54 protein-coding genes and 2 riboswitches (1 of these 56 only partly in view) are annotated in these 56,339 nt (G+C 73.0%); of the genes, 22 read left to right on the top strand and 32 right to left on the bottom strand.

The features are described from left to right. The 6 genes from ligA to AB0953_RS24400 form a co-directional block, all read right to left on the bottom strand. Positions 1-810: the 5' portion of an NAD-dependent DNA ligase LigA gene (gene ligA / locus AB0953_RS24425; RefSeq protein ID WP_366861679.1), read on the bottom strand. The gene continues 1,392 nt to the left of window position 1, outside the view; 810 of the gene's 2,202 nt are visible here — the first part of the coding sequence; it begins with the start codon at positions 808-810; the stop codon falls past the left edge of the window. Positions 811-841: 31 nt separating this feature from the next. Beyond that, entirely contained in the window at positions 842-1,825 is a 984-nt protein-coding gene (locus AB0953_RS24420; RefSeq protein ID WP_366861678.1) for a methionine synthase, read from the bottom strand. Beyond that, entirely contained in the window at positions 1,822-2,511 is a 690-nt protein-coding gene (locus tag AB0953_RS24415) for an SDR family oxidoreductase (RefSeq protein WP_366861677.1), read from the bottom strand. The genes AB0953_RS24420 and AB0953_RS24415 overlap by 4 nt, the downstream gene beginning before the upstream one ends. A 72-nt stretch (positions 2,512-2,583) precedes the next feature. Next, a complete protein-coding gene (locus tag AB0953_RS24410) occupies positions 2,584-3,549 on the bottom strand; it encodes a hypothetical protein (protein ID WP_366861676.1) in 966 nt (321 codons plus the stop codon). Beyond that, the gene (locus AB0953_RS24405) at positions 3,546-3,893 is read right to left on the bottom strand and encodes a DUF1330 domain-containing protein (RefSeq protein WP_366861675.1); all 348 of its coding nucleotides are present in this window, start codon (positions 3,891-3,893) and stop codon (positions 3,546-3,548) included. Before AB0953_RS24405 ends, AB0953_RS24410 begins: the two co-directional genes overlap by 4 nt. An 82-nt stretch (positions 3,894-3,975) precedes the next feature. Beyond that, complete coding sequence (locus AB0953_RS24400; RefSeq protein WP_366861674.1) at positions 3,976-4,956, bottom strand: helix-turn-helix domain-containing protein; 981 nt, start codon at positions 4,954-4,956, stop codon at positions 3,976-3,978. Positions 4,957-5,080: 124 nt separating this feature from the next. On the opposite strand from AB0953_RS24400, the gene AB0953_RS24395 reads away from it, so the two are divergent. Further along, positions 5,081-6,013, top strand: coding sequence for an NADP-dependent oxidoreductase (locus AB0953_RS24395; protein ID WP_366861673.1), 933 nt, complete (start codon positions 5,081-5,083; stop codon positions 6,011-6,013). Positions 6,014-6,082: 69 nt separating this feature from the next. On the opposite strand, the gene mnmA is transcribed toward AB0953_RS24395, so the two are convergent. After that, on the bottom strand, positions 6,083-7,222 hold the full coding sequence (gene mnmA / locus AB0953_RS24390) for a tRNA 2-thiouridine(34) synthase MnmA (protein ID WP_366861672.1): 1,140 nt from the start codon (positions 7,220-7,222) through the stop codon (positions 6,083-6,085). 69 nt (positions 7,223-7,291) lie between these two features. Here mnmA and AB0953_RS24385 point away from each other — a divergent pair, with 69 nt between their 5' ends. Next, positions 7,292-7,993: an N-acetylmuramoyl-L-alanine amidase gene (locus tag AB0953_RS24385; protein ID WP_366861671.1), complete on the top strand. Its 702-nt coding sequence runs from the start codon at positions 7,292-7,294 to the stop codon at positions 7,991-7,993. Positions 7,994-8,077: 84 nt separating this feature from the next. Next, entirely contained in the window at positions 8,078-8,818 is a 741-nt protein-coding gene (locus tag AB0953_RS24380; RefSeq protein WP_366861670.1) for a hypothetical protein, read from the top strand. On the opposite strand, the gene AB0953_RS24375 is transcribed toward AB0953_RS24380, so the two are convergent. The 11 genes from AB0953_RS24375 to AB0953_RS24325 form a co-directional block, all read right to left on the bottom strand. After that, positions 8,815-9,978 carry a cysteine desulfurase family protein gene (locus AB0953_RS24375; protein WP_366861669.1) on the bottom strand — a complete coding sequence of 388 codons (1,164 nt, stop codon included), beginning with the start codon at positions 9,976-9,978 and terminating at the stop codon, positions 8,815-8,817. The genes AB0953_RS24380 and AB0953_RS24375 overlap by 4 nt on opposite strands. A 164-nt stretch (positions 9,979-10,142) precedes the next feature. Continuing rightward, positions 10,143-11,000: a thioesterase family protein gene (locus AB0953_RS24370; protein ID WP_366861668.1), complete on the bottom strand. Its 858-nt coding sequence runs from the start codon at positions 10,998-11,000 to the stop codon at positions 10,143-10,145. Between the two features lie 58 nt (positions 11,001-11,058). Next, positions 11,059-11,715, bottom strand: a complete 657-nt coding sequence (locus tag AB0953_RS24365) for a trimeric intracellular cation channel family protein (RefSeq protein ID WP_366861667.1) — start codon at positions 11,713-11,715, stop codon at positions 11,059-11,061. A 200-nt stretch (positions 11,716-11,915) separates the two neighbouring features. Beyond that, entirely contained in the window at positions 11,916-13,013 is a 1,098-nt protein-coding gene (locus AB0953_RS24360) for a dipeptide ABC transporter ATP-binding protein (protein ID WP_366861666.1), read from the bottom strand. 5 nt (positions 13,014-13,018) lie between these two features. Further along, on the bottom strand, positions 13,019-14,041 hold the full coding sequence (locus AB0953_RS24355; RefSeq protein WP_366861731.1) for an ABC transporter ATP-binding protein: 1,023 nt from the start codon (positions 14,039-14,041) through the stop codon (positions 13,019-13,021). Positions 14,042-14,133: 92 nt separating this feature from the next. Further along, on the bottom strand, positions 14,134-15,135 hold the full coding sequence (locus AB0953_RS24350) for an ABC transporter permease (RefSeq protein ID WP_366861664.1): 1,002 nt from the start codon (positions 15,133-15,135) through the stop codon (positions 14,134-14,136). A 140-nt stretch (positions 15,136-15,275) separates the two neighbouring features. Further along, on the bottom strand, positions 15,276-17,039 hold the full coding sequence (locus AB0953_RS24345; RefSeq protein WP_366861663.1) for an ABC transporter substrate-binding protein: 1,764 nt from the start codon (positions 17,037-17,039) through the stop codon (positions 15,276-15,278). Between the two features lie 41 nt (positions 17,040-17,080). Then, positions 17,081-18,073: an ABC transporter permease gene (locus tag AB0953_RS24340; RefSeq protein ID WP_366861662.1), complete on the bottom strand. Its 993-nt coding sequence runs from the start codon at positions 18,071-18,073 to the stop codon at positions 17,081-17,083. Between the two features lie 595 nt (positions 18,074-18,668). Continuing rightward, positions 18,669-19,409 (bottom strand): enhanced serine sensitivity protein SseB C-terminal domain-containing protein, encoded by a 741-nt coding sequence (locus tag AB0953_RS24335; RefSeq protein WP_366861661.1) that lies wholly within the window; start codon positions 19,407-19,409, stop codon positions 18,669-18,671. Positions 19,410-19,491: 82 nt separating this feature from the next. Then, the gene (locus AB0953_RS24330; protein ID WP_366861730.1) at positions 19,492-20,226 is read right to left on the bottom strand and encodes an enhanced serine sensitivity protein SseB; all 735 of its coding nucleotides are present in this window, start codon (positions 20,224-20,226) and stop codon (positions 19,492-19,494) included. A 113-nt stretch (positions 20,227-20,339) separates the two neighbouring features. Then, positions 20,340-20,984 (bottom strand): AAA family ATPase, encoded by a 645-nt coding sequence (locus AB0953_RS24325; protein WP_366861729.1) that lies wholly within the window; start codon positions 20,982-20,984, stop codon positions 20,340-20,342. A 364-nt stretch (positions 20,985-21,348) separates the two neighbouring features. Beyond that, positions 21,349-21,452, top strand: a riboswitch (glycine riboswitch). 172 nt (positions 21,453-21,624) lie between these two features. Between AB0953_RS24325 and gcvT the strand changes: the two genes are divergently transcribed. The 5 genes from gcvT (at position 21,625) to AB0953_RS24300 (ending at position 26,957) form a co-directional block, all read left to right on the top strand. Next, positions 21,625-22,740 carry a glycine cleavage system aminomethyltransferase GcvT gene (gene gcvT / locus AB0953_RS24320; protein WP_366861660.1) on the top strand — a complete coding sequence of 372 codons (1,116 nt, stop codon included), beginning with the start codon at positions 21,625-21,627 and terminating at the stop codon, positions 22,738-22,740. 80 nt (positions 22,741-22,820) lie between these two features. Further along, positions 22,821-23,201 carry a glycine cleavage system protein GcvH gene (gene gcvH / locus AB0953_RS24315; RefSeq protein ID WP_366861659.1) on the top strand — a complete coding sequence of 127 codons (381 nt, stop codon included), beginning with the start codon at positions 22,821-22,823 and terminating at the stop codon, positions 23,199-23,201. A gap of 16 nt (positions 23,202-23,217) precedes the next feature. Beyond that, complete coding sequence (gene glyA, locus AB0953_RS24310; RefSeq protein ID WP_361907915.1) at positions 23,218-24,474, top strand: serine hydroxymethyltransferase; 1,257 nt, start codon at positions 23,218-23,220, stop codon at positions 24,472-24,474. Between the two features lie 292 nt (positions 24,475-24,766). After that, positions 24,767-26,149 (top strand): L-serine ammonia-lyase, encoded by a 1,383-nt coding sequence (locus tag AB0953_RS24305; RefSeq protein WP_366861658.1) that lies wholly within the window; start codon positions 24,767-24,769, stop codon positions 26,147-26,149. A gap of 274 nt (positions 26,150-26,423) precedes the next feature. Continuing rightward, a complete protein-coding gene (locus tag AB0953_RS24300; protein WP_366861657.1) occupies positions 26,424-26,957 on the top strand; it encodes a hypothetical protein in 534 nt (177 codons plus the stop codon). Between the two features lie 50 nt (positions 26,958-27,007). On the opposite strand, the gene AB0953_RS24295 is transcribed toward AB0953_RS24300, so the two are convergent. Further along, the gene (locus tag AB0953_RS24295; RefSeq protein ID WP_366861656.1) at positions 27,008-27,721 is read right to left on the bottom strand and encodes a flavodoxin family protein; all 714 of its coding nucleotides are present in this window, start codon (positions 27,719-27,721) and stop codon (positions 27,008-27,010) included. Between the two features lie 267 nt (positions 27,722-27,988). After that, positions 27,989-28,230, top strand: a riboswitch (cobalamin riboswitch). A gap of 27 nt (positions 28,231-28,257) precedes the next feature. On the opposite strand from AB0953_RS24295, the gene AB0953_RS24290 reads away from it, so the two are divergent. From AB0953_RS24290 to AB0953_RS24270, 5 genes are all read left to right on the top strand, one after another. Next, complete coding sequence (locus AB0953_RS24290; RefSeq protein WP_366861655.1) at positions 28,258-28,953, top strand: energy-coupling factor ABC transporter permease; 696 nt, start codon at positions 28,258-28,260, stop codon at positions 28,951-28,953. Between the two features lie 5 nt (positions 28,954-28,958). Next, on the top strand, positions 28,959-29,345 hold the full coding sequence (locus tag AB0953_RS24285) for an energy-coupling factor ABC transporter substrate-binding protein (protein WP_366861654.1): 387 nt from the start codon (positions 28,959-28,961) through the stop codon (positions 29,343-29,345). A gap of 3 nt (positions 29,346-29,348) precedes the next feature. Next, on the top strand, positions 29,349-30,098 hold the full coding sequence (gene cbiQ / locus AB0953_RS24280) for a cobalt ECF transporter T component CbiQ (protein WP_366861653.1): 750 nt from the start codon (positions 29,349-29,351) through the stop codon (positions 30,096-30,098). Further along, positions 30,095-30,916, top strand: a complete 822-nt coding sequence (locus AB0953_RS24275; protein ID WP_366861652.1) for an ATP-binding cassette domain-containing protein — start codon at positions 30,095-30,097, stop codon at positions 30,914-30,916. The genes cbiQ and AB0953_RS24275 overlap by 4 nt, the downstream gene beginning before the upstream one ends. Before the next feature lie 67 nt (positions 30,917-30,983). Further along, positions 30,984-31,589, top strand: coding sequence for a PadR family transcriptional regulator (locus AB0953_RS24270; protein WP_366861651.1), 606 nt, complete (start codon positions 30,984-30,986; stop codon positions 31,587-31,589). Positions 31,590-31,668: 79 nt separating this feature from the next. On the opposite strand, the gene AB0953_RS24265 is transcribed toward AB0953_RS24270, so the two are convergent. From AB0953_RS24265 to AB0953_RS24230, 8 genes are all read right to left on the bottom strand, one after another. Then, positions 31,669-31,881 carry an EF-hand domain-containing protein gene (locus AB0953_RS24265; protein ID WP_361907957.1) on the bottom strand — a complete coding sequence of 71 codons (213 nt, stop codon included), beginning with the start codon at positions 31,879-31,881 and terminating at the stop codon, positions 31,669-31,671. Positions 31,882-31,970: 89 nt separating this feature from the next. Beyond that, the gene (locus AB0953_RS24260) at positions 31,971-33,161 is read right to left on the bottom strand and encodes a hypothetical protein (RefSeq protein ID WP_366861650.1); all 1,191 of its coding nucleotides are present in this window, start codon (positions 33,159-33,161) and stop codon (positions 31,971-31,973) included. Then, the gene (locus AB0953_RS24255) at positions 33,158-33,952 is read right to left on the bottom strand and encodes a polysaccharide deacetylase family protein (RefSeq protein ID WP_366861649.1); all 795 of its coding nucleotides are present in this window, start codon (positions 33,950-33,952) and stop codon (positions 33,158-33,160) included. The genes AB0953_RS24260 and AB0953_RS24255 overlap by 4 nt, the downstream gene beginning before the upstream one ends. A 375-nt stretch (positions 33,953-34,327) precedes the next feature. Beyond that, positions 34,328-34,936, bottom strand: a complete 609-nt coding sequence (locus AB0953_RS24250; RefSeq protein ID WP_366861648.1) for an ATP-binding protein — start codon at positions 34,934-34,936, stop codon at positions 34,328-34,330. 160 nt (positions 34,937-35,096) lie between these two features. Beyond that, positions 35,097-35,864 (bottom strand): enoyl-CoA hydratase-related protein, encoded by a 768-nt coding sequence (locus tag AB0953_RS24245; protein ID WP_366861647.1) that lies wholly within the window; start codon positions 35,862-35,864, stop codon positions 35,097-35,099. Positions 35,865-35,973: 109 nt separating this feature from the next. Continuing rightward, positions 35,974-37,200, bottom strand: a complete 1,227-nt coding sequence (locus AB0953_RS24240) for an Ig-like domain-containing protein (RefSeq protein ID WP_366861728.1) — start codon at positions 37,198-37,200, stop codon at positions 35,974-35,976. A gap of 178 nt (positions 37,201-37,378) precedes the next feature. Next, positions 37,379-39,688 carry a choice-of-anchor A family protein gene (locus AB0953_RS24235; protein ID WP_366861646.1) on the bottom strand — a complete coding sequence of 770 codons (2,310 nt, stop codon included), beginning with the start codon at positions 39,686-39,688 and terminating at the stop codon, positions 37,379-37,381. Positions 39,689-39,829: 141 nt separating this feature from the next. After that, positions 39,830-41,050: an Ig-like domain-containing protein gene (locus AB0953_RS24230; protein ID WP_366861727.1), complete on the bottom strand. Its 1,221-nt coding sequence runs from the start codon at positions 41,048-41,050 to the stop codon at positions 39,830-39,832. 223 nt (positions 41,051-41,273) lie between these two features. On the opposite strand from AB0953_RS24230, the gene glgX reads away from it, so the two are divergent. Further along, positions 41,274-43,601 carry a glycogen debranching protein GlgX gene (gene glgX, locus AB0953_RS24225; protein WP_366861726.1) on the top strand — a complete coding sequence of 776 codons (2,328 nt, stop codon included), beginning with the start codon at positions 41,274-41,276 and terminating at the stop codon, positions 43,599-43,601. A 58-nt stretch (positions 43,602-43,659) separates the two neighbouring features. On the opposite strand, the gene AB0953_RS24220 is transcribed toward glgX, so the two are convergent. Then, the gene (locus AB0953_RS24220; protein ID WP_366861645.1) at positions 43,660-44,163 is read right to left on the bottom strand and encodes a MarR family transcriptional regulator; all 504 of its coding nucleotides are present in this window, start codon (positions 44,161-44,163) and stop codon (positions 43,660-43,662) included. A 71-nt stretch (positions 44,164-44,234) separates the two neighbouring features. On the opposite strand from AB0953_RS24220, the gene AB0953_RS24215 reads away from it, so the two are divergent. Continuing rightward, positions 44,235-45,434, top strand: coding sequence for an MFS transporter (locus AB0953_RS24215; RefSeq protein ID WP_366861644.1), 1,200 nt, complete (start codon positions 44,235-44,237; stop codon positions 45,432-45,434). A 65-nt stretch (positions 45,435-45,499) separates the two neighbouring features. Then, positions 45,500-46,222 (top strand): CDP-alcohol phosphatidyltransferase family protein, encoded by a 723-nt coding sequence (locus tag AB0953_RS24210; RefSeq protein WP_366861643.1) that lies wholly within the window; start codon positions 45,500-45,502, stop codon positions 46,220-46,222. Here AB0953_RS24210 and AB0953_RS24205 read toward each other — a convergent pair. After that, positions 46,203-46,688: an adenylyltransferase/cytidyltransferase family protein gene (locus AB0953_RS24205; RefSeq protein WP_366861642.1), complete on the bottom strand. Its 486-nt coding sequence runs from the start codon at positions 46,686-46,688 to the stop codon at positions 46,203-46,205. The genes AB0953_RS24210 and AB0953_RS24205 overlap by 20 nt on opposite strands. 172 nt (positions 46,689-46,860) lie before the next feature. Between AB0953_RS24205 and AB0953_RS24200 the strand changes: the two genes are divergently transcribed. Genes AB0953_RS24200 through AB0953_RS24190 form a run of 3 tightly spaced genes read left to right on the top strand, consistent with a single transcriptional unit; the run spans position 46,861 to position 51,040 of the window. After that, the gene (locus tag AB0953_RS24200) at positions 46,861-48,066 is read left to right on the top strand and encodes a glycosyltransferase family 4 protein (protein WP_366861725.1); all 1,206 of its coding nucleotides are present in this window, start codon (positions 46,861-46,863) and stop codon (positions 48,064-48,066) included. Then, positions 48,063-49,832, top strand: coding sequence for a lipopolysaccharide biosynthesis protein (locus AB0953_RS24195; RefSeq protein ID WP_366861641.1), 1,770 nt, complete (start codon positions 48,063-48,065; stop codon positions 49,830-49,832). The genes AB0953_RS24200 and AB0953_RS24195 overlap by 4 nt, the downstream gene beginning before the upstream one ends. Further along, positions 49,829-51,040: a hypothetical protein gene (locus AB0953_RS24190; protein WP_366861640.1), complete on the top strand. Its 1,212-nt coding sequence runs from the start codon at positions 49,829-49,831 to the stop codon at positions 51,038-51,040. The genes AB0953_RS24195 and AB0953_RS24190 overlap by 4 nt, the downstream gene beginning before the upstream one ends. Positions 51,041-51,220: 180 nt before the next feature. On the opposite strand, the gene AB0953_RS24185 is transcribed toward AB0953_RS24190, so the two are convergent. Next, positions 51,221-52,639 (bottom strand): hypothetical protein, encoded by a 1,419-nt coding sequence (locus AB0953_RS24185; protein WP_366861724.1) that lies wholly within the window; start codon positions 52,637-52,639, stop codon positions 51,221-51,223. A 203-nt stretch (positions 52,640-52,842) separates the two neighbouring features. Here AB0953_RS24185 and AB0953_RS24180 point away from each other — a divergent pair, with 203 nt between their 5' ends. From AB0953_RS24180 to AB0953_RS24170, 3 genes are read left to right on the top strand one after another with little or no spacing between them, the layout of a single operon-like run. Further along, positions 52,843-53,382: a WcaF family extracellular polysaccharide biosynthesis acetyltransferase gene (locus AB0953_RS24180; protein ID WP_366861639.1), complete on the top strand. Its 540-nt coding sequence runs from the start codon at positions 52,843-52,845 to the stop codon at positions 53,380-53,382. Next, positions 53,379-54,503 (top strand): glycosyltransferase, encoded by a 1,125-nt coding sequence (locus tag AB0953_RS24175; RefSeq protein WP_366861638.1) that lies wholly within the window; start codon positions 53,379-53,381, stop codon positions 54,501-54,503. The genes AB0953_RS24180 and AB0953_RS24175 overlap by 4 nt, the downstream gene beginning before the upstream one ends. Positions 54,504-54,543: 40 nt before the next feature. After that, positions 54,544-55,107, top strand: a complete 564-nt coding sequence (locus AB0953_RS24170) for an HD domain-containing protein (protein WP_366861637.1) — start codon at positions 54,544-54,546, stop codon at positions 55,105-55,107. Here the strand turns inward: AB0953_RS24170 and AB0953_RS24165 are convergent. Beyond that, positions 55,095-55,565 carry an NUDIX domain-containing protein gene (locus AB0953_RS24165; protein ID WP_366861636.1) on the bottom strand — a complete coding sequence of 157 codons (471 nt, stop codon included), beginning with the start codon at positions 55,563-55,565 and terminating at the stop codon, positions 55,095-55,097. The two genes, AB0953_RS24170 and AB0953_RS24165, sit on opposite strands and share 13 nt — an antisense overlap. A 9-nt stretch (positions 55,566-55,574) precedes the next feature. Then, the gene (locus AB0953_RS24160; protein WP_366861635.1) at positions 55,575-56,306 is read right to left on the bottom strand and encodes an XRE family transcriptional regulator; all 732 of its coding nucleotides are present in this window, start codon (positions 56,304-56,306) and stop codon (positions 55,575-55,577) included. Positions 56,307-56,339 lie beyond the last annotated feature (33 nt).

The following is a 56,339-nucleotide window of genomic DNA, read 5'->3' as shown; positions in this document are numbered from 1 at the left end:
GGAGGACACCACCTTGTTGTGCCGGGCGGTCGGCAGGCCCCACTCGCGCAGCAGCCCGTACGCCTGCGAGAGCTTGCCGATCTCGAAGCCCTCGCGGGCGCCGATGCCGTGCACCACCATGTGCAGCGGGCGGGTGGCGGTGACCTTGGGGTCCTTCTGGCGCAGCGAACCGGCGGCGGCGTTGCGCGGGTTGGCGAAGGGCTTGTCGCCCGCCGCGACGAGCCGGGCGTTGAGCTCCTCGAACTTCTCCATCGGGAAGAAGACCTCGCCGCGGATCTCCACCAGGTCCGGGATCCGCTCGCCGGCGAGGCGGTCGGGGATCTCGGCGATGGTGCGGACGTTGGGCGTGATGTCCTCGCCGGTGCGGCCGTCGCCGCGGGTGGCGGCCCGGGTCAGCCGGCCCTTCTCGTAGGTGAGGTTGACCGCGAGCCCGTCCACCTTCAGCTCGCACAGGTAGTGGAAGTCGGGGGTGTTCACGTCCCGGGCGACCCGGTCGGCCCAGGCGGACAGCTCCTCGTCGTCGAAGGCGTTGTCCAGGGAGAGCATGCGCTCGCGGTGCTCCACGGACGCGAAGTCCGTCTCGTACGCCCCGGCCACCTTCTGGGTGGGCGAATCGGGCGTGCGCAGCTCCGGGTACTGCTCCTCGAGCGCCTCGAGCGAGCGCAGCAGCGTGTCGAACTCGGCGTCGCTGACGACCGGCTGGTCGTTCACGTAGTACCGGAAGCGGTGCTCCTCTACCTGCTCGGCCAGCAGCGCGTGCTGCTCGCGCACCGCCGCCGGTACCGCCGTGTCCTGCTGTTCGGCTGCCATGCCGTGTCCTCCCGTGGCCCCGTCTCACACATCACTCAGGGTTGTCGGCGAGCGACCTCGCCGCCCTGACGCAGTGCGCCTGCACCGCGCGGGCGTAGGCGGGCGAAGCGCCCGCCAGGCCGCACGACGGGGTGACCACGACGGACTCCGCCAGAGTCCCCGGGGCCAGCCCCAGCCTGCGCCAAAGCTTCCTGACACCCATGACGCTACCGCCCGGGTCCGACAACGGGGCATCCGTGCCCGGCACCACTCCGGCGAAGAGTTTCACCCCGGACTCGACGGCCTCGCCGAGGGCGTCGTCCTCGCGCTCCGTGAGCAGGGAGAAATCGAACGAGACGCCCGCGGCGCCGGCCCGGCGCAGCATCCCGAAGGGCACCTCGGGCGCGCAGGAGTGCACGATCACGTCCCCGTCGTGCACGGCGAACAGCTCGCGCAGCGTCCCCTCGACGACCTGCCGGTCCACGGCCCGGTAGGTCCGGTAGCCGCTGGCCGTGCGGACCCGGCCGCGCAGGACCGCGGTCAGCGACGGCTCGTCGAACTGGAGCACGATCTCGGCTCCGGGCACCCGCCTGCGCACGTCGGCCAGGTGGCCGCGCAGCCCCTCGGCGAGCGATCCGGCGAGGTCGCGGCAGGCGCCGGCGTCCTGCAGCATCGCCTCGCCGCCGTGCAGCTCCAGGGCGGCGGCCAGGGTCCAGGGCCCGACGGCCTGCACCTTGAGCCTGCCCTCGTAGCCCTGCGTGAACTCCTCCAGGGCGTCGAGGTCCTCGCCGAGCCAGGAGCGGGCGCGGCGCGTGTCGCGGCCGGGGCGGTCGCTGATCCGCCAGCCGCTGGGCTCGACGTGGGCGTACATCTCGACGAGCAGCCCGAGGGAGCGGCCGATCATGTCCGCGCCGGGCCCGCGGGCGGGCAGCTCGGCGAGGTACGGGAACTCCTCGAAGGAACCGGTGACGGTCTTGGCGGCCTCGCGGGCGTCGCCGCCGGGCAGGGATCCGACCCCGGTGGCGCCGGCGGTCACCGGCCCGGCCTCACCGTCAGGTCGTTGACCTCGGCGTCGCGGGGCAGGTCGAGGGCCATGACGATCGTGGTGGCCACGGACTCGGGGTCGATCCAGGCGGAGGGGTCGTACTCCTTGCCCTCCTGCGAGTGCACCTTGGCCTGCATGGCGGTGGCGGTGCGGCCCGGGTAGACGGAGGTGACCCGGATGCCGTGCTGCTTCTCCTCGGCGCGCAGCGAGTCGGCGAGCGCCTTCAGCCCGTGCTTGGAGGCGGCGTACGCGCTCCAGTCGGCGTGGGCGCTCAGGCCCGCGCCGGAGTTGACGAAGACGACGGTGGCCTTGGAGGCGCGCAGCGTGGGCAGCAGCAGCCGGGTGACCTCGGCCGGGGCGACGAGGTTCACGTTGAGCTGCTGGTGCCAGGTCTTGGGCCGCAGCTCCCCCACCGGTCCGAGGTCGACGATCCCGGCGATGTGCAGGAGGGAGTCGATCCGGTCGGGCATGGCCTGCTTGTCGAAGGCCCAGGAGAGCCGGTCGGGGTCGGCGAGGTCCCCGACGAGGGTCCGCGCGCCGGGGTAGCGCTCGACGAGCTGCCGGGCGCGGGCGGCGTCGCGGGCGAGCAGGATCAGGTCGTCCCCGCGGGCGTGCAGGCGGTTCGCGACGGCGGCACCGATGCCGGCACCGGCCCCGGTGATCAGATGAGTAGGCATACCGCCCATGCTCGCACCTCGCGCGGTGGCCCCGGCGCGGCCGGTCCCCGCGGGCCCTGCCAGGCAGCCGGATCAGCGTCCGGCGGCGGCCAGGTACGCGGCCTCGACCACCCGGCGGGCGGCCGCGGCCCGTGCGGTGGTGACGGCGGGCGGGAACCCGAGGCCGACGAGGGCGTCAGGGGCCGCCGCGACGACCGCACCGCGTGCGTCGCGGCGCGGCCCGGCCCAGCGCTCCAGCGCCGCGTCCCGTACGGCGGCCAGCGCGGCCGCACGGTCCGCCGCCGGGGGCTCGAAGCGGCCACCGCAGGCCAGGACGTGCTCGTCCCAGCGGTCCGCCCAGAACTCCACCGTCCAGCCGGGCCACCGGGAGGCCAGGCGGGCGGGGTGTTCCTGGGCTCCGACCAGCCACCAACCGACCCGCCGCCGGTCCGGATCGATGTGGATCCCGCCTTCGGCAGCCGCGCGGTAGACCTGGTGGCGGGGGGCGTCGCGGAGCCGTTCGACCACGGAGGGCCCCTCGGCCAGGGGGTGGTCGGCGGTGGCGGCCAGCACGTGGCAGCGGTCCGCACCGATGGTCACGACCTGCGCGAGCGGGTCCGGTTCGGCGGTCTCCTCGTCGTCGGGGCCCAGCGGCGGGCAGGCCAGGGGCGGCCCCTGGAAGCTGTGGTCGTCCTCAGGGTCCAGGCCGAGGTAGGAGCGCCGTCCGGTCTGGCCGTCGTAGGACCAGCGCACCTCCCAGTCCGGCCAGGCGAGCCGCAGCAGTTCCAGCGCTGCCGCGCGGGTGTGCATCGATGCGGCGGCGGCCTCCCAGGCGAAGGTGAGGAGGACCTTGCCGCGGGGGTCCGCCAGGACGCCCGCCTCGACCGAGTCGTCGGCGGAGGGGAAGCCGGCGGCCGGGGCCGTGCGCTCCTCGAGCAGGGGCACCAGGACCTCGGGCCCTGCGAGGAGGTCGAGGTCCAGGCCGATGGCCCCCCAGGACTCGGTGGTGCTCCGGTAGGCGTGCGGGCCGCCGAGGACGTACGTGGCGCGGTGGCTCACCGCAGTCCCGCGGCTTCGCCGATCCTCGCGGCCGTCTGCGCGGCGTCGTAGTCGGCCGGGACCCCGTCGACCAGGAGGATGTCGGCCTCGATGTGGCGAGTGCGCAGGGGCAGGATCTCCTGGTAGGCCTCGGAGGCGTACCAGGCGCGGGCGCGCTCGATGTCCGGGAAGGCGATGATCACCAGGTCGCTGCGGAAGGCGCCCTCCAGGACCTCGACCGGGTTGCCGTGGACGAGGAAGCGGCCCTCGAAGGGGTCCATGGTGGCCTGGATGGTCTCGATGTAGCGGAGGATGTCCTCGTTCATCGTCTCGGGACGGATGTGGCCGATGGCGTACGCGGTCATGGCTGCTCCAATTGGCCTGTTCGGGCGGGCTGTTGGGCCCATCCTCACAGACGCCCGGCCGACGGGTCGATGACCTCCGGGGTCATGCCGTGGCGGCCGCCGGGATGCCGGGGCCGAACGTGCGGCGGTAGGCGATCGGGGAGGTGCCGAGCGCGCTGCGCATGTGCTGGCGCAGGGAGTTGGCGGAGCCGAAGCCGGAGCGGTGGGCGACCAGGTCGACGGGGAGGTCGCTGGACTCCAGCAGGTGCCGGGCGACTTCCAGGCGCTGGGCGGTGAGCCACTGGACCGGGGTCATGCCGACCTCGTCGCGGAAGCGCCGGGTGAAGGTGCGCAGGCTCATCCGCGCGTGGGCGGCCAGCTCGGCGAGGGTGAGGGGCTCGGCGAGCCGCTCCAGGGCCCAGGCGCGGGTGGCGGTGGTGGTGGCGGCGGTCGGCTCGGGGACGGGCCGGTCGATGTACTGGGCCTGCCCGCCGTCGCGCCACGGCGGTACGACGCACAGCCGGGCGGCGCGGTTGGCGACGGCGGTGCCGTGGTCGGCCCGCACCAGGTAGAGGCACAGGTCGATGCCTGCGGCGACGCCCGCCGAGGTGAGGATGTCGCCGTCGTCGACGAAGAGCACGTCCTCGTCGAGCCTGACCCGGGGGAAGGCCCGCCGGAACTCCGGCGCGTGCACCCAGTGCGTGGTGGCGGCCCGCCCGTCGAGCAGTCCGGCGGCGGCGAGCACCTCCGACCCGGTGCAGATCGACACGATCCGGGTGCCGGGCCGGATCGCGGCGAGGGCGTCGGCGATCGGCTGCGCGAGCGGCTCGCCGTGCAGCAGCCCGGTCATGGCGTGGGTGGGCGGGACGATCACGGTGTCGGCCGCGGCGAGGGCCTCGGGGCCGGCGCCGACCCCGACGGTGAAGCCGGCGTCGCTGGTCACGGGCAGGCCGTCCGCGGTGCAGACCGTGACCTCGTACAGCCGGGCGCCGTCCTCGTCCAGGGCGTTGCCGAAGACGCGGGAGGGCATGCCGAGCTCGAACGGGGCGACGCCTTCGAGGGCGAGTACGGCTACACGGTGCATGGCCAGATTCTGTCACATGGTGGCCGTCCGGCCACCACCATGCGGCCGCGGGGGCCGCCAAGCTGGTGTCCTCGGCCGGGAAAACCCGGCCGAAGCACTGCACAGCACTACGAAGGAGACATCCATGCGCGCCGTCGTCATCAGCCAGTGGGGCGGACCCGAGGTCCTCACCGAGGTCGAGACGGACCGGCCCGAGCCGGGCCTGAACGAGATCCTGGTCCGGGTCCACGCGGCGGGAGTGAACCCGGTGGACTGGAAGACCCGGGCCAGCGGCGCCCTGATCGACTGGGCCGAGGTCCCGATCAGCGGCTGGGACGTCTCCGGCACCGTCGAGGCGGTCGGGCCGGGCGTGACGCTGTACCGCGCGGGCGACGAGGTGTACGGCATGCCGCTCTTCCCGCGGCAGGCGGGCGGGTACGCCGAGTACGTGGTCGGCCCGGCCCGGCACTTCGCCCGCAAGCCCGCTTCCCTGGACCACGTGCAGGCGGCCGCGCTGCCGCTGGCGGCGCTGACCGCCTGGCAGGCGCTGGTGGACGGCGCGGAGGTGCGGCCGGGCGAGCGCGTGCTGGTGCACGCGGCGGCCGGCGGCGTCGGCCACCTGGCCGTGCAGATCGCCAAGGCGCGCGGGGCGTACGTGATCGGCACCGCGAGCGCCGCCAAGCACGGGCTGCTGCGCGAGCTGGGCGCCGACGAGGTCGTCGACTACCGCTCGCAGGACTTCGCCGAGGTGGTCGCGGACGTGGACGTGGTGCTGGACGCCCTGGGCGGCGAGGTCGCCCGGCGGTCGCTGGAGGTGTTGAAGCCCGGCGGCCGCCTGGTGACGCTGCCCGGACCGGACTCCGTCCCGGCCGCCGAGGCCGCGGAGCGGGGGGTGCACGCGGCCTGGACGCTGGTCGAGCCGGACCGCAAGGGGCTGGAGGAGATCGCCTCCCTGGCCGACCGGGGGCAGCTGAAGCCGCTGGTCGACACGGTGCTGCCGCTGGCGCAGGCCGCGAAGGCCCACGAGATCGGCGAGCTGGGCCGCACGACCGGCAAGATCGTCCTCACGGTGGTCTGAGCCCGAGCCCGAGCCCCGGTCCCAGCCGCTGCCGCCCCGCCGGGGCGGGGCGGGGCGGGGCGGGGCGGCTCAGAGCGCCGCGGCCGCCCCGGCGCGGGTGGTCGTCGCGATGGTGGCGGAGCCGACGACGCGGGTGCCGTCGTAGAGGACGATCGCCTGGCCGGGGGCCACGCCCCGGACGGGCTCGGCGAAGACCACCTTCAGCTCGCCGTCGACCAGCTCCGCCGAGACCTCGGTCTCGCCGCCGTGGGCGCGCAGCTGCGCGGTGTACGTGGCGGGGCCGCCGACGGGGGCGGTGCCGCACCAGCGGGGGCGGATGGCGGTGAGGGCCTCGACGTCGAGGGAGGCGGCCGGGCCGACGGTGACGGTGTTGTTCACCGGGGAGATGTCCAGGACGTAGCGCGGCTTGCCGTCGGGCGCCGGGTGGCCTATCCGCAGGCCCTTGCGCTGGCCGATGGTGAAGCCGTAGGCGCCGTCGTGGGTGCCGACCTTGGCGCCGGACTCGTCGACGATGTCGCCCTCCGCCCTGCCCAGGCGCTTGGCCAGGAAGCCCTGGGTGTCGCCGTCGGCGATGAAGCAGATGTCGTGGCTGTCGGGCTTCTTGGCGACGGCCAGCCCGCGGGCCTCGGCCTCGGCGCGGATCTCCTCCTTGGTGGTGATCGTGTCGCCGAGCGGGAACAGGGCGTGGGCCAGCTGCTTCTCGTCGAGGACGCCGAGGACGTACGACTGGTCCTTGGCCATGTCGGAGGCGCGGTGCAGCTCGCGGGAGCCGTCCTCGTTCTCGACGATGGTGGCGTAGTGGCCGGTGCAGACGGCGTCGAAGCCGAGGGCGAGGGCCTTGTCGAGCAGCGCCGCGAACTTGATCTTCTCGTTGCAGCGCAGGCAGGGGTTCGGGGTGCGCCCGGCCTCGTACTCGGCGATGAAGTCCTCCACCACGTCCTCGCGGAAGCGGTCGGCGAGGTCCCAGCAGTAGAAGGGGATGCCGATGACGTCGGCCGCGCGGCGGGCGTCGCGGGAGTCCTCGATGGTGCAGCAGCCGCGCGCACCGGTCCGGAAGGACTGCGGGTTCGCGGAGAGCGCCAGGTGCACGCCGGTCACGTCGTGCCCGGCTTCGACGGCGCGGGCGGCGGCGACGGCGGAGTCGACGCCCCCGGACATGGCGGCCAGGACGCGAAGGGGGCGGGCGGTGCGCGGCAGGTTCTCAGTCATAGCGCCTTCCAGGGTACGGGGGAACCGCCCGGGGCCCCAGCGCGTTCTGGGCTACGGGGGGTGGATCACATGGGGGGCACGGACGGGAGCGGCGGGCGGACCGCGAAGGGGACCGGGAAGAAGGCCGGGCGGCGGCGGATCCGCAGGGCCGTGCTGTTCGGCGCGCTCGCGGTCTTCGCGGTGGCGGCGATCGCCGGGCGCGACGAGGTGGGACGCGCGTGGTGGATGCTGCCCGGGGTGTCCAAGCCGCGCGTGGAGGGGGCCCTGGACCACGAGGGCGCGAGCTGGACGGCGGCCTCTCCGGCGAACTGGCGGATGGCGGACCGGCCGGACGACTACCGGGTGGACCGGATCGTCGTCCACGTCACCGAGGGCAGCTTCGCCTCGTCGGTGGATGCCTTCAAGAACCCGTGGCACAAGGCGTCCGCGCACTACATAGTCCGCCAGGACGGGCATGTGGAGCAGATGGTGCGCGAGCTGGACGTGGCGTTCCACTCGGGGAACCGGTCGATGAACGAGCGCAGCGTGGGCATCGAGCACGAGGGGTTCGTGGAGCGCCCGCAGGACTTCACGGACGCGATGTACACGGCCTCGGCCCGGCTGGCCGCCGACATCTGCCGGAGGTACGGCATACCCGTGGACCGCAGACACATCCTCGGCCATTCCGAGGTGCCGGGCGCCGACCACACGGACCCGGGCCCGCACTGGGACTGGGACCGCTACCTGCGCCTGGTCCGGGCCGAGCTGGAGCGGCGGCCGGGCACCGGCTGAGGCGGGCCGGCCGCCCGGAGCTGCGCGGTCCTGCCGCCCGGCCTACGCTGATCTTGGGGCCTGCCCCCCGTCGGAGGTGAGGCGATGTCCAGGCTCGCACGCATGGTGGCAGGGGTCGGCGCAGGCGCCCTGCTGGTGGGGATGGCGGCTCCGGGAGGGAACGGCATCGAGGACGAGCCGGCCCACGTGATCGCGGAGAAGGGCCGCCAGTCGCTCCTCCAGGCCCGGTCGCTGCGCTGGGAGGGCCGGACGAAGGACGCCACGGGCACCTACGTCGTGGACTTCCGCCTCGACCGCGAGGGCAACTGCACCGGCACCGTCGAGCTGGCCCCCGACAAGGGCCGCATGGAGATCGTCAAGCGCGGCCGGGACGTCTGGATGAAACCGGATGCGACGTTCTGGAGGAAGCAGGTCTCGGAGCAGGCCGCGAAGACGATGGCCCAGCTGCTGAAGGGGCGGTGGATGCACGGCCGCGCCGACGATCCCGAGCTGCGCGAACTCTCCGCCTCGTGCGATGCCTCGCACCTCCAGCGCGAGTACCTGCCCGGACCGTTCGCCGAGAAGGACGTGCAGAAGGGCGGGAAGGCCCTGGTCAAGGACACGCCCGCGATCACCGTGACCGGCCGCTCCGGCGCGGACTGGGCCACCCTCTACGTCGCCACCGAGGGCCCGCCGCGCCTGCTGCGGATCCAGGGCCGCACCGACGGCACCCAGGGCGAGGCCGACTTCTCCGACTACGACAAGCCCGTCCCCTCCAGGACCCCGGCCCCGGCCGACAGCGTCGACGTGTCCGACCTGCAGGGGCGGGGGGCCGGCAGGTCCTAGCTGAGGCCCGCCGTGCGGGCGCGCTCCACGGCCGGGCCGATGGCCGCGGCGACGGCGGCGACGTCCTCCCGGGTGGAGGTGTGCCCGAGGGAGAAGCGCAGGGTGCCGCGGGCCAGCTGCGGGTCGGTGCCGGTGGCCAGCAGGACGTGGCTGGGCTGGGCCACGCCCGCGGTGCAGGCGGATCCGGTGGAGCACTCGATGCCCTGGGCGTCCAGCAGGAGCAGCAGCGAATCCCCCTCGCAGCCGGGGAAGCTGAAGTGGGCGTTGGCGGGGAGCCGGTGGTCGGGGTCCCCGCCGAGGACGGCGTCGGGCACGGCCGCGCGGACGGCGCGGATCAGCTCGTCCCGCAGCGCGCCGACCTCGGCGGCGAACCGCTCGCGCCGCTCCGCGGCGAGGACGGCGGCCACCGCGAAGGCGGCGATGGCGGGCACGTCCAGGGTGCCCGAGCGGACGTGGCGCTCCTGGCCGCCGCCGTGCAGGACGGGTACGGGGGTCTGGTCGCGGCCGAGGAGCAGCGCGCCGATGCCGTACGGGCCGCCGATCTTGTGGCCGCTCACGGTCATGGCGGCGAGGCCGCTGTCGCCGAAGCGGACGTCGAGCTGTCCGACGGCCTGGACGGCGTCGGAGTGCAGCGGGACACCGAACTCGGCGGCGGCCGCGGCCAGTTCGCGCACCGGCATGACGGTGCCGATCTCGTTGTTGGCCCACATCACGGTGGCCAGGGCCACGTCGCCGGGGTTGCGGGCGATGGCTGCGCGCAGGTCGTCGGGGTCGACCCGGCCGTGGCGGTCCACCGGAAGGTACTCGACCTCGGCGCCCTCGTGCTCGGCGAGCCAGTGCACGGCGTCGAGGACGGCATGGTGCTCGACGGGGCTGGCGAGCACCCGGGTGCGGGCCGGGTCCTGGCCGCGGCGGGCCCAGTACAGGCCCTTGACGGCGAGGTTGTCGGCCTCGGTTCCCCCGGCGGTGAAGACCACCTCGCTCGGGCGGGCCCCCAGCGCCTCGGCGAGGGCCTCACGGGCCTCCTCGACGGTGCGGCGGGCGCGTCGGCCGGCGGCGTGCAGGGAGGACGCGTTACCCGTGACGGCGAACTGCGCGGTCATCGCCGCAGCGGCCTCCGGGAGCATCGGAGTGGTGGCGGCGTGGTCGAGGTAGGCCATGATCCTCTGATTCTACGAGCCTGCGGCCGCCCCGGGCCCACGGCGTCCCCCGCCCCCCGGCCCCGGGCCCCGCACGCAGGCCGCATGCGGACCGGCCCCGGCCCCCTCGCACAGGGGCCGGGGCCGGGGCCCGGTCGCGGCCGCGCACACGCGGCGGCGGGGTGTCAGCCGCGCGGGGCGCGGGCCAGCTGGCGGGACTGGGCGACCAGGCGGTCGGCGGAGTCCCAGACCTCGGCGTCCTCCTCGAGGAAGCCGCCGGCCAGGTTGCGGGTGGTGATGGCGATCCGCAGCGGGCCGGGCGCGGGGCGGTGGCGGACGTGCGCCGTCAGCTCCACGGTCGGGCTCCAGCCCATCAGCCCCAGGTCGAAGCAGGTCGGCGGCAGCGCGTCGACCGCGAGCAGCAGCGACAGCGGGTCCGCGTCCCGGCCGTCGGCCAGCTCGAACCAGGCCCGCATCTCGCCCTTGCCGGAGGGCGCGCCGAGCGCCCAGCCCGCGGTCGCCGGGTCGAGCCGCAGCCGGAGCCGGTCGACGATCGCGTTGCTGCCGGGGATCGGGGCGGCCGGTCCGGCCTCCGGGCCCAGGCAGTCCTCGTAGGCGGGGATGGCCGGCGGGAGGGCGGTGGTGCGCACGTCGTCCGGGAGGGCGGCGAGGTCGCCGTAGGAGGCGACGACGCGGATCCGCTCGATCTCGTTGCCGTCCGCGTCGTACTGGAAGAGGGAGGCCTGCCCGGTGGACAGGGTGCGCCCGACCCGGACGACCTCGGTGCGGATCACCGCGGGGCCGGGCTCGGAGGAGGTGAGGTAGTGGGCGGAGACGGTGAAGGGGTCCGGGTGCGGCAGGGCCGCCGACAGGGCCCGGCCGACCAGGGCCAGCAGGTAGCCGCCGTTGACGGCGGTGATGATCGTCCATCCGGCGGAGAGCTCCGCGTCGTACACGCCGGGCTCGCCCGCGCGGGCGGTGACGGTGGTGTCGCGGTCGAACTCGCTGTCGCCGATGGAGGCCTGGGCCGCTGCGTATGCCATGCGATCGAGCCTACAACGCAAGGCTACTAAGCGGTAGCTTTTCTTTGTGACCTGCGGGTTACGGCTCCTCGGGCACCGAGGAGCGGCGGTTCCAGGCCAGCGGGGCCCGCCAGTGGAACTGCATGGCGAGCAGCCGCAGCACGAACGTGGTGGCGATCGCGAAGGCGGTGGTCGCGGCCCCCAGCACCCCGAAGGCGATGAACACGGCGACCATCGAGGCGCCGACGACGGCGGGCACGGCGTACATCTCGCGGTCGCGCAGCAGCGAGGGCACCTCGTTGGCGATGACGTCGCGCAGTACGCCGCCGCCCACGGCCGTGGCCGTGCCCAGGGCGGCGGACGCGGTGAGCCCGAGGCCGTACTCGTACGCCTTGGTGGTGCCGGTCACGCAGAACAGGGCGAGGCCGGCGGCGTCGAAGACGTTGATGGCGCGGTTGATCCGCTGCACCTCGGGGTGCAGGAAGAAGACGATGGCCGCGGCGACCAGCGGGGTCACGAAGAAGCTGAGCTCGCCGAAGGCGGCGGGCGGGACGGCGCCGATGACGAGGTCGCGGAAGAGGCCGCCGCCGAGGGCGGTGACCTCGGCGAGGACGGCGATGCCGAAGACGTCGAAGTTCTTGCGTACGGCGAGCAGGGCGCCCGCGGTGGCGAAGACGAAGATGCCCGCGAGGTCCAGGGCGTGCTGGATGCCGGGCGGGAAGAGATCGTGGAGCACCGCCCCATTGTGCCGCCCGCCTGGCCGGCGCCCCACGGGACGGCCCCGCCGCCGACTCCGAGCCCCGGCCCCTTCGGCCTCCCCGGCGTCGGGGCGCGTGGCCGGGGACAGCGCCCCCGCTTCGGAAGCGGGGGATGGCCGGCGGCCCGGGCGCCGACCGCTACTCGGCGCCCGGGCCGCCGGACGGCGTTGGCCCGCGCCTAGCCCGCGGCGGCGTCCGGCAGGGCCGGGTCGCCCGGGGCCTGGTCGGGGGCGTTCTCGGGGTGGTGGCAGGCGACCTGGTGCCCCGTCTCAGGCGTCACCGTGGGCGGCTCCTGCACCGCGCAGATCTGCGTCGCCTTCCAGCACCGCGTGTGGAAGCGGCACCCGGCCGGCGGCGAGATCGGCGAGGGGACGTCACCCTTGAGCAGGATGCGCCCGCTCTTGGCGCCGCGCCGCCGCGGGTCCGGCACCGGCACCGCCGACAGCAGGGCCTTGGTGTACGGGTGCATCGGCTTCTCGTACAGCGAGGTGCGGTCGGCCAGCTCCACGATCTTGCCGAGGTACATCACCGCGATCCGGTCCGACACGTGCCGGATCACCGACAGGTCGTGCGCGATGATCACGTACGTGAGGCCCAGCTCCTCCTGGAGGTCGTCCAGCAGGTTGACCACCTGGGCCTGGATCGACACGTCCAGCGCCGAGACCGGCTCGTCCGCGACGACCAGCTTCGGCTTCAGGGCCAGGGCGCGGGCGATGCCGATGCGCTGGCGCTGGCCGCCGGAGAACTCGTGCGGGTAGCGGTTGTAGTGCTCGGGGTTGAGGCCGACCAGCGACAGCAGCCGCTGCACCTCCGCCTTGAGCCCGCCCTCCGGCTCGACGCCCTGGAGCTTGAAGGGTGCGCTGACGATGGTGCCGACGGTGTGCCGCGGGTTCAGGGAGCCGTACGGGTCCTGGAAGATCATCTGCACGTCGCGGCGCAGCGGCCGCATCCCGGCCACGCCGAGGTGCGTGATGTCGCGCCCCTCGAACTCGACCCGGCCGCCCGTGGGCTCCAGCAGGCGGGTGATGAGCCGGCCCATGGTGGACTTGCCGCAGCCGGACTCGCCGACGACGCCGAGGGTCTCACCGCGCCGGACGTCGAAGTCGATCCCGTCGACGGCCTTGACGGCGCCGGTCTGCCGGCGCAGCAGCCCCTTGTTGATGGGGAAGTGCTTGACCAGGCCGGTCACCTTCAGCAGCGGCTGCTCCTCGGCGGCCGCGGCCGCCGGTGCGGGGGACTGCGCGGTGGACTGCGGGGCGCCGTCCTTCTTCTTCATGTCGGTCACAGCTTCGGCGCAATCTCTTCGGTCCAGATCCGGGTCCGCTCCTCGGAGGACATGTGGCAGGCGGACCAGTGCCCGCTGCCGTCCTCGGTGAGCTCCGGCCGCTGCGTGCGGGTGATGCCGCCCTTGGGGACGTCGGCGTACGGGCAGCGCGGGTTGAAGGCGCAGCCGCTCGGGATGTTGATGAGGCTGGGCGGCGAGCCCTTGACCGGGATCAGGCGCTCGGTCTGCTCGCGGTCGATGCGCGGCATGGAGCCGAGCAGCCCCCAGGTGTAGGGGTGGCGGGGCTCGTAGAAGACCTTCTCGGCGCTGCCGCGCTCGACGCACCGGCCGCCGTACATCACGAGGATGTCGTCGGCCATCTCGGCGACCACGCCGAGGTCGTGCGTGATCATGATGACCGCGGAGCCGAACTCCTTCTGCAGGTCGCGGATCAGGTCGAGGATCTGCGCCTGGACGGTGACGTCCAGGGCGGTGGTCGGCTCGTCCGCGATGAGCAGCTCGGGGTTGTTGACCAGCGCCATCGCGATCATGGCGCGCTGGCGCATGCCGCCGGAGAACTCGTGGGGGTAGGCGTCCACGCGCCGGTGCGGCTCGGGGATGCCGACGCGGTCGAGCATCTCGACGGCCCGCCTGCGCGCGGCCTTCTTGTCGCCGCCCTGGTGGGTCAGGTACGCCTCGACGATCTGCTTGCCGACCGTGTAGTACGGGTGCATCGCGGACAGCGGGTCCTGGAAGACCATGGCCATCTTGCGGCCGCGCAGCTTGCGCACGTGGTCCGCGTCGGCCGAGACGAGGTCCTCGCCGTCGAGCACGACGCGCCCCGAGATGTGCGGGCGGCTGCGCGCGTTGCCGGTGCGGTGCAGGCCCATGATGGCCAGCGAGGTGACCGACTTGCCCGAGCCGGACTCGCCGACGATGCCGAGCGTCTTGCCGCGCTCGAGGTCGAAGGAGAGCCCGTCGACGGACTTGACCAGGCCGTCGTCGGTCGGGAAGTGCACCTTGAGGTCGCGCACCGACAGGAAGGCGTCGCCGCGCGGGCCGGCCTGCTCGGGGACGAACGCGGGGCCGTCCGCCGGGACCGCACCGGTGCGGGAGGTGGGGTTGTTCTCGGTCACGTCAGCCTCACGCGCGGGTCGATGACGGCGTACAGCAGGTCCACGATCAGGTTGGCCAGCACCACGAACAGCGCGGCGAGCAGGGTGACGCCCATGATCACGGGGAGGTCGCCCTGGCCGATGGCGGCGACGGCCGCCGTGCCCAGACCCTGGAAGTTGAAGGTCGTCTCGGTGAGCACCGCGCCGCCGAGGAGTCCGCCGAGGTCGAGGCCGAACATCGTGACGATCGGGGTGAGGGTGGAGCGCAGGGCGTGCTTGCGGATGACCACGCCCTCCTTGAGGCCCTTGGCCCGGGCGGTGCGGATGTAGTCCTCGCCGAGGACCTCCAGCATCGTGGCGCGGGTGATGCGGGCGTAGGTGGCGGCGAAGAGGAAGGCCAGGGTGACCCAGGGCAGGATCATGGCGTTGAGCCACGCCAGGGGGTCCTCGGTCAGGGGTTTGTAGTTGGACACGTCCAGCCAGCCGAGGCTGTAGACGAAGATGGCGGGGGCGACCATGCCGGTGAAGAAGATCGGCAGGGAGACGCCGGCCAGTGCGCCGACCATGACCGTGCGGTCGATGGCCGTGCGGCGTCTGAGTGCCGAGACCACGCCGGTGGCGACGCCCGCGAGCACCCAGATGACCGCCGCGCCGAGGGCGAGCGAGAGGGTGACCGGCATGCGGTCGACCATGGTCTCCCAGACGGGCGCCTCGGTCTTGAAGGAGTAGCCGAAGCAGGGCGCGCTGCAGTGGGTGATCTCGGTGCCGCCGTTGTAGTCGCGGCCGGCGAAGATGCCCTTGACGAAGGTCAGGTACTGCTCGGAGATGGGCTTGTCGAAGCCCATCTTCACGCGGATGCCCGCCAGGGCGGTCTCGTTGGTCTCGCGGCCGGCGTACATGAGCGCCGGATCGCTGCCCGTGATCTTGGGGACCGCGAAGAAGATGCCGAAGGTGACCACGGAGACCACCAGCAGCGTGGCGACGACGTTGAACAGCCGCCGTATGAGGTAGACGAGCACTGCAGTCGGCCGCCCGGGGCGGGCGGCTGCCGTCCCTCGTGGGGACGGCAGCCGCCGCCTGCGGCCTTCACCTGCCCTTCGGACTAGCGCATGTGCGGTGAAGGCACTTGCCTGTTGTTACGTGACGACTCGGGCTGCGGCTACTGCTTGATGCCGACGGTGGCCAGGTCGATCTTGCCCATGGAGTCGTTGAAGTAGACGTTCGTCAGACGCGGGTTGTGGTAGACGAAGGCCTTGTCGAAGTTGATGGGGAGGTAGAGCGCCTTCTCCATCACCTTCTGGTTGATCTGCGTGTAGAACGGGGCGGCGGCTTCCGGAGTCGCGGCGGCGGCGGCCGTCTTGAACAGCTGGTTGATCTCCGGGTCGTTGATCATCGTGTAGTTGTTGTTGGCGTTGTCGTGGATGAACGATCCGTCGACCAGCGGCTGCAGGAAGCCCGCGCCGGAGTTGTAGTCGGCGCCCCAACCCATCACGATGATGCCGTAGTTCTTCTTCTTCACGTTCTCGGGCGAACCGATCGTGGAGGAGGAGAGCTTGCCGTCGTACTGGTCGATCGTGGCCTTGATGCCGACCTTGGCCAGCGACGCCTGGAGCGACTCGGCGGTCTTCACCTCGGGGGCGCGGTTGTTGCGCACCGCGATGGTGGTCTCGAAGCCGTCCGGCTTGCCGCAGGCCTTGAGGGCCTCCTTGGCCTTGGCCTCCTGCGGCTCGCCCTTGGTCAGGTTCCAGGGGTCGTACTTCTTGTCCGAGCCGGGGATGCCGGGCGGCAGCATGTTCGCGCCGAGGTCACCGCTGGTCGGGCCGCCGCGGGCGGTCTGCAGGGACTTCGGGTCGGCCGCGTAGATGACGGCCTTGCGGCACTCGATGTTGTCGAAGGGCGCGACCGTGGTCGGGAAGGCGAAGTAGCGGATGTAGCCCGTGAAGGGGTTGTCCGCGTTCTTCTTGAGGTTCTCGTCCTTCAGGATCTTGTTCTTCGCGGCCTGCTGCACGCCGGTGCCGTCGATCGCGAGGTCGATGTCACCCGAGAGCAGACGCGCGTCCATGTCGTCCGGGTTGGTGGTGACCGTAAAGGTGACCTTGTCCGGCAGGCCCTTGCGGATCGTGTCCGTCTTCGGGTCCCAGTTCTCGTTGCGGACGAAGGTGGCGCCCTTGCTCGCGGTGAAGCTCTCGACCTTGTACGGGCCGGTGGAGACGGGCTTGTTGGTGTACGTGGCACCGGTGTCCTTGGCCGCCGGGACCGGCGAGGAGGACGGCATGGCCAGCAGGTAGCTGAAGTCGGAGTCGGGGCTCGCCAGGTTGAAGACGATCGTCTTGTCGTCCGGCGTCTGGACCGACTGCAGACCCATCTTGGCGGGGTCGGTGTCCTTGTACGGGCCGGGGTACTTCTGACCCTGGTCGAGCTTGTCGATCAGGTAGGTCGGACCGCCGGAGAGGACGTCCTGGGCGAAGACGCGCTCGATGCCGTACTTGATGTCCTTCGAGGTGATCGGCGTGCCGTCCTCGAACTTCACGCCGTCCTTGAGCTTGACGGTGTACGTCTTGCCGTCGTTGCTCAGGACCGGCAGGGCCTCGGCGAGGTCCGGGACGAGCTTGCTGCCGGCCTCGCCGGGCTTGCTGTCGTACGCGAGCAGCTGGCGGACGTACAGGCGCTGGATGTCCCAGACGAAGCCGTAGTAGGCACGCGCGGGGTCGAGGTAGTCGACGTCCTGCGGCGACCAGAGCTTCAGCTCGCCGCCCTTGGCGTCCGAGGGGTTCACCATGGTGGTGGTGGCGAGGTTGAAGGCGGCATTGCCGCCGCCCTTGCCCTCGGTCTTCTTGTCGCCGTCGTCGCCACCGCACGCGGCGGTCAGGGACAGGGCGGCGATCACGGCGGTGATCGCGAGTGCCTGCTTTCTGCGGATCACGGTGGTCCAACCTCCAGAGGTGGGTGAAGCGGTGAAGCGGTTCAGCTGCCCTTGGGGTCGAGTGCGTCACGCAGCCCGTCCCCGAAGAGGTTGAACGCCAGGACGGTGATGAAGATCGTGATACCGGGAACCACCATGTACATGGGGTCGTCCTGGTAGATGGGGACGGCGTCGGAGAGCATCTTTCCCCAGGACGCGGTCGGCGGCTTGACGCCGGCGCCGAGGAAGCTGAGGGCCGCCTCCGTCAGGATGTTGGTCGGGATGATCAGCGTCGAGTAGACGAGGATCGGCGCGACCAGGTTCGGCAGCAGCTCCTTGATCAGGATGTAGCCGCGGCCCGCCCCGAGGCTGCGGGCGGCCTCGACGTACTCGCGCTCCCTGAGGGAGATCGTCTGGCCGCGCACGATACGGCCGATGTACGGCCATCCGAAGAAGCCGATCACGACGATCAGCACGCCCATGCGGACGCCCGAACCCTCGAACCCCCACAGGGAGTTGGGGACGACGGAGACCAGGGCGATGGTGAACAGCAGCTGCGGGAAGGCCAGCAGCAGGTCCATCAGGCGGCTGATGATGCCGTCGACCCAGCCCCCGAGGAACCCGGCGAGCGCGCCGAGCAGGCTGCCGATGACGACGGAGACGAAGGCCGCCAGGAAGGCGACGACCAGGGAGATGCGGGCGCCGTAGACGATCCGGCTGAAGACGTCGCGGCCGTTGGTGGGTTCGACGCCCAGCAGGAAGTCGGAGCTGATGCCGCCCAGGGAGCCGGTCGGCGTGCCGAGATCCGGGTCGATCAGGTCCTCGTGGAACTCGTTGGGCGGGTGGCCCAGCAGGCTCACGATCTGCGGTGCGAAGACCGCCACCAGGATCAGCAGGATCACGATCACGCCGCCGGTCAGCGCGACCTTGTCGCGCTTGAGCCGCATCCAGGCGATGCGGCCGGGCGAGCGGCCTTCGATGGCCTTCGCAGGGACGTCGGCTACGGACACGGGTGCGGGTGCTTCCGCGCTCGTGTCGTGCAGTGGTGCCGTCATCGTGGTGGGGACCCCTCTCGGCCGACGGGTTGCCGGCCCATGCCCGCCGCTGTGGCGGCGTTGGTGCGGAGTGGCGCTCGAGTGCGTGGTGACACGCAAGGACGCGTGCTGAGGTGCAGGAAGTGCTTGAGGTGCAGTGCTGTTGCGGTGCGGTGTGGCGTGTGTTTGCAATGCGCATGACAGTGCCGAGCGCAGTGCAGGAGCGGTGCAGCAGTGGTGCAGAAGGTGTGCAGAGAGCTGTGTGAAACGACAAGCGCGATGCATAGGCCGGACGGGGTCCTGGAGGACTGACCGGCTCTTGGGTGGGGAGTCTTCATCGGGGCTGCGATCAGCCGCCAGACCCGCAGATGAATGGATGCGCAACCGTGATGTGAGGGTCCGATTCCCGTTATCCGGACTCCGCTGACAGCTCAGCGGAGCAACACCATCCAGTCGGTACGCAATCGGACATGGCGCCCAACTGACGCCAGGGTCATGCCTTTTGGGCCCGCAACAGCGGTGAAATCCGGACAAGCCGAAGGCCGCGGGGAACACCGTTCCCCGCGGCCTCCGGCTCGCGCGACAGCAAAAGTCTCAGGGACCGAACGGCCCCCGATCAGTAGACCGGGGCCTGGCCCTCACGGTCGTAGAACGGCCGCGTCTGTGACCGGAGCCACATCGCGACGGGGTCGTGCTCGTCGGCCAGCGCCACCGTGCACACCGGCACGCCCTCGGGCACCGCGCCGACGGACTGGCGCATCATCTCCCGTACGGATTCCAGCGCGGGCGCGGAGGCGTCGTACAGGTCGAGCCCCACCGCGAGGTACGGCGAGCCCAGCGCGGGCTGCACCCAGGCGCGGCGCAGCGAGCGCACGGCGGGCGTGCGGTGGGCGTGCTGGGTCAGCAGCCCGTAGAACTGCGGGAGCTCCAGGGCGGGCTCGGACAGCCGCAGCGGGCCGGCGGGCATCCGGTCCAGGCCGGTGGCGATGCGGCGAAGGTCGGCCCAGGGGATGCCGAGGCCGCCGCCCTGGGCGTGCGGGTTGAGCCACAGGCCCCAGCGGTCCGGGTAGAGGGCGCGGGCGATGTCCCGCCCGGTGACGACCTCGTATCCCCGGGTCCAACCGCTGGCGGCCAGCTCCTGGGGGGAGGTCACGCAGGGCGCGTACCCGAGGCCCTCGAGCTCCATGCCGCCGTACTGGGCGTCGGGGGAGCCCGGGCTGCCGTGCCAGAGCAGCATCCACAGCCGGCCTTCGGCCAGGGCGTGCAGCAGTGACTCGTAGTTCTCGTAGCGCCCGGGAGTCACTTGGCGCATCATGTGCTCGACCTGCCCGGCCGCGGCCGTGCCTGACGCACTCACCCGGTACCCCTCCTCGTCCGCCACGTCGTCCGCCGTGTCCGGGCCGCCCGTGCGGCCCGGAGATGTAACAGCTTAAGCGGCCCTAGGGCAGGTAGAAGGGGCGTACGCGCGTAACGATGAAGTCGACCACCGGGTCCTCGGCGGCGTCCAGCAGGATCAGCTGCACCGGCCAGGGCGCGGGGACGCGGGCCAGGGCCCGGCCGAGGGCCTCGAGCGGGGCGCTGCGCATCCCGGCCTCCCATCCCGACAGCCGGACGCCGATGTACAGCTCGGGCGCGCCGCCCTCCACGCTGGCGAGGCAGCGGTGCGCGGCGGCGACGACGCCGGTGGCCCGGAACTCCTCGGCCGCGGCGGCGAGGAAGTCCACCGGGTCCTCCTGCCAGTCGGGCTCGAAGAGCCGGACGCGGCCTCCGGTGGCGGGCCCGTCGAGCTCTGTCCGGCCGACCCGGCACAGCTGGGCGACGGCGGGCGGGGGCAGCGGGACGCCGACGGCGCCCTCCGGGTTCACGGCGATGCCGAGCTGCGGGGGCAGTCCGCGGGCGAACTCCACGGCCGGGGCGACGGCGAAGTCCATGCCGGGGCCGACGCAGGCGAGGAACTGGCTCTCGGAGCTGTAGACGGGGACGTACGGCGCGCCGCCGATCTCCATCGTGGGCAGGGTCAGGGACGCACTGTCCGGGCCGCCCCCTCCGGGCAGCGGCACCCACACGCTGCTGCGGCCGAGCGCCTCGACGATCCGCGCGCCGGCCTCCGGCACGCCCAGGGCCGCCCCGAGCACCTGCTCCAGCTCGTTCTCCGGCCACCCGCCGCCCTGCATGTCCGCCTCCGCTTCTCGTTCCCGCACGTGGTGTCGCCCGAGGGTAGCCCCCCGGGCAGCACCCGCCGCCCCGCCCCCGCCCCTGCGCGCCGGCCCCTCCGCCCGGCGCGCGCTCAGGCGGCTCCGGGCGGGGCGGGACGGAAGGCTATGCGGTCCAGGCGGGCGGCCGCCGCGCGGTCCAGCAGCACCACCGAGGCGCAGCCCGCCGGCAGGGGGCCCGACTCCGCGGCGCGCAGCAGGCGGCCCACCGCCGCCCGGTGCCGGGAGAAGGCGTACGGGGAGACCCCGCGGCCGCGGGCCCGCTGCCCGGCCAGGGCCTCCTGCGGGGTGGTGTCCAGCAGCAGCAGGTGCAGGGCCCGGCCGCGGCGCCGGGCGGTCGCGGCCAGCAGGGCGCGCACCCAGCTCTGCGTCCCGCAGTCGTGGACGACCACCGAGGCGCCGCTGCGCAGGGTCCGCCACAGTCCCCAGTAGTGCGCGATCCGCACCAGCGGCCGGTAGGCGGCGTACGGCAGTGCCGCGGGCATCCGCCGCTCCCAGCGCTCGCGCACGTCCTGGGAGTCGATCCCCCCGCCCGGCGCGGCCCGCTTGATCAGCGTGCTCTTGCCGCCGCCGGGCAGGCCCGAGACCACGACGATGTCCCCCTCGGCGAAGCCCAGCCACTGCGGCCCGTGCGCGCCCCGCCCGCGCAGGTCGCGCACGGGCCCGCCGGCGGCGCCGGGACGGGCAGCCCGGCGCGGCCGCACGGGCAGCCCGTCCACGGCACCGGCCCTGGCCCCGCCCGTCGCCAGCAGTCCGAATCTCCGCACGGTGATCCCCTCCCCCCGAATCGGGTCCCCCGGACCCATGCCCACTGAATGTAAAGAGACGGTAATCCGGCGGGCCCGGTTGCGGCCGGGCCGTCCGGCCACCGGGACGGCGCACGACGCGTCCCGCGCAGCGCCGGGCGAACCGGACCGCAGGGACCCGGTCGCGGCCGCCCGGCCGCACGAACCCGGCCGCACGAACCCGGCCGCACGAACCCGGCCGTACCGCGAATCACACAGTCTTTCGGGCCCGCCCACCCGATTCCCGGCAGGGCGTGCAATGATGTGCGCCATCTGGACCAACTGCATACCGGCCGCTTGAATCCGCGCGGGAGAGTCCCGGCAGGCCCTCGGGCCGCGCCCGGGCGCCGAAGGAGCAAGTACCTCCCTTGAATCTCTCAGGCCCCGTACCGCGTGGATGAGGCAGATCTGAAAAGCGAGCCGCTCCCCGTCCGCCTGCCGGAGCCGGGGTGTGCTCCACCCAAGGTGCAAGTCGGTGTTCCCCCGGAACTCTCGGCGAACCTCTCAGGTTCCGATGACAGATGGGGAGGAACGTCCTCGTCATGTCATGCCCTGGGACCCGGGAGCCACACCCATGAGCACTGCACCCCGCCTGACCGCACTCGATGCGCTGCACCGTTCGCTCGGTGCGACCATGACCGACTTCGCGGGCTGGGACATGCCGCTGCGGTACGGCAGCGAGCGCGACGAACACAACGCCGTGCGCACCAAGGCCGGCCTCTTCGACCTGTCCCACATGGGCGAGATCACGCTGACCGGCCCGGAGGCCGTGAAGGCCCTGGACTACGCGCTGGTCGGCAACATCTCCACGGTCGGCGTCGGCCGCGCCCGCTACACGCACATCTGCCAGGAGGACGGCGGCATCCTCGACGACCTGATCGTCTACCGCCTGGCCGAGACCGAGTACATGGTCGTTGCCAACGCCTCCAACGCCCAGGTGGTCCTGGACGCCCTGACCGAGCGGGCCGCCGGCTTCGACACCGAGGTCCGCGACGACCGCGACGCGTACGCGCTGATCGCGGTGCAGGGCCCGGAATCGCCCGGCATCCTGGCCTCCCTCACCGACGCCGACCTGGACGGGCTGAAGTACTACGCGGGCCTGCCGGGCACCGTCGCCGGCGTCCCGGCCCTGATCGCCCGCACCGGCTACACCGGCGAGGACGGCTTCGAGCTGTTCGTCGCCCCCGAGCACGCCGTGGAGCTGTGGCAGGCGCTGGCCAAGGCCGGCGAGGGCGTCGGCCTGGTCCCGTGCGGCCTGTCCTGCCGCGACACCCTGCGCCTGGAGGCGGGCATGCCGCTGTACGGGCACGAGCTGACCACCGCCCTGACGCCGTTCGACGCGGGCCTGGGCCGGGTCGTGAAGTTCGAGAAGGAGGGCGACTTCGTGGGCCGCGCCGCCCTGGAGGCCGCCGCCGAGCAGGCCGCCACGAAGGCCCCGCGCAAGCTCGTCGGCCTGATCGCCGAGGGCCGCCGCGTCCCGCGCGCCGGGTTCCCGGTCGTCGCCGGCGGCGAGGTGATCGGCGAGGTCACCTCGGGCGCCCCGTCCCCGACGCTCGGCAAGCCGATCGCGATGGCGTACGTCGACGCGGCACACGCCGCGCCCGGCACCTCCGGCGTCGGCGTGGACATTCGCGGTACGCATGAGCCGTACGAGGTCGTTGCCCTGCCGTTCTACAAGCGGCAGAAGTAACCCTCGTCCGCCGGCCGAGCCGTCTCGGTACGCAAGACCACTGTTCGTTCGCACTCCCCCGCATCCAGGAGAATCAGGCCATGAGCAACCCCCAGCAGCTGCGTTACAGCAAGGAGCACGAGTGGCTGTCGGCCGCCGAGGACGGCGTCGCGACGGTCGGCATCACGGAGTTCGCGGCCAACGCGCTCGGTGACGTCGTCTACGCCCAGCTCCCCGAGGTCGGCGACACGGTGACCGCGGGCGAGACCTGCGGCGAGCTGGAGTCGACCAAGTCGGTCAGCGACCTGTACTCCCCCGTCACCGGTGAGGTCGTCGCGTCCAACCAGGACGTCGTGGACGACCCGGCGCTCGTGAACACCGCTCCGTTCGAGGGCGGCTGGCTGTTCAAGGTACGCGTCACGGAGGAGCCGGCCGACCTGCTCTCCGCGACGGAGTACGACGCGCTCACCGCCGGAAACTGACCCACAGGGGATCGAGATGTCCGTTCTGAACACCCCTCTCCACGAGCTTGACCCGGATGTCGCCGCCGCCGTCGACGCCGAGCTCGTGCGCCAGCAGTCCACCCTGGAGATGATCGCGTCGGAGAACTTCGCTCCGGTCGCCGTCATGGAGGCCCAGGGCTCGGTCCTGACCAACAAGTACGCCGAGGGCTACCCGGGCCGCCGCTACTACGGCGGCTGCGAGCACGTCGACGTCGTCGAGCAGATCGCGATCGACCGCATCAAGGCGCTGTTCGGCGCCGAGGCGGCGAACGTCCAGCCGCACTCCGGTGCGCAGGCCAACGCCGCCGCGATGTTCGCGCTGCTCAAGCCGGGCGACACGATCATGGGCCTGAACCTGGCCCACGGCGGTCACCTGACCCACGGCATGAAGATCAACTTCTCCGGCAAGCTCTACAACGTGGTCCCGTACCACGTCGGCGAGGACGGCCAGGTCGACATGGCCGAGGTCGAGCGCCTGGCCAAGGAGTCCAAGCCGCAGCTGATCGTCGCCGGCTGGTCCGCCTACCCCCGCCAGCTGGACTTCGCCGCCTTCCGCCGCATCGCGGACGAGGTCGGCGCGTACCTGATGGTCGACATGGCGCACTTCGCCGGCCTGGTGGCCGCGGGCCTGCACCCGAACCCGGTCCCGCACGCCCACGTCGTGACCACCACCACGCACAAGACCCTCGGCGGTCCGCGCGGTGGCGTGATCCTCTCCACCCAGGAGCTGGCCAAGAAGATCAACTCCGCGGTCTTCCCCGGCCAGCAGGGCGGACCGCTGGAGCACGTGATCGCGGCCAAGGCGGTCTCCTTCAAGGTCGCCGCCTCGCCGGAGTTCAAGGAGCGCCAGGAGCGCACCCTGGCCGGCGCGAAGATCATCGCCGAGCGCCTGGTCCAGGACGACGTCAAGGCCGTGGGCGTGGACGTGCTGTCCGGCGGCACCGACGTGCACCTGGTCCTGGTGGACCTGCGCAACTCGGAGCTGGACGGCCAGCAGGCCGAGGACCGCCTCCACGAGATCGGCATCACGGTCAACCGCAACGCCATCCCGAACGACCCGCGGCCCCCGATGGTCACCTCGGGTCTGCGGATCGGCACCCCGGCGCTGGCCACCCGCGGTTTCGGCGCCGAGGACTTCACCGAGGTCGCCGACATCATCGCGGAGGCGCTGAAGCCGGCGTACGACGGCGAGGCCCTCAAGGCGCGCGTCTCGGCGCTCGCCGCGAAGTTCCCGCTGTACCCGTCGCTGTAGGGCCACGGCCAGGAGGGCCCGGCCTTGTGTCACACAGGGCCGGGCCTTTCCCATGGCCCGGGGCCGCGGTCCTGGACGTCGGGACCGCGAAAGCCGCCGTACAGGCCGGCGTAACCGACCCCTCTGCGAACTGACGTACGCTGATTAACCGGGCAGGGGCGCCCACGAGGTGATCTTTGCCCGCAATCCCTGCAAAGCCCGCCCCCTCCGTCGGCCGCCCGCTACGCTGCGCGAGCGACTGGACGGGTCCGTTCCCCACCACCATGGGGATGTCCCCCGGGAGTCCACCAAAGTGGCCATTTCCGTTTTCGATCTCTTCTCGATCGGCATCGGTCCGTCCAGCTCGCACACCGTCGGCCCGATGCGTGCCGCCCGCATGTTCGTGAACCGGCTGAAGAAGGACGGCGTCCTCGCCCAGACCGCCTCGGTGCGCGCGGAGCTGTACGGTTCGCTCGGCGCCACCGGCCACGGCCACGGCACCCCCAAGGCGGTCCTGCTGGGCCTGGAGGGCCACTCCCCCCGCACGGTGGACGTCGAGACCGCCGACGACGAGGTGGAGCGCATCCGGAAGACCGGCCGGCTGCGGCTGCTGGGCACCGAGATAGGAAGCGCCCACGAGATCGCCTTCGACGAGCCGAGCCAGCTGATCCTGCACCGGCGCCGGGCCCTGCCGTACCACGCGAACGGCATGACCCTCTTCGCGTACGACGCCTCCGGCGCCCCGCTGCTGGAGAAGACGTACTACTCGGTCGGCGGCGGCTTCGTGGTGGACGAGGACGCGGTGGGCGAGGACCGGATCAAGCTCGACGACACCGTGCTGAAGTACCCCTTCCGCTCGGGCGACGAGATGCTGCGCCTCGCCAAGGAGACCGGCCTGTCGATCTCCTCGCTGATGCTGGAGAACGAGAAGGCCTGGCGGACCGAGGAGGAGATCCGCGCCGGGCTGCTGGAGATCTGGCGCGTCATGCAGGCCTGTGTCGCGCGCGGCATGTCCCGCGAGGGCATCCTCCCCGGCGGGCTGCGGGTCAAGCGCCGGGCCGCCTCCACGGCGCGGCAGCTGCGCACCGAGGGCGACCCGATGATGCACCGCAGCGAGTGGACCACGATCTACGCGATGGCGGTCAACGAGGAGAACGCGGCGGGCGGCCGCGTCGTGACGGCCCCGACCAACGGCGCGGCCGGCGTACTGCCCGCGGTGCTGCACTACTACATGAACTTCGTGCCCGGCGCGGACGAGGACGGCGTGGTCCGCTTCCTCCTCGCCGCCGGCGCCATCGGCATGCTGTTCAAGGAGAACGCCTCGATCTCCGGCGCCGAGGTCGGCTGCCAGGGCGAGGTCGGCTCGGCCTGCTCGATGGCGGCCGGCGCCCTCGCGGAGGTCCTCGGCGGCACCCCCGAGCAGGTCGAGAACGCGGCCGAGATCGGCATGGAGCACAACCTGGGCCTGACCTGCGACCCGGTCGGCGGCCTGGTCCAGATCCCGTGCATCGAGCGCAACGGCATGGCGGCGGTCAAGGCCGTCACCGCGGCCAAGATGGCCATGCGCGGCGACGGCTCCCACAAGGTCTCCCTGGACAAGGTCATCAAGACCATGAAGGAGACCGGCGCCGACATGAAGATCAAGTACAAGGAGACCGCCCGCGGCGGCCTCGCGGTCAACGTCATCGAATGCTGACCCGGCCGACGGCCTGACGGCCGGGAGGGGCCCGGCGCACGGGGTGCGCCGGGCCCCTCCCGCTTTCCCGCTGCCGGTGCCGCGGGGCGAGGAGCGGCGGCACTACGACCTCGATGCGGAAGGTCAGCGGCCTCCTGTCCCGCTCAAGACGGGAAGATTCACCCCACCCACTCCTCATTGCCCGATTTATTCGGTTTTGACGGAACCGGGCGCGGCCCGGTCGTGTCTTGAGCAGTGACAGCAGTCCCCGCCTCACGAAGAACAGGGGGACGTCATGAACCACCTCCGCCGCCGGCAGACCGTGGCCCTGGCCACGGGGGCGCTGCTCACCGCGGGGATCACCCTCGCCGCACCGGCCTCCACCGCCGCAGTCCCCGCCGCGGCCGGCGCCGCGCGCACCACCGCCTCGACCCCGCTCGTCGTGAACGCCCGCTGGGCCGGGCACTGCTCGTACGACCGGATCGTCATCGACCTGAAGGGCCGCGTCCCCGAGGTCGCCGTCACCCGCGTGCCGAAGCTGGTCCAGGACGGGTCCGGCAAGCCCGTCCCGCTGGCCGGGAAGCACTTCCTGCAGATCCGCCTGCACCCGGCCGCCGCCCACCGGGACGACGGCAGCAGCAGCTACCACGGGCCCACGCTGGTCGCGACCCGCCTGACGGCACTGCGGGGCCTGGCCCTGACCGGCGACTTCGAGGGGTACGTCACCTTCGGCGCGGCCTTCGACACCAGGCCCTCCTTCACCTCGTTCACGCTGCACCGCCCCGAGCGCTTCGTCCTCGACGTCGCGCACCGCACCGTGTGCTGCTGAGGCGCGCCACCGCTCCGTCCGCCCGGCGGCCGGGCCGCCGGGCGGGGGGCTCAGCGGTGTTCGGGGTTGGGGAAGTCGAAGCGGCAGCCCGCGTCCCATTCGGAGCGCTGGTTGCCGTGGGCGGGGATGCCGCCGGAGCGTTTGAGCAGGGCCGCCAGGTGCATCAGGTTCCACGACATGAAGGTGGTGTTGCGGTTGGTGAAGTCGTTCTCGGGGCCGCCCGAACCGGGATCGAGGTACGAGGGGCCGGGGCCGGCTTCGCCGATCCAGCCCGCGTCGGCCTGCGGCGGGATCGTGTAGCCCAGGTGCTGGAGGCTGTAGAGGATGTTCATGGCGCAGTGCTTCACGCCGTCCTCGTTGCCGGTGACCAGGGCTCCGCCGACGCGGCCGTAGTAGGCGTACTGGCCCTGCTCGTTCAGGAGCGAGGAGCAGGCGTAGAGCCGTTCGATGACCTGCTTCATCACCGAGCTGTTGTCGCCGAGCCAGATGGGGCCGCACAGGACGAGGATGTCGGCGGCCATGATCTCGCTGTAGAGGACCGGCCACTGGTCGGTCTCCCAGCCGTGCTCGGTCATGTCCGGCCAGACGCCGGTGGCGATGTCGTGGTCGACGGCGCGGATCAGCGAGGTGCGGGCGCCGGCCGCCTCCATGACGGCGCGGCTCCGGGAGATCAGGCCCTCGGTGTTGCTGGTCTCGGGCGAGCGCTTGAGCGTGCAGTTGACGTAGACGGCGCTCAGGTCGGAGTAGTCGTGTTCGGCAGCCACGGGGACAGCCTGTGCGGGGGCCGGCCCGGTCCGCCACCGGGCGGCGGCCGTACGGGTGCGCGGCGGCGTACGGGCGCGCGCCCGCCGTACGGATCCGTTGCGCGCGTCGGGGTGCGGGAGCGGAAGGGCGCCGGGCGTGCGCCGGGCGTGCGCCGGGATGGGGAACTCCCGTGGCGGCGGGTCCGGTTCGCCTCCCCCGCCCGTACGACAGTCCGGCCCGGCGGGCGCAAGCGGAACGGACGGCGGGTCAGCGCGGCCGGAAGCCGGGTTGTTTCGGGTGCATGCGGCCGAATAGGGTCAGCGGGCCTTGGTGTACGGGAAACCGGTGCAAGACCGGTGCGGCCCTCGCCACTGTGAACGGGAAGTCCGGCTCCTCCCCCAGCTGCCGCTGGGGGTGCCCCCAGCGGGAAGCCACTGGGCGGCGCGGGAGGATCCGCATCGCCCGGGAAGGCGGAGCCAGGGCATCGGACCCGTGAGCCAGGAGACCGGCCGGGGCGCGTTGTCCATCCACGAGGTGCTGGAGAGGTCTCCCACTCATGCATATAGCCGAGGGCTTCCTGCCCCCCTGGCACGCGGTCGCCTGGGGCGTCGCGTCCGCCCCCTTCGTCGTCCACGGCGTCCGGGCGCTCACCCGCGAGGTGAAGGCCAACCCCGAGAGCACCCTGCTGCTCGGCGCGTCCGGAGCGTTCACGTTCGTTCTGTCCGCCCTGAAGATCCCCTCGGTGACGGGCAGTTGCTCGCACCCCACCGGGACCGGGCTCGGCGCGATCCTCTTCCGGCCGCCGATCATGGCGGTGCTCGGCACGATCACCCTGCTCTTCCAGGCGCTGCTGCTGGCGCACGGCGGGCTGACGACCCTCGGCGCGAACGTCTTCTCCATGGCGATCGCCGGGCCCTGGGCCGGCTACGGGATCTACGCCCTGCTGCGGCGCTTCGACGCCCCGCTGATGGTGTCGGTGTTCCTCGGGGCGTTCTTCGCCGACCTGGTCACCTACTGCGTGACCTCGGTCCAGCTGGCGCTGGCCTTCCCGGACCCGGGCACCGGCTTCCTCGGCGCCCTCGGCAAGTTCGGCGGCATCTTCGCGGTCACGCAGATCCCGCTGGCCGTGAGCGAGGGCCTGCTCACCGTCCTGGTGATGCGGCTGCTGATGCAGTCCAGCAAGTCCGACCTGGTCCGGCTGGGCGTCGCCGAGCTCACCGCGGGCCGCAGCGAGCAGAAGGCGACGGTGTGACGGGCATGAGCCGGAACGCGAAGATCAACGCCCTGCTGCTGCTCCTGGTCGCCGCCCTCGCCGTGCTGCCGCTGGCGCTGGGACTGGGCGACGGCAAGGAGGAGCCGTTCTCGGGCTCCGACAACCAGGCCGAGGCGGCCATCACCGAGCTCAAGCCGGACTACGAGCCGTGGTTCTCGCCGCTGTACGAACCCCCCTCCAGCGAGGTGGAGTCGGCGCTCTTCGCCCTGCAGGCGGCGCTGGGCGCGGGCGTGCTCGCGTACTACTTCGGCGTCCGCAAGGGCCGCCGCCAGGGAGCGGCAGCGGCGGCCGCCGCGGCCGGGGCCGCCGCTCCCGGTGCTCCGGCCGGTGACGCGGCCGCCCCCGCCGCCCCCGCGGCCCCGGAGTCGTAGCCGGTGCTGCCCATCGACGTGGCCGCGCACAGCAGTCGCTGGCGCGGCCGCCATCCGCTGGAGAAGGCCCTGCTGGGCCTCGGGCTGACGGTGACCGCCGTATGCCTGCCGCCCTGGCCCGGCGGCCCCCTGGTGGCGGCCGCCACCCTCGCCGTGCTGCTCGGGCCGGCCGGGGTGGCCGGGCGGCAGCTGTGGCGGGCCTTCCGGATCCCGCTCGGCTTCTGCTTCACCGGGGCGGTGCCGCTGCTGTTCGCGGTGGGCGGGGCGGCGGGCCCGGTCTCGCTGGCCCCGGACGGCCCCCGGCACGCCGTCGAGCTGCTGCTGCGCACGTCGGCGGCCTCGCTCGGGGTGCTGCTGTTCGCGTTCACCACCCCCGTCTCGGACGTGCTGCCCCGGCTGGCCAGGGCCGGCGTCCCGGCCCCCGTGGTGGACGTGGCGCTCGTCATGTACCGGATCGGGTTCCTGCTGCTGGACTCCCTCGACCGGGTCAGGCGCGCCCAGGCGGCCCGTCTGGGGCAGGCCGGCCGGGCGGCGGCGTGGCGCTCCCTGGCCGGGCTCGCCGCGACCTCCTTCGTCCGGGCCTTCGACCGCGCGGCGCGGCTCCAGTCGGGCCTGGCCGGGCGCGGCTACGACGGCACGCTGCGGGTCCTCGTCCCCGAGGCGGCGCTGTCCTGGCGCTTCCTCGCGGCCTCGGCGGCCCTGCTGGCCGGCCTGGTCGCGCTGACTCTCACCCTGAAGGGCGTGTACCTGTGAACCCGTTGGTGGAACTGGCCGGCGCCGGCTACGCGTACGAGGACGGCCCGGCGGTCCTGACCGGCGTGGACTTCGCCATCGCCGAGGGCCGGGCGCTGGTCCTGCTGGGCCGCAACGGCAGCGGCAAGACCACGCTGATGCGGCTGCTCAGCGGCGGCCTGCGGCCCGCCGCGGGCGAGCTGCGCCTGGAGGGCAGTGCCGTGTCGTACGACCGGGCGGGCCTGACCCGGCTGCGCACCGCGGTGCAGCTGGTCGTCCAGGACCCCGACGACCAGCTGTTCGCCGCCTCCGTCGAGCAGGACGTGTCCTTCGGCCCGATGAACCTGGGCCTGCCGGTGGACGAGGTGCGCGCCCGGGTGGATGCGGCGCTGGCGGCGCTCGACATCACGGCGCTGCGGGACCGCCCGACGCACCTGCTCTCGTACGGGCAGCGCAAGCGCGCGGCGATCGCGGGCGCGGTGGCGATGGCCCCGCGGGTGCTGATCCTGGACGAGCCGACGGCCGGCCTCGACCCCGACGGCCAGGAACGGCTCCTGGACACCCTGGCCGGGCTGCGCTCGCGCGGGACGACGGTGGTGATGGCGACGCACGACGTCGACCTGGCCGTGCGCTGGGCCGACGACGCGGCGGTGCTGACCCCGGCCGGGATCCGCTTCGGCCCGGCCGCGCAGCTGCTGGCGGACCCGGAGCTGCTGGCGGGGGCGGGCCTGCGCCGGGCGTGGGCCCCGGCGGTGGCGGCGCTGCTGCGGGCCCGGGAGCTGCTGGGGGCGGACGCACCGGGCCCGAAGACCCCGGAGGCGCTGGCCGCCTGGCACTGAAGGCCGGCCCGGGGGGTGGCCCGGGGCGGTCCCGGGCCGGTTCCCGGGGGCTCCCTAGGATGACGGCATGTCGCTGCCGCACGCCATCCTCACCGCCCTGCTCGAGAAGCCCTCGTCGGGGCTGGAGCTGACCCGGCGGTTCGACCGGTCGATCGGGTACTTCTGGTCCGCGACGCACCAGCAGATCTACCGGGAGCTCGGCCGGCTGGAGGAGGCCGGGCTGATCCGGGCGCTGCCGAGCGAGGTGCCCGTACGGGGGCAGAAGAAGGAGTACGAGGTGCTGCCGGCCGGCCGTGCGCAGCTCGCCCGGTGGGTCGGCGAGAGCCAGGACCCGAAGGCCATCCGGGATCCGCTGCTGCTGCGGATCCGGGCGGCGGCCGTGGTCGGGCCGCAGGGGCTGGCGGCGGAGCTGCGGCGCCATCTGGAGCTGCACCGCAGGCAGCTGGCGGTGTACGAGGCCATCGAGGCCAGGGACTTCCCGCCGGAGCGGGACTCCGACGAGGACAGGCTGCGCCGGCTGGTGCTGCACGGCGGGACCGGCCTGGAGACGTTCTGGCTGCGCTGGCTGGAGGAGGCCCTCGCCGAGGTCGAGGGCATGGCGCAGGCCGGGTCGGGGACCGGGACGGAGCCCGACCCCGGGAGGGAGCCCGACCGGCCCGCCGGGGCCGGCTGACGCGGGTGCCGCGCGGCCGCGGGCAGGCTGACGCCCCCGTGCCGCCCTCAGGGGGCGGCACGGGGGCGCGGCACGGGGCTTACTTGTTCAGGGAGGCCCAGAACTCGTCGAAGCTCATCAGGCCGTCGCCGTTCGTGTCCTTGGCGGCGATGACGGCGTCCGCGACCGGGCCGGTGACGAACGGGTCGCCCATCTCGGCCATGGCCTGCCGGAACTCGTCGGCCGTGACGAAGCCGTCGCCGTCCACGTCGAACCGGCCGAACGTCGTCCGCGCGCTCTCGATGTCCGCCACTGGGATCCACCCCTTCTTGGTGCTCATTGACCGGCTCAGGGTAGCGCCAGCGGGGTGCCGCCCCTCCCCCGGGTCCCGTTCGGCTCCGGCTAGCGGAAGATGCCGGTGTGCCCGAGCGAGTAGCGGCCGGGCTGCGGGTAGACGGCCAGACCGTGCGGGCCGCCGCCCACCGGGATGCGGGCCAGCTGCCGGCCGGTCGCGGTGTCGATGGCGTACACCTCGGAGTGGTAGCGGCCCGACAGCCACAGCACCTTGCCGTCGGCGGAGACGCCGCCCATGTCGGGGCTGCCGCCGTTGGGCAGGTCCCACTTCTTGGTGAGCTTGTTCCGGCGGAAGTCGAAGACGGAGATGCTGCCCTCGCCCCGGTTGGAGATGTACATCTCGCGGGAGTCGCGGGAGATGTACAGGCCGTGGCAGCCCTTGCCGGTGGGCAGCAGCCTGGGGGTGTCGAACGCGTCGCCGCTGAGCACCCACATGCCGTGGGCCATCATGTCCGCGACGTAGAAGGTCTTGCCGTCGGGCGAGATCTTCACGTCCTGCGGCATGGCGCCCTCGAAGGGCAGCTTCTGCCGGCCGATGACCGCCATCTTCTCGGTGTCGACCTTCAGCAGCTCGCCGGAGAACTCGCACGAGACGATGAAGTAGCGGCCGTCCGCGGAGAAGTCGGCGTGGTTGACGCCGAGGCAGGTGACGGGCAGCGTCTTGACCCGGTGCATCGTGTGCGCGTCGCGGAAGACCAGCTCCTTGTCCATGGAGGCCATGACGACCGCGTACTTGCCGTTCGGCGTGAAGTACAGGTTGTACGGGTCGTGCACCTCGACCGGTGCACCGGCCTTGCCGGTGGCGGGGTCGATGGGCGTGAGGGTGTGGCCCCGGTTGTTGTTGACCCACAGGGTCTTCATGTCCCAGGACGGCACCACGTGCTGCGGCTGGATGCCGACCGGGATGGTCTGGACGACCTTGTACGTCTTCGGGTCGATCACCGACACCGTGTTGGAGGCGGTGTTCGGCACGTACACGCGCGAGGGGAAGTCCTTGACCACCGGGGAGAGCCGGTTCGGCCGGTCGGCCGCGTACACGTCCTTCGGGTCGAGGAGCGGCGGCATCCCGGCCAGAGCGGGCCGGGCCACCTGGACCGCCTTGGCGGGCGGCTCGGCCGCCGCCTTGGAGCCGAGCGCCTCGGCGGGGCGCTTGCTCGCCGATCCGCAGCCGGCCAGGGCGGCGAGGACCAGACCGGCCAGCAGCACGGTGGCCTTCCGGGGAAGGCGGGTGGAGGTCATGGGGTCAGCAGCTCCGTGGTGGTCACCGCGCGCAGGTTGCGGCGCGCGAGTTCTTCGAGGAGGGGCGGCATCGCGTCGACCGTGTCCGCGTAGCCGAAGTGCAGGCTCACCACCGATCCGCTGCGGATCGTCCCGGTGACCGTGCGGATGACGGCCGCGGCGCCGGGCGAGGTGAAGTCGAGGGAGTCCACGTCGTACGACAGGACGTGCGGGTAGCCCGCCCGCCGGGCCAGCCTGGTCACGAGTGCGCTGGCGTGCTGGGCCTGCGAGGGGCGGAACCAGCTGCCGATGGAGCCGGTGAGCCGTTTGAGGCGCTCGGCGCAGCCGGTGATCTCCGCGGAGGCCTCCGCCTCGGACATGGCGTTGATCGCGAGGTGGCGCTGGGTGTGGTTGCCGAGCTCGTGGCCGCCGTCGAGGACGCGGCGGGCGATCTCCGGGTGGGCGTCGAGCCAGCTGCCGATGGCCAGTACGGTGACCCGCGCGCCGGCGCGCTCGGCCTCGGCCAGGACGGCCCGGGCGGTGGCGGGGTCGCCGTTGCCGTGGAAGGTGAGGGCGACGCGGGGGCGGTCGCGGGGGCCGTGGGCGATCTCGTCGGGCTGGCCGGGGAAGCGGCGCGGGGCCGCGGCACGGCCGGGCTCGGGGCGGGCGTGCCCGGCGGCCTGCCCTGCGGGCGGCGGGGAACCGGCGGGGGCCAGGCCGCCCGCGCCCGCCCCGCAGGCGGTGGCGAGGGCGCCGAGGGCGGCGGCCGCGCCGGCGCGGAGGGCTGATCGGCGGTCCGGAGAGCAGGGCACCTGCCCATTTAAGGCGCAGATGGCATGAGAGATAACGATTGACCCAATTCGGTCCGTTCGCCGAAGAGGACCCATTCGGAGGACCGTCCGCTATCCGATCAACGAATCACGCGGAGCGGTGGATAGTTATTCATGGATTGCGAGGTGCGTGGCCGACCTCACCTAGGATTTAGATGGAAACTCTTAGTCTTTACACACTTATGTCCGAGTTGGGACTTTTGGCATTCGGTCCCCCGTCTGCCATAGTCGGAACCACGGCTTCCCCATTGACCCGAGCGAAGTCGCCCACGCCGAGGATCACACCCCCTTCGATCCTCGGCGCACCCATGGAGCCCCCACGACGCCCCACCACGGCGAGCGGGGGCTCCAGGCGTATCAGCGGTCGGCCACCCGCATCTCGAACCAGGTGATCTTGCCGCGGGGCAGCAGATCGGCACCCCAGCGGTCGGACAGCTTGTCCACGAGGAAGAGCCCGCGGCCGGTGGTGTCCAGCTCGTGGACCGGCATCAGGCAGGGCAGCCCGCGCGAGGGGTCGCGCACCTCGACGCGGATCCAGCCGCGGCGGCGCAGCATCCGTAACCCGAAGGAGCGGGCACCGGTGTGCCGGACCGCATTGCCGACGAGCTCGGAGACCAGCAGGACCGTGTGCTCGGAGACCTGCGGCGAGAACCCCCAGAAGCGGATCACCACGTACTGGGTGAGCCGGCGGGCGGTGCTCGCCGACTCCGGCATGGACGGCAGCGTCACTTCCGCCTCGGCCGGATTGCCGTACAAGTCCAGCGCTTTGAGGCCCTGTTCGTCCTCGAGCGCCGCCATCGGCCGCACGGCGGAAGCGCTGTTGCGCTGCCGCGGCTGTTCCACACCCTCCAGGCCCGCCATGAACCCATCATGGACGGCCGACACGGCCGTCCGGGCCGTTCCGCGGGAAAACACCCCCCGCAGCACGCGGCTCCAAGGGGGTGCCCTGTCATATGCGTTGGGCATCAGGCCGCCCGCACAACCACTCTGATCTGCGGTGACGCACGGCACACCGACGATCACACCGAGTGGATCACCAGGCTCCCTTAACCCTGCCTTAAGGCCTGGCTAATCCACCCCCAGGGAGGACCGACGAGTTCTCGACCCGGCCTGGAGGAACCGGGCCCTAGACGAACTTGGCCTTGCCCGGGCCCTCCTCGACGAAGCTGCGCATCCCGCGCTCGCGGTCCTCGGTGGCGAACAGGCCCGAGAACCAGTTGCGTTCGATGGTCAGGCCGGTGTCGATGTCCGCCTCCAGGCCGGCGTCCACGCACTCCTTCGCGGCGCGCAGCGCGATGGCCGGGCCCTGGGCGAGCTTCGCGGCCCAGGCGTGCGCCTGCTCGTAGACCTCGGCGGCGGGCACGACGCGGTCCACGAGGCCGAGGGTGAGCGCCTCGTCGGCCTTGACCATGCGCCCCGTGAAGATGAGGTCCTTGGCCTTGGAGGGGCCGATCAGGCGGGACAGCCGCTGGGTGCCGCCGGCGCCCGGGATGAGGCCCAGCAGGATCTCGGGCTGGCCGAGCTTGGCGTTGTCGGCGGCGATGCGGTAGTCGGCGCACAGCGCCAGCTCGCAGCCGCCGCCCAGGGCGTAGCCGGTGACGGCGGCGACGACCGGCTTGGGGATGCGGGCCACGGCGGTGAAGGCGTCCTGGAGCGCGCGGGACCGGGCGACCATCGCCGCGTGGTCCATCGTCTGCATCTCCTTGATGTCCGCGCCCGCCGCGAACACCTTCTCGCCGCCGTAGAGGATCACGGCGCGGACGTCGGCCCGGTCGGTGGCCTCCGCCGCGAGCTCGCGCAGCCGGTCCTGGGTGGCGATGTCCAGGGCGTTCATGGGCGGCCGGTCCAGGCGGATGGTGCCGACGCCTTCGGAGACTTCGAGAGAGATGGTCATACGGGGAAGGTTAGCGCCGGTTAACACGAAGTGGCCCGGTGCTGTGGGTCACGGCACCGGGCCACGCGCGCCCGCGGCGGCCGCCGTCAGGGCGCCGCTGCGGGGAGGACTACTTGATCCACTCCGCCCAGTCCATGTTCCAGCCGTTCAGGCCGTTGTCCGGGGCGATCTGCTTGTCCTTGGAGTTCTTCACGATGACGACGTCACCGATGAGCGACTCGTTGAAGAACCAGGCGGCGGGCTGGTTGCCGTCGCCGGCGCCGCGGACGTCCTTCAGGCCGACGCAGCCGTGGCTGACGTTCTCCGAGCCGAACGTGGAGGAGGAGGCCCAGTAGTTGCCGTGGACGAAGGTGCCGGAGTTCGACAGGCGCATCGCGTGCGGCACGTCCGAGATGTCGTACTCGCCGCCGAAGCCGACGGTGGCGCCGTTCATCCGGGTCACCTTGTACTTCTCGCTGATGACCATCTGCCCGTTGTACGTGGTCGTCGACGGGGCGCCCGCGGTGATGGGGAGGTTCTTGATGACCTGGCCGTCGCGGACGACCTGCATGGTGTGCTCGCTCGCGTCGACCGTGGAGACCTGCGAGCGGCCGATGGTGAAGGTGACCGTGCGGGTCTGCTTGCCGTAGACGCCGGGCCGGCCCTCGACCCCGTCAAGGGCGATCTTGACCGTGACCTTGGTGCCCGCGGCCCAGTACTTCTCCGGGCGGAAGTCGAGGCGGTCGTTGCCGAACCAGTGGCCCTCGATCGGCACGGACGGTTCGGCCGTCACCGTGATGGCCTTCTCCACGGCCTCGGTGTTGGTGATGCCGCGGGTGAAGTTGAACGACACCGGCATGCCCACGCCGACGGTCTCGCCGTCCTCGGGCGTGTAGTGGCCCACGAACGTGTTCGTCGGGGTGAGGGTCGTGAAGGTGGTGTCCTTGGCGGACTCCCGGCCGGCCTCGTCCTTGGCCACCGCGTGCACCTTGTACTCGGTGGCGGAGGCCAGGTTGCGCGCCGGCTCCCAGCTCGCACCGTCCGCGGCGATCTTGCCCTCGACGGCGTTGCCCTTGGTGTCGGCCACGGTCACCGTGGTCAGCTTGCCGCCGGTGGTGGATATCTTCAGGACGCCGCTGGTGGCGACCTCCTTGGACCCGTCGTCCGGCTTGACGTTGACGACGGCCTTCGACGCCTCGTTGCCGGCCTTGGCCGCCCCTCCGGCGCCGCCGTTGCTGCCGCCGCCTCCGCCGCCGCTGGTTCCGCCGCCGCTGCACGCGCTGGTGAACAGCAGGGCCGCCCCCAACAGGAGGGCCGGCAGGCCGGTGCGGCGGACGCGGCCGCGTATCGGCTGCAGGTTCACTCTTCTCTTCTCCCCATGTCCCCCGCGCGCGGACAGTCGCGCGCTTGCCGACAGGAAATCACATGGAGGTATCACGAAGAGAAACGGTCATGTCACCGTTCCGTCCCAAGTCGCGCCGCATGCGGTACGGGGACGGGCCCGCGCGGCGCTGCGCGCGGGCCCGGGACACGGCTCAGGCGTGCGGGGCCCCGTCAGGACGGCCGTCGTTGCCGTCCTTGCCTTCCTTGCCGGGCTCCTTGCCCTTGTCCTTCCCGTGGTCCTTGTCCTTCTCCTTGTCCTTGTCCTTGTCCTTGTCCTTGTCCTTGTGGTGCTCGCGCTTGTTCTCGAGCGTCACGACGATCCGGTGGCCCGGGGTGTCGTCGCCCAGGACCAGCGGCCCCGTCACCGCGTTCGCCGGCAGCGCGTAGCCCTCGGGGACGTCCGTCTCCCGCAGGTAGTACGTGCCGTCCTCCAGGTGCGCGAAGGTGCAGCTGCCCCGGCTGTCCGTGGCACAGCCGGGCCGTACCAGGAGGTCGGAGTCCTCGCCCCGCGACTGCAGGCCCTCGGTGCCGTTGGTCTCCTTCCAGACCTCGAACACCGCGCCGCGCAGCGGCTGCTTCGTCTTGGCGTCCTTCTTCAGGACCTCCAGCTCGCCCGCGTGCCCCCGCCGGTCGTTGTCCAGCACCGCCGTGACGCCGCGCTCGGCGTTCTGCTCCGTCAGGACCAGCGTGGCCATGGCCCGTCCGGGCAGCACGTACCCGCCGGGGGCCGCGGTCTCGCGCCAGTAGTAGGTGCCGACCGGGACGGTCCGCTCGCACACCCCGTCGCGGCCGGTCACGCACGCGGGCGGGAGCTGCTCGTCGGGGGTGGGGTCGGGGCCGGCGGTCTGCAGGCCCGGCACGCCGTTGCTCTCGCGCCACAGCTCGAACGCGGCGCCTTCGAGGGGGACGCCGCTCTCCCGGTCCTGCTTGAGCACGCGCACCCGGCCGGTGACCGGCCGCGGCGGCACCCGCGTGTTGTCCACGGTGACGCTGACGCCCCGACGGGCGTTCGCCTCGGTCAGCGTGAGCGGGAAGACGGGGTTCGCGGGCAGTTCGTAGCCGTCGGGAGCGGTGGTCTCCCGCCAGTAGTACGTGCCGGGCTCCACCTCCCGGGAGCAGGTGCCGTCCGCGGGGGTGGTGCAGTGCGCGACCTGCGTGTCGGGGCGGGCGCCGGCGGCCTGCAGGCCCGGGACGCCGTTCGTCTCGCGCCACAGCTCGAAGCGGGCTCCGCCCAGGGGCCGGCCGTTCTCGTTGCGCTTGAGGACGGAGACGGCGCCCGTCACCGGCTCCGGTTCGCCGCACTCGGGCAGGTCGCCGGTGAAGGGATAGGCGTGGAACTCCTGGCCGCCGCCGCCGGCCTGGGAGCTGGTGTGGGTGACGGAGCCGGTGGTGAAGAAGCGTCCGTTGATGCCGGGGAGGGTGACGGTGGTCTCGGAGGACTGCTCGCCCATGAGGAGGCTGCCCTGGAACTGGCCGGTGCCCGTCAGGTCGATGCGGGTGGCGTCCGGGAAGTTCCACAGGAGCCGCTCACGGTGGGCGTTGAGCGGGTCCGTGTCGGCGATGCCGCCGCTGTAGGTGTTGATGGTGCGGGCGGGGCCGAGGACGTTGACGAGGATGGTCGCGCCCTGCGGGATCCGGGTGAAGCGGACGCCCTGCTGTACGCCTCCGATGCCGGCGATGTCGGAGTCGACGTTGAAGACCTGGAGGCGGGAGGTGTTGTCGCCGGTGAACAGGGTTTCGAAGCCGCTGTTGACGACGGTTCCGGTGGCGGGGCGCAGCCGGCCCTCGGGACGGGCGTAGCAGCGGCTGGCGGCGGTGAGCCGGTCGCGCAGGCCCGCGTACGGGGCGGCCGCGTCCGGGTCGTGGACGGGGGTGCCGCTGACGGTGCCGGTGAGCGGGCCCGCGTGGCGCACGACGCCGGTGTCGGCGATCAGGCGCTCGCCGTCGGCGACGGTGACGCTGCCGCCGGTGGTGAGGAAGTCCGCTCCGGCGGGCGGGGGGACGAGGGAGCCGGCCCCGACGACGCCGACGTTGTAGCGGCTGTCGAAGCCGGCCGCCTTGTCCTGGTCGAAGCCGCCGAGGACGACGACGCGGCCCTCCGCCTCGGAGGCGCGCTCGCGGACGCGGAAGTCGCCGCCGACGAAGATGTTGACGGCGTTGTCCCGGCCCCGGGCCACGCCGTCGCTGCCGATCGGCGGGAACGGGTCGGGGCAGCGGCCCGGGACGCACGGACCGAGGCCGCCCGGCAGCGGGGCCCGCCGTGCGACGCCCGGTGCGCGGACAGCCGCCTCCGGTCCGGGGCGGCCCTGCGCGGAGGCCTGCACGGAGGCCCCGGCGGGCGCCGGTGCGGGCCGGCCCCCGCCGGGGGCGGCCGCGAGGGCCGTGGTGGCCGCCGGCGCCCCCGTGGCCAGTGCCACGGCGACGGTGACCGCGAGTCCGAGGGGCCATTTCCTTGCTGACATGACGCTCCGTCCGTGTCCTGGCGCGCGTGCGCCGCTGGGGTGGGGCCAGCCCAGCGCAGGCGGCGGCGCGGCGGACGGACGACACTCCAGGCCCGCGGAATTCCGGTACGACAATCACCCGGGTGGTGTGGCCCCGCGGGATCAGCTGACGGCGGAGCCCGCGACCCAGTCGGTCCAGGACATGTTCCAGCCGCCCAGGCCGTTGTTCGGGGCGACCGTCTTGTCCTGCGAGTTGACGACCTCCACCACGTCCCCGATCAGGGTCCGGTCGAAGAACCAGCCGGCCGGGGTGTCGGAGCCGCCGCCCCTGTCGTCGCGCAGGCCCACGCAGCCGTGGCTGGTGTTGGTGTTGCCGAAGGTGTCGGGACTGGCCCAGTAGTTCCCGTGCAGGAAGGTCCCGGAGGTGGTCAGGCGCATGGCGTGCGGCACGTCCGGGATGTCGTACTCGCCGCCGAAGCCGACCGTCTGGCCGTTCATCCGGGTGACGTCGAACATCTCCATCACCACCATCTTCCCGTTGTAGGTGGTGTTCTTCGGCGCCCCGGCGCTGATCGGGAGGGTCGACAGCAGCCGGCCGTCGCGGCGGACCTCCATCGTGTGCGCGGCCGCGTCCACGGTGGAGACCTGGGAGCGGCCGACGGTGAACTTGATGGTCTTGTCCTGGATGCCGTACGAGCCGGGCGCGCCCTGGACGTCGCGCAGGTTCACCCGGACGGTGACCTCGGTGCCGGGCTCCCAGTACTGCTTGGGCCGGAAGTCGAGCCGCTCGCGGCCGAACCAGTGGCCGACGATGTCGACGGCGGGCTCGGCGGTGACGGTGATGGCCCGTTCCACGTCGGCCTTGTTCTCGATGGAGCGGCTGAAGTTGAAGGAGACGATCATGCCGGTGCCGACGGTGGAGCGGTTCTCGGGCTTGAAGTAGCCGATGAACCGCTCCGCGGGCACGTAGGTGGTGAAGGAGGTGTGGCGGGCCTGGCGGCGGTTGTGGCCGTCGAGGGCGACCGCGTCCACGGTGTACTTGGCGGCGAGCGCGAGCCTGCCGGCCTCCGGGTCGGGGCTCCAGCTGAGGCCGTCGGGGGCGATGGAGCCGGGGACGCGTTCCTGCTGGGCGTCCTCCACCTTGGTGACGACGACCCGCTCGAGGCGGCCCTCGGGGACCCGGACGGTCAGCGGTCCGTCGGCCGGCACCCCCTTGGCGTTGTCGTCGGGGGTGATCCGGATGGCGTCCTCGGGCGCCTTCGGTTTGCCCGGCAGCTCGATCTCGACCGGGGGGCGGCCGTCGTCGGTGCACCCGGCCAGCCCGCCCAGCAGGCCCGCCCATGCCGCCACGGCGGCCAAGCCCGCCCCTGCCCGCCTCGTCAGAAGTCTCACGATCCCTCCAACGACCGGGCCTCCCGGGAGAAACGTCGGCGTGGCCCACGTTCCGGCCGGAACTGTCCGGGCAGAACTGTGGGAAGGACCAGACGGGGGCGGGCCCGGGCCGGGACGCCCGGGGCCGCACACCCCTGCCCCCGCCGGTACCCGTGAGCCGTGGAGGCGGGCAGTGTCGAGCGCAGCCGAGCACGAGGCGGTGGATGCCGCCGCCATGGGGGCAGTGGAGGCCGAAGCGGCGCGGGCCGCGGACGCGGCGCCGGGCGGGCGCATCGGGGTGCAGGGCGCCCCGTGGCCCGCGCCGGCGCGCGTACCCGCGCCGGCGGCCGATCCCGGGCCCGCGGCCGATCCGGGGCCCGCGGCACCGCCGCCGGCGGCGGTGCGGGCGACGGCGGCGCCCCCGGTGTGGCCGGGGTCCTCCCACCCGCTGGGGGCCCGGTTCCGCACCGGCCCGGACGGCACGGCGGGCACCAACTTCGCGCTGTGGGCCCAGGGCGCGGAGGCGGTGGAGGTGTGCCTGTTCGACGCCGACGGGGCGGAGACCCGGTGCGCGCTGACCGAGCTCACGCACGAGATCTGGCACGGCTTCCTGCCCGGCGTGCGGCCCGGGCAGCGGTACGGGTTCCGGGTGCACGGCCGCTGGGACCCGTGGACGGGGGCCCGGTTCAATCCGGCCAAGCTGCTGCTGGACCCGTACGCGCGGGCCGTCGACGGGGAGTTCTGCCTGCCGCCCGAGGTGTACGGGCACGTCCGCGACTGGCCGCAGCAGTACATCGCGGACACCGTGCGCGACGACCGCGACTCGGCGCCGTTCGTGCCGAAGGGGGTCGTGGTCCACGATGACGACGACTGGGCGGACGACGTCCGGCCGAAGACGCCGTGGGCGGACTCGGTCATCTACGAGCTGCACGTGCGCGGGTTCACGATGCGCCACCCGGGCGTGCCGCAGGAGCTGCGCGGCACGTACGCGGGTCTGGCCCACCCGGCGGCCCTCGAGCACCTGGTGCGGCTGGGGGTGACGGCGGTCGAGCTGCTGCCGGTGCACCAGTTCGCCCACGAGGACCACCTGCTGCGCCGGGGCCTGCGCAACTACTGGGGCTACAACTCGATCGGCTACTTCGCCCCGCACGCGGGGTACTCCTCCTCCGGTACGGCCGGGCAGCAGGTCGGCGAGTTCAAGCGGATGGTCCGCGCCCTGCACGCGGCCGGGATCGAGGTCATCCTCGACGTGGTCTACAACCACACGGCGGAGGCGGGCGAGCTGGGCCCCACCCTGTCGCTGCGCGGAATCGACAACCGCGGCTACTACCGGCTCCAGTCCGACCAGCGGCGCTACGCCGACTACACGGGCTGCGGGAACACCCTGCACGCGGGCCGGCCGCACGTGCTGCGGCTGATCACCGACTCGCTGCGGTACTGGGTGACGGAGATGGGGGTGGACGGCTTCCGCTTCGACCTGGCGGCGGCGCTGGCCCGGTCGATGCACGACGTGGACATGCTCTCGCCGTTCCTGGCGGTGATCGCCCAGGACCCGGTGCTGCGGCGGGTCAAGCTGATCGCGGAGCCCTGGGACGTGGGCTCGGGCGGCTACCAGGTGGGCGCCTTCCCGCCGCTGTGGACGGAGTGGAACGACCGCTACCGCGATGCCGTGCGGGACTTCTGGCGGGGCGCGCTGCCCGACGTACGGGACCTGGGGTACCGGCTGTCGGGGTCGAGCGACCTGTACGCGTGGGGCGGGCGGCGGCCGTACGCCTCGGTGAACTTCGTGACCGCCCACGACGGCTTCACGCTGCGGGACCTGGTGAGCTACGAGCGCAAGCACAACGAGGCCAACGGGGAGGCGGGCCGGGACGGCACCAACGACAACCGGTCGTGGAACTGCGGGGCCGAGGGCGAGACGGACGACGCCCGGATCGGGGCGCTGCGGCGGCGGCAGCTGCGGAACCTGATGACGACGCTGCTGCTGTCGACGGGGGTGCCGATGCTGGTGGCGGGCGACGAGTTCGGGCGCACGCAGGGCGGCAACAACAACGCGTACTGCCAGGACAACGAGACGGGCTGGGTGGACTGGTCGCTGCTGGGCGATCCGGCCTGGCGGGAGCTGTGCACGCTGACCGCGCGGCTGGTGGCGCTGCGCCAGGAGCACCCGGTGCTGCGCCGGCGGGCGTTCTTCTCGGGGCGGCCGCAGGGTGCGGACGGCCTGCGGGACCTGGCCTGGTTCACCCCGGCGGGCCGGGAGATGACGGAGCGGGACTGGTACGCGCCGGCGGCCGCGCTGGGGATGTACCTGTCGGGGCGGGACATCCCGGGCCGCGACGAGCAGGGGCGGCAGGTGACCGACGAAAGCTTCCTCGCGCTGCTGCACGCCGGGGACAGGCCGCTGCCGTGGGTGCTGCCGGGGCCGCCGTGGGCGGCGGAGTACGAACTGGTGCTGGACACCGCCCGGGAGGACCAGGCCGAGGCTCCCGGGACCCGGCACCGGGGCGGGGAGACGCTGACGGTGCCGGCGCGGTCGGTGCTGCTGCTGCGGGTGGCGGGCTGAGCGGGGGCGGGGCGGGCCGGCGGGCGGCGGCCGGGGGGACGGGCCGGGGCCGGTGCGGCTACGCCTGTTCCACGTGCAGCAGCATCCGCTTCAGCAGGGCGGAGAGGGCGGCGCGCTCGGCGCCGTCCAGGGGCGCGATCATCTCGGCCTCGGCTATGCCGCGCCAGCGCATGGCCTCGATCCAGCGCCGGTGGCCCTCCTCGGTGAGCTCGACGTCGACCCGGCGGCGGTCCCCCGCCGCGCGCACGCGGCGGATCAGCCCGGACTTCTCCAGGGTGTCGAGGCGGCCGGTCATCCCGGCCGGAGAGAGCAGCAGTTCGGCGGCGAGCTCGGCCGACGGGGCCCGCCAGGGCGTGCCGCGGGAGGCGAGGCGGTGCATGGTCTCGAACTCGAACTCCTGGAGCCCGGTCTCGGCCAGGGCCCGGTCCTTGCCGTACTTGACGTGCTTGGCCAGCAGCTGGATCCGGGTGATGACCTGCTCGGTGGGCACGTCGAAGGGCACCTTGCCGCTCCAGCGGGCGATGTGCCGGTCGACCGAGTCCTCGGGGTCCAGTGCGTCCATGCGGGAAGTATCGCACCCGGCACCAGATATTTCGTTGACGAATGATTCGCCAGCGAAATACCCTCACCGGCATGACCTCGCCGATCCGGCGGCTGCTCCTCGGCCGCACCTTCGCCGCGCTCGCCTCCGCCCTCATCCCCACCACCCTCACCCTCGCCGTCGTCCGCACCGGCTCCGCCGGGGACCTGGGCCTCGTGCTCGCGAGCGAGCTGCTGCCGATGCTGCTCCTGCTGCCCGTCGCCGGCGTCGCCGCGGACCGCTTCCCCGCCCGGCGGGTGGTGCTCGCCGCCGACCTGGTGCGCGCGGCCGCGCAGGCCGCGACCGGGCTCCTGCTGCTGGCCGGCCCGGTGCACACCGGCGCGCTCGCGGTGCTGGCCGCGCTCACCGGCGCCGGCGTCGCCTTCGGCAACCCCTCGGCACGCACGCTCGTCGCCGCCGTCGTCCCGGCACCGGACCGGCTGAAGGTCAACGCCCGGCTCGGGGTGGCCGGCGGGCTCGCCCAGATCGCGGGCCCGGCCGCCGCGGGCTCGATGATGCTGGTCCTGGGCGCCGGCTGGTCCTCCCTGCTCACCGCCGCCCTGTTCGCCGGCTCCGCACTCACCCTCGGCGGGCTGCGCACCGCCCCCGCGCCGGACGGCCGCGTCCGGGCCGGCTTCGGCGCCGAACTGCGCGACGGCTGGGCCGAGGCGCGGCGCCACCCCTGGTTCCTGGCGAACGTGCTCGCCCACGGGGTCTGGCACCTGGCGGCCGGACTGCTGCTGACCCTCGGACCGCTGATCGCCGTCGAGAGCCTGGGCGGGGCGACCTCCTGGGTGCTCGTGGCCCAGGTCGGCACGGCCGGGCTGCTCGCCGGGGTCTGGGCGGCCGGCCGGCTGCCGATCCGCCGCCCGCTGCACGGCGTGGCCGTCGGGGCGGCGGCGCAGGCCCTGCCGCTCGCCGCCTTCGCCCTGCGGCTGCCGCTGGCGGTGACGGCGGGCGCGTACTTCGCCGCGATGTTCGGCCTCGGGGTGCTCAGCCCGCTGTGGGAGACCGAGATGCAGCGCCGGATCCCGCTGGAGGCGCTCGGCCGGGTCGGCTCCTTCGACACCCTCATCTCCTTCGCCGCCCGCCCGCTCGGCCTCGCGGTGGCCGCGCCGCTCGCCGCGGTGACCGGGACCACGGCCCCGCTGCTGGTCGCGGCCGTCCTCAGCGCCGCCGCCAACCTCGGCGTGCTGCTGCTCTCGGACGTCCGCCGGCAACCGGAGCGGGAGCCCGCCCCCGCCCTGCGATGATGTGGCCTTCGTACACACGTGCATCACCCGTGCGCGTGTGCCCTCGTACGGATCAGGGGTCGGGCATGGCGAGTGTCGGAGTCGCGCTGCGGGAGCTGCGCGGGGCGCAGAAGTCGGCCAAGGGGGTCTCGCTCTACTCGCGCTACGTCAACCGGCCGGCCGGGCGGTACCTGGCGGCCGCCTCGTACGGGCTCGGGCTGACCCCGAACCAGGTGACGCTGGTCAGCGCCGTCTTCAGCTTCGCCGCCGTGGCCGCCGTGGCCCTCGCCGCGCCCTCATGGGGGCTGGGGGCGGCGGTGTGGGCCGCGCTCGCCGTGGGCTTCGCCTTCGACTCCGCCGACGGGCAGCTGGCGCGGCTGCGCGGGGGAGGCAGTGCGGCCGGCGAGTGGCTGGACCACGTCGTGGACTGCGCCAAGCTGACCGCCCTGCACACCTGCGTGCTGATCGCCTTCCACCGCTTCCCCGAGGCGTACGGGACGGGCTCGGACGGCTGGCTGCTGGTGCCGCTGGGCTTCCAGTTCGCCGCGGTCGTCAGCTTCTTCGGGGGGCTGCTGACCGAGAAGCTCAAGGCCAGGCCCGCCCCGGGGAGCCCGGCCGCCGCACCGTCGACGCTGCGGGCGGTGGCGCTGCTGCCGGTGGACTACGGGGTGTTCTGCCTGGTGTTCCTGCTGCTGGGCGGCGGCGCGCTGTTCCGCTGGGCGTACGCGGGGCTGGGGGCGGTCGCCGCGCTGTTCCTGGCGGCGTTCCTCGTGAAGTGGTTCCGGGAGCTCAGCGCCGTTCAGCGGTGAGCGGCTGCTCCGCCGGCGGCGCGGCCAGTGCGTCCAGCGCCCGGCGCAGCTGGGTGCTGGAGGTGTGCACGGTGTAGGGGAAGTAGACGACGTCGACGCCGACGGCGGCGAAGTCCCGCTCCAGCTTGTCGCCCTTGGGGGTGCCCCGCCAGTCGTCGCCCTTGAAGATGACGTCGAAGCGGACCTGCTTCCAGGTCTCCACCTTGTCGGGGACCGTCTCGACGAACGCGGCGTCGACGTACTTCACGCTGCGGACGATCTCCAGCCGCTCCACGAGCGGGATCATCGGGCGCCGCCCCTTGGCGAGTTCGGCCATCTCGTCGGAGACGACCCCGGCCACCAGGTAGTCGCACTGGCTGCGGGCGTGCCGAAGGATGTTGAGGTGCCCGATGTGGAACAGGTCGTAGGCGCCGGGCGCATAGCCCACCCGGTACGGTCTGCGCGGCCGCGCGGCGAGCTCGGTCAAGTCCCGCTCCGTCATGTGTTACCCCCCAGCAACCACACCCCCCGGTGTGGTGGATTAGCAGACAATAGCGTGCACGTTCACCGGCGTGCCGGTGAACGCATAGGGTGACGTGCGCATCATCCTGGGGAGAAGGGGACCTCACGTGTCCACATCCGGCCACCGGCGCTTGTTGCTGGTTTCCACCAATTACGCTCCCGAGCACGCGGGGATCGGCCCGTACGCCACCCAGATCGCGGAGCACTGGGCGGAACTCGGCCATGAGACGCACGTCCTCGCCGGCATGCCGCACTACCCGTCGTGGTCGCTGGAGCCGGAGTACAAGGGGGCGCTGCGGCGCACGGAACGGCGCGCGGGGGTCATCGTGCACCGGCGTGCGCACACCGTGCCGCCCCGTCAGACCGCCGTGAAGCGCGCCCTGTTCGAAGGATCGATTCTGCTGCACGGCGCCGTGGCACCGCCCCGGATGCGGCGCCCCCACGCGGTCATGGCCCAGATGCCCAGCCTGGCCGGCGGCGTGCTCGCCGCCCGCCTCGCGGCCCGGTGGAAGGTGCCCTTCATCCCGGTCGTCCAGGACCTGATGGGCGCCGCGGCCGCGCAGAGCGGCATCAGCGGCGGGGACAAGGCGGCCGCGATCGCCGGGCGCGCGGAGGCCTACGCCCTCAAGCGGGCCGCGCTCGTCGGCGTCATCCACGAGACCTTCGTCGACCGCGTCGTCGGCATGGGCGTGGACCCCGAGCGCATCCGCCTGGTGCCCAACTGGTCCCACGTGCCCCAGCCGACGCGGCCGCGCGGCGAGACCCGGCGCCACCTCGGCTGGGCGCCCGGCCAGACCGTCGTGCTGCACTCCGGGAACATGGGCCTCAAGCAGGGCCTGGAGGTGCTCGTCGGCGCCGCCCGGCTCGACCCGGCCGTCCGCTTCGTCCTCATGGGCGACGGCAGCCAGCGCGCGGCGCTCGAGTCCCTGTCCGCGGACGTGCCCAACCTGGACATCATCCCCCCTGCCGCCGACGCAGAGTTCCCGGATATCCTCGCCGCGGCGGACGTCCTCGCCGTGACGCAGCACGCGGCCGTGCTCGACATGAGCGTGCCGTCCAAGCTGACTTCCTACTTCCAGGCCGGCCGGCCCGTCGTCGCCTCCGTCGCGGCGGAGGGCGGCACCGCCCAGGAGGTGGAGCGTTCGGGCGCGGGGGTGCTCGTACCGCCGGAGGACCCCGAGGCCCTGCTGAAGGCCGTGCGGATCCTGGCCGAGGACCCCGAGGGCGCGGACGCGCTGGGGGCGGCCGGGCCCCGCCACGTGGCGGCCCACCTGAGCCGCGACGCGGGCCTGGCCCGGATCGACGCACTGATAGACGAAGCACTTGGGGGTCCGCAGCCGTGATCGAGACGAACCGCCCCGCAGCGGTCCCGGCCGAGGACGAACCCGACCTCCTCAGGGACCAGTTCCGCCAGCTCCTGCGCTACCGCCGGCTCCTCGGCGCGGGCATCGGAATCGGCCTGCTGGGCGGTGTCTACCTCGGCATCGACACGGCCGACACCTATGTCGCGACCGCGGACGTCGTGCTGCGCGCGCCCACCGACGACCCGTTCAACCCGAGCCTGGCCCCCGACAAGGCCATCAACATCGGCTCGGAGCGGCAGGTCGCCCTCTCCCGCTCCATAGCCGAGGAGGCCGCCAAGAAGCTCGGCGTCCCCGCCAAGGGCCTCGCCGGACTGCGCAGCGGCCTCCAGGTCACCAACCCGCCCCAGACCATGGTGCTCCGCTTCACCTACACCGCCTCCTCGCCCGGGGAGGCCGCGAAGCGCGCCAACGCGATGACCGACGCCTACCTGCTCAAGCGGCAGGAGTCCCTCGACGTCACCCGCGACAAGATGGTCAAGGGCTACCAGGACCAGCGCGACCCGGTCGCCAAGAACCTCGACGAACTGGTCAAGCAGATCAACGCGATGCCGGCCGGTCCGGCGCGCGACGCCGCGTACAACTCCAAGACCGACCTCCAGGGGAAGGTCAACACGCTCAACAGCAACATCGCCAAGCTCCAGGCCCTGGACATGACCCCGGGCCGGGTCACCAGCGCCGCCACCCCGCCGAGCCACGCGGACGGCCCGGGCATTCCCATGTCGCTCGCGCTCGGTGCGGCCGTAGGCCTCGCGCTCGGCCTGCTCGCCGCCTGGGTCCGGCTCGTCTTCGACCCCGCCCCGCGCTCCGAGGGCGACGTCGCCCGGGCCCTGCGCGCCCCGGTGCTCGGCTCACTGCCGCGGGACAAGAGCGCCGGCGGGCCGCTGCTCGCGGCCGGCGAGGAGGACCCGCGGCTCGCCGAGGAGTTCCGCTCGGTCGCCTTCCGGCTCGCCTACGACTCCCGCTTCGCCGACCGGCGCCGGCTGCTCGTGGTGGCCCCGCGCGGCAGCAGCGAGATCGCCGCCGCCGTGGCCGTGAACCTGGCCGCCTCCTTCGCGGAGACGGGCAAGGACGTGCTGCTCATCGAGGCCGACCTGCGCACGCCGGTGCTGGCCAGCCAGCTGCCCACCGATGCCGGCGGGCGGCCGCGGTGGAGCCGTACGGCGGGGGCCGCGGGGGGCGAGGGCCCGGCGGCGGGTGCCCCCGGCGGCGAGTCCGACTGGCCGGACGGGCGCCAGCTCGTCGTGGACGCCGGGGAGTCCGGGGCCTTCGACCTGATCCCCGGCGACCGGGTGCGCAACGTGGCCCGCGCGCTGACCTCGCCGCGCGCCACCCGGCTGATCTCCGAGGCCGACTCCCCCAACTCCACCGTGGTGGTGCTCGCCCCGCCGGTGCTCTCGTACGCCGACGCGCTCGCGCTCGTCGACCGCGTCGACGGCGTCCTCGTCGTCTGCGACCCGCGCGCCGTGCACCGCACCGACCTGTCGCGGATCCGCGAGCTGATCACCGGCGCCGGGGGCACGGTGCTGGGCGCCGTGGTGCACGGGCCGCTGCCGGGCGAGAAGGCGGGCCGCGGCAAGGGCGGGGGCCGGGGCAAGGGCAAGGGCGGTCCCGCCGGTCCCGCCGGCCCGGCCGCGCGGCCCGAGACGCACCGCCAGGCCGCGCAGCAGCAGCCGCCGCACCCGCACGTACCGGGCGACGGCACCGACACCGTCGCGCTGCGCACGGTCCGCACGGGCCGCAGGTGAGCCGGCGCGGTCTCGGCGCCGTCGCCTCGGTCCTGGACCAGGCCGCCTCCAGCGCCACCAACATCCTGGTGCTGGTGCTGGCCGCCCGGCTGTCCACGGCCGCCGGGTTCGCCGACTTCTCGATGGTCTACGTGACCTTCAGCGTGCTGCTCGGGCTGAACATGGCGTACGTCGGGCAGACGGTGGTGCTGGAGAAGGACGCGACGCGGCTGGGCGGGGTGTGCCGCTCGGGGCTCGCCTTCACCGCGGCCGCCTCGGCCGCGGTCGGGGCCGTACTGGCCGTCGTGGGCCTCGGGCTGCCCGGGGCCGGGGGCTGGGCCTTCCTCGCGCTCGGGCTCGTACTGCCGCTGGTGCTCGTCCAGGACGGGCTGCGGTACTGCTTCTCCGCGCTGCGCCGGCCCGAGCGGGCGCTGGCCGCCGATGCGCTGCGGCTGGCGTGCGTGGTCGCTGCGCTCGCGGTGCAGCCCGAAGGGGCCGCGCCCGCGCGGCTGGTGCTGGTGTGGGGCGTCTCCGCGGCGCCCGCGCTGGCGCTGGGCCTGGTACTGCTGCGGCCGTACGTGCGCGGGGCGCGGGCCGAGCTGACGCCGTACCTGCGGCGCGGGCACCTCGGGCAGCGGTTCGTGGTGGAGTTCGCCGTCGGCAACGGCTCCAGCCAGCTGGCCGTGCTCGGGCTCGGCGTCTTCGCGACCCCGCTCGCGGTCGGTGCGCTGCGCGGTGCCAGCACGGTGTTCGGGCCGCTGAACGTGCTGTTCAACTCGGCGAACGCGTTCGGGCCGCCGGTGGTGGGGCGCGCCTTCGGCAAGCGGGGGGTCGTCCGGCTGACGGCCGCGATGGGCGCGGCGCTGGCGGTGCTCGCCGGGGTCTGGGCGGTGGTGCTCCACGCGCTGCCGGCGGGGGCGGGGCGGGCCCTGCTCGGTGAGACGTGGGGCGCGGTGGCGGCGCTGCTGCCGGCCACGGGCGCGCAGTACGCGGTGATGGGCCTGGGCACGTGCGCCCTGCTCACCCTGCGGGTGCTGGCCCCGAAGGCCACGCTCTCCCTCCAAGTCACGTTCTCGGTCCTGGCGGTGGCGCTCCTGCTGGGGGGATACGCCCTGTTCGGCGTGTCGGGCGGTGCGTGGGGGCTGGCCCTGGGCTCCGCCCTGAAGGCCGCCGCCGGGTGGGCCCGCGTCTCCCGCCTCCCCGCTGCCGCGGACCGGCCCGTGCCCTGAGGTCCCGCTGCGCGGAGCCTGCTCCCCGCCCCGCCCTTTCTCCGTATCCCGGGACGCAGCCCCGGCCCCCGCGCCTCAATCGCCGGCGAGGCTTCATCACCCCAGACCGCGGCTTCGCGGCGCCGCCGCAGCGGCCCCGCACCACGGGCCTCGATCGCCGGCGGGGCCCCAGCGGACGCGTCAGCGCAGGGTGGTGGAGCGGTCCGTGCGGTGGGTGGCTATCAGGGCCAGGCAGAGCGCCGCTATCGCCACGCGGCCCGAGGCCTGGAGCAGCGGGCCGCGCAGGAGGATGAACGAGTAGCCGGCCACCAGCGGCACGACCACCGAGATCAGGCTGCCCGAGGGCGAGCGGCGCGTCGCGCGGGTGGCGTAGCGGCGGTCGACGCGGGCGGAGGCGTAGCCCAGGCCCAGCAGGCCGGCGCCCATGCCCAGGGGGCCGAAGTCGATCCACAGTTCGGCCCAGACCGGGGACGAGAGGTTGGTGTTGACCGTGCCCATCCACTGGCCCACCATCACGCCCGTGTCCCGCGGCTTGCCCGGCCATACCGAGCGCGGGACCGCGAAGAGGACGGACCCCGCCAGCTGGCGGCCGTAGAAGTGGCCGGGGCCGGAGTTCGAGAAGGTGATGGTGTTGGCGAACATGCCGATCTGGTCGTAGTCCTTGAGAGCCAGCGGCTCCAGGAACGAGGTGGTCTCCACCGGCTTGTAGTTCTTCTCGTCGTAGCGGAAGCGGTCCGCGAAGGGGAAGACGAGCAGCGCGACCACCACGGCCATCGACAGCGCCACCCGGTACATCGCCGCGCTCACCGGGAAGACGGTGAACAGCATCGCGAACATGACCGTCAGGAACCAGTAGCGCGGGTTGGAGACCGGGTTGTTGACCACCAGGTTCAGCCCGCACAGCGCCGCCCAGGTGAGCAGCACCGACACCTTGCGGCGGGCGTACTTCGACGTGATCAGCCACCGCGTGTACAGCAGCCAGGCCAGCAGCGCCGGCACGGTGCCGAAGCCGCGCAGGAAGGCCTGGCCGGCCTGGCCGTCGCCGTTGGAGACGCCCGCCTCCTGGATGCCCGCGATGATCTCCTGCCGGCTGGAGAAGAACACCGCCGGCCCGCCGAGCTTGGCGATGAAGGCCGCGCTGCACAGGAAGGCGATGGCCGTGAGGAGTTGCAGCCGGCGCCGGTGCGCCATCAGGGGGCGGCGCTCCTTGCGGGAGCCCCCGGCGCGCCCGGCCGGGCGGTGGCGGGCGAGCAGGACGCCGACGTCGTACGCGGTGCAGCCGAGCAGCACCAGGGCGATGGCGACGGTGAGGTCGGAGCGGGGGCCGACCACCGGGGTCGGGACCCGGCCCAGGACGGCCTGGGCGAGCGGGGCCACGCCCATGGCCATGTACACGAACAGCCAGAAGGACCCCTGCAGCAGTTTGCGGCGGCTGGTCAGGACCATGGCCGACAGGCGGGCGCCCGCGTACATGGTGAGCAGCAGTTGGAGCCAGAACGCGGCGTCGCGCTGGCCGTCGCCGGACTGGCCGGCGACGAACAGCGGCAGGAAGACGGTGAATCCGAGGATCAGCGGGACGGACAGGGCGCGCGAGAGCAGGGTGCGGGGGGTGGTGACGCGGCCCCAGCGGTCGGGGTCCCCGCCGTCGGGCGGATCGGGCCGGAACGCTGCGGCGAGGGGCTTGCGTACGTCCGTTGCCACTGCTGCCCCCGCCCCTGTGCCTGATCCGCGCGCAGTCTAGTCTGAGCGGGCGGCCCCCGGGGAGGCGCGGCCGGGGGCGAACGACGAGGGGCGAGCGAGCGTTGCGTGATCTTCCTTCCTTCACGCTGGCCGGGTACGACAAGGGGCGCGGACTGCTGGTGCAGGCGCTCTGGTTCGCCGTGATGAACACGCTGTTCATGGCGTGGTTCTGCCCGGCCCGGCTGCGCGTGGCGCTGCTGCGCGCGTTCGGCGCGCGGATCGGCGAGGGCGTGCTGATCCGGCACCGGGTGCGGGTGCTGTGGCCGTGGAAGCTGACCGTCGGGGACCACACGTGGATCGGCGAGGGCGCCTGGCTGCTGAACCTGGAGCCGGTGGAGATCGGTTCCCACGTGTGCATCTCGCAGGAGGCCCTGCTGTGCACGGGCTCCCACGACCACCGGGCCGCCGACTTCCGCTACCGCAATGCGCCGATCACCGTCGAGGACGGGGCGTGGGTGGCGGTCCGGGCGACGGTGCTGGCCGGGGTGACGGTGGGCCGCTGCGCGGTGGCGGGGGCCGGCGCCGTGGTCCACAGAAACCTTCCTGCACTGACCCTCCAGACCGTGGACGGGCAGCGCCGCCCCGTCGAGGAGCCCCGGTGAGAGTCCTGCACGCGGTCACGCTGCACTCCCCCTCGAACGCGTTCGGCGGGCCGGTACGGGTCGCGCTCAACCTGGCGAAGGGGCTGCGGGCCCGCGGCCACGAGGCGGGCCTGCTGGCGCTCGGCGAGGGCTTCGGCGAGCCGTGGCCGACCGCCGTCGAAGGGGTCCCGGCGAAGCTGTTCCCGGCGCGCCGGCTGCTCCCGCTGGGCTTCAGCGGCATCACCTCCCCGGCCCTGCTGGCCTCGGCGGGCCGGCTCGTACGGGAGGCGGACGTGGTCCACGTCCACCTGGCCCGGGACCTGGTGACCCTGCCCGTGGCGCTGGCCGCGCTGCGGGCCGGGCGGCCTCTGGTGCTCCAGACCCACGGCATGGTGGACCCCAGCGGGAAGCTCCTGGCCAAGGTGCTCGACGCGGTGGCCGTCCGCCGGCTGCTGCGCGGCGCGGACGCCGTGCTGTACCTGACCCCGCACGAGCGCGAGGGCCTCGGCGCGGTCGTGGGCGCCCCGCTGCCCGGGGCGGTCAGGCTGGTCAACGGCACCCCGCCGGCGGACGGTGCGCGCCCGGCGCCGTCCGGCCCGCCGCGGATCCTCTACGCGGCGCGGCTCCAGGCCCGCAAGCGGCCGGTGGACTTCGTGGACGCGGCCCCGGCGGTGCTGGCGGCGCACCCCGACGCGGAGTTCGTCGTGGCCGGCCCCGACGAGGGCGAGCGGGCGGCGGTGCTGGCCCGGATCGCCGAACTGGGCCTGGCGGACCGCTTCACCGTCCCCGGCGCCCTGTCGGCCGAGGGGGTGCAGGAGGAACTGCGGCGGGCGCACGTGTACGTGCTGCCCTCGGTGGACGAGCCGTTCCCCATGTCCGTGCTGGAGGCCCTCGCGGTCGGCGTGCCGTCGGTGGTGACGCACTCCAACGGCCTGGCCGGCGACATCACCGCCGCCGGGGCCGGCCGGGCCGTCGAACCGGGGCCGACCGGAGTCGCCGCGGCCGTCCTGGAGCTCCTGGCCCCCGCGGCCAACGCGACCGCGTCCGCAGCGGCCCGCCGCCTGGCCGCGGAGTCCTTCTCGATGGACGCCGTCCTCGACACCCTGCTGCCGGTGTACGAGGCGGCGCTGAGCCGCCGCTGATTGCCCTGAGGGCATGGGCCGCATCGATACGGTGTGGCCCATGCCCACATCGCTGCTGGAAACCCCGCGAGAAGCAGCCAGGCTGGCCGCATCCCTGCTGCGTCCCCTGGGCGACCGCTGGCTGCACACCCAGGCAGTTGCAGAGCGGGCACGGGAGCTGTCCGGAGCCGTGCCGGAAGCGGAGAGGGGTCTGCTGGTCGCGGCCGCGTGGCTGCACGACATCGGCTACGCGCCGCCGCTCCTCGACAGCGGCTTTCATCCGCTCGACGGTGCACGGCACTTGGCTGCTCTCGACGCGCCCGCACGACTCGTACGGTTGGTAGCCCACCACTCGGGAGCCGCATACGAGGCCGAACAGCACGGTCTGTCGCTGGAACTCTCCCTGTACGAGCGAGAAGACTCGGCCCTCCTGGACGCACTGACCTGCGCCGACATGACGACAGGGCCGTCGGGGCAGCGGCTCGGCTTCGAGGAGCGCATCGCCGAGATCCTGGTCCGCTATGCACCGGGCAGCAAGGTCCACGCGGCGATCAGCGCGGCGGTCCCGTACCTGGCGGGAGCCGTCGCCCGCACCAGGACGAGGCTCGGCGGTCAGCCGATGTAAGGCTCGGAACGGGGTGTGAGTCCATGCTCGATGCGCAGCCGCATGGACGGATGGATCCGCATCCCGTCCAGGTCGTCCGGAGCCAGGAAGGCCACCGCTTTGCTCTCGCCGCTCGTACGAGGTTCCCCTCCCACGATGCGGGCCGAGAAGCAGATCGAGAACTGCTGACGGACCTCCCCGTCGTCATAGGCGATGACATGCCGCGGGTTGGTGTAGAGACCGACCAAGCCGGTCACCTCCACGTCGAACCCCGTCTCTTCTCGCGTCTCCCGTACGGCGGCATCGGCGACGGACTCCCCGGTGTCCACGCCCCCTCCGGGCAATGCCCACAGGTCGTTGTCGCTCCTGTGGATCAGCAGGACCCGGCCATCGCCGTCGAGCGCCACGACGGTCACGGACGGAACGATGCTGTTCGCCTCGGGCGCGTTCGGGTCGTTGAAGTAGTCCACTCGGGCCATGGCTCCAGCCTAGGCTGCGGTGCCCCGTTCCCAGGCGTAGTCGAAGCTCTTCATGTAGTGCCTGAAGCTCCGGCCGCCCGGGACGTAGCGAAAGTGCAGGACCGGGTTCTGGCCTGCGGGCGCACCGAGCACATGCGGGTTGACGAGTACGTCGTCGTCAAATCGGTAGAGGGAGTTGTAGAGAATGGTTTCGTGCAGCCGGACCTCTACTCCCGGGGTCGTCATGGCCGGTTCGAGGTAGCGCCGTGTCATGCGGGACCGGGCGGCGAGGTCCGCACCGATCCCCTCTTCCTCGCCTCGCTGCCGGATCACCTCGGAGGCGGGATCCCCGAGAAGGATGCGCACCTGGGCACCCGCCCGCGCCTTCCGGGAGAGTCGCTCCGCGAGCTCCGGATGGCCGTCGAACAGGAACAGGCCCGCATAGACGAGCACTTCAATGTGGCTGACGGCATTGTCGATCAATGACGACCACAGGTCTGCCGGCACGACGCCCCGGTGCGGGTAGTAGGTGACCAGCTCGGACGCACTCGCCGTCTCGGCCTGCCGGGCAACCGCCGGCCAGAGGTAGACCTCGTCCACGCCGAGAAATGTCGCGGCCTTCCACCGGTGGGAGCGGTGCGGCGTGCGGCCGGTCGTGATCCATCGCTCCACCGTCTTGGGATCCACCCCGACCTGTGCGGCGACCGACTGGATGGTGGCGGCGTTCGCCGAAATCGAGGCGCGCAGGCGCTCGTTCGCCATGGAACCGGCCTTCCCTGGGACGCTGGGACGTTT

The sequence above is a fragment of the Streptomyces sp. NPDC046866 genome (assembly GCF_040704625.1).
In the GTDB taxonomy this organism is placed as follows: Bacteria; Actinomycetota; Actinomycetes; order Streptomycetales; family Streptomycetaceae; genus Streptomyces.
Note: the sequence above shows the minus strand (reverse complement) of the source record. Positions and strands in the feature narration are given on the sequence as shown.

Coding starts and splice junctions, on each gene's coding strand:
- AB0953_RS24415 (WP_366861677.1), bottom strand. CDS start 2,511: ATGCCTACTCATCTGATCACCGGGGCCGGTGCCGGCATCGGTGCCGCC.
- AB0953_RS24405 (WP_366861675.1), bottom strand. CDS start 3,893: ATGACCGCGTACGCCATCGGCCACATCCGTCCCGAGACGATGAACGAG.
- AB0953_RS24400 (WP_366861674.1), bottom strand. CDS start 4,956: ATGCACCGTGTAGCCGTACTCGCCCTCGAAGGCGTCGCCCCGTTCGAG.
- AB0953_RS24395 (WP_366861673.1), top strand. CDS start 5,081: ATGCGCGCCGTCGTCATCAGCCAGTGGGGCGGACCCGAGGTCCTCACC.
- mnmA (WP_366861672.1), bottom strand. CDS start 7,222: ATGACTGAGAACCTGCCGCGCACCGCCCGCCCCCTTCGCGTCCTGGCC.
- AB0953_RS24385 (WP_366861671.1), top strand. CDS start 7,292: ATGGGGGGCACGGACGGGAGCGGCGGGCGGACCGCGAAGGGGACCGGG.
- AB0953_RS24380 (WP_366861670.1), top strand. CDS start 8,078: ATGTCCAGGCTCGCACGCATGGTGGCAGGGGTCGGCGCAGGCGCCCTG.
- AB0953_RS24375 (WP_366861669.1), bottom strand. CDS start 9,978: ATGGCCTACCTCGACCACGCCGCCACCACTCCGATGCTCCCGGAGGCC.
- AB0953_RS24370 (WP_366861668.1), bottom strand. CDS start 11,000: ATGGCATACGCAGCGGCCCAGGCCTCCATCGGCGACAGCGAGTTCGAC.
- AB0953_RS24360 (WP_366861666.1), bottom strand. CDS start 13,013: ATGAAGAAGAAGGACGGCGCCCCGCAGTCCACCGCGCAGTCCCCCGCA.
- AB0953_RS24340 (WP_366861662.1), bottom strand. CDS start 18,073: ATGACGGCACCACTGCACGACACGAGCGCGGAAGCACCCGCACCCGTG.
- AB0953_RS24330 (WP_366861730.1), bottom strand. CDS start 20,226: ATGCAGGGCGGCGGGTGGCCGGAGAACGAGCTGGAGCAGGTGCTCGGG.
- gcvT (WP_366861660.1), top strand. CDS start 21,625: ATGAGCACTGCACCCCGCCTGACCGCACTCGATGCGCTGCACCGTTCG.
- gcvH (WP_366861659.1), top strand. CDS start 22,821: ATGAGCAACCCCCAGCAGCTGCGTTACAGCAAGGAGCACGAGTGGCTG.
- glyA (WP_361907915.1), top strand. CDS start 23,218: ATGTCCGTTCTGAACACCCCTCTCCACGAGCTTGACCCGGATGTCGCC.
- AB0953_RS24300 (WP_366861657.1), top strand. CDS start 26,424: ATGAACCACCTCCGCCGCCGGCAGACCGTGGCCCTGGCCACGGGGGCG.
- AB0953_RS24290 (WP_366861655.1), top strand. CDS start 28,258: ATGCATATAGCCGAGGGCTTCCTGCCCCCCTGGCACGCGGTCGCCTGG.
- AB0953_RS24285 (WP_366861654.1), top strand. CDS start 28,959: ATGAGCCGGAACGCGAAGATCAACGCCCTGCTGCTGCTCCTGGTCGCC.
- AB0953_RS24270 (WP_366861651.1), top strand. CDS start 30,984: ATGTCGCTGCCGCACGCCATCCTCACCGCCCTGCTCGAGAAGCCCTCG.
- AB0953_RS24260 (WP_366861650.1), bottom strand. CDS start 33,161: ATGACCTCCACCCGCCTTCCCCGGAAGGCCACCGTGCTGCTGGCCGGT.
- AB0953_RS24250 (WP_366861648.1), bottom strand. CDS start 34,936: ATGCCCAACGCATATGACAGGGCACCCCCTTGGAGCCGCGTGCTGCGG.
- AB0953_RS24245 (WP_366861647.1), bottom strand. CDS start 35,864: ATGACCATCTCTCTCGAAGTCTCCGAAGGCGTCGGCACCATCCGCCTG.
- AB0953_RS24235 (WP_366861646.1), bottom strand. CDS start 39,688: ATGTCAGCAAGGAAATGGCCCCTCGGACTCGCGGTCACCGTCGCCGTG.
- glgX (WP_366861726.1), top strand. CDS start 41,274: ATGGGGGCAGTGGAGGCCGAAGCGGCGCGGGCCGCGGACGCGGCGCCG.
- AB0953_RS24220 (WP_366861645.1), bottom strand. CDS start 44,163: ATGGACGCACTGGACCCCGAGGACTCGGTCGACCGGCACATCGCCCGC.
- AB0953_RS24215 (WP_366861644.1), top strand. CDS start 44,235: ATGACCTCGCCGATCCGGCGGCTGCTCCTCGGCCGCACCTTCGCCGCG.
- AB0953_RS24210 (WP_366861643.1), top strand. CDS start 45,500: ATGGCGAGTGTCGGAGTCGCGCTGCGGGAGCTGCGCGGGGCGCAGAAG.
- AB0953_RS24170 (WP_366861637.1), top strand. CDS start 54,544: ATGCCCACATCGCTGCTGGAAACCCCGCGAGAAGCAGCCAGGCTGGCC.
- AB0953_RS24165 (WP_366861636.1), bottom strand. CDS start 55,565: ATGGCCCGAGTGGACTACTTCAACGACCCGAACGCGCCCGAGGCGAAC.
- AB0953_RS24160 (WP_366861635.1), bottom strand. CDS start 56,306: ATGGCGAACGAGCGCCTGCGCGCCTCGATTTCGGCGAACGCCGCCACC.